Below are 55,120 nucleotides of genomic sequence, written 5' to 3' on the forward strand. Positions count from 1 at the left end.
TGCGTGGCTTTCAACAACAAACAAGTTGCCTTGTTCTGGTGGGCGATACTGGGATCGAACCAGTGACCTCTTCCGTGTCAGGGAAGCGCGCTACCGCTGCGCCAATCGCCCGTTACCGGGTCCTTCATAGAAGGAGAGCGGACGACGAGATTCGAACTCGCGACATCCACCTTGGCAAGGTGGTGCTCTACCAGCTGAGCTACGTCCGCACATGTTGCCTGCCATGCTGATGCGTGGCTTTCAACAACAAACAAGTTGCCTTGTTCTGGTGGGCGATACTGGGATCGAACCAGTGACCTCTTCCGTGTCAGGGAAGCGCGCTACCGCTGCGCCAATCGCCCATGCATCCGACAAAAGCCGGAAGACATGGTTTTCACCGAGGTGGGTACGGGATTCGAACCCGTGTATACGGCTTTGCAGGCCGCTGCCTCGCCTCTCGGCCAACCCACCGTGTAAGCAGGATTCCGGGGAATTCTTGCCTTGACAGTGCCTTGCGAGCGGACGACGAGATTCGAACTCGCGACATCCACCTTGGCAAGGTGGTGCTCTACCAGCTGAGCTACGTCCGCAGTGTCGTTTCGGCGGGCAGCCCTTCAGGCATTCCGTCGCTTTCCGACGAGTAAAAACTCTATAGGAGGTTCCTGCAAACTCCAAATCGGTTGCTCGCTTTCGGGTTCGGAGGTGGCCGGATCCCTGCAACTACGCGGATCCTGGCGAGTTTCACTGCTGTAATTCCACGGCTGTAGTTAGGGTGGGGCGGCGAATGCCGGGCCCGTTTTGCATTCCGGCGCTGGTCCGTTAGTGTTTTCTATGCACCCGGGCGATTGGCGCAGTGGTAGCGCGCTTCGTTCACACCGAAGAGGTCACTGGTTCGAACCCAGTATCGCCCACTAAGAGAAACCCCCTGGACTTTTGTCCGGGGGGTTTCTTTCTGTCTTGGGTTTCTTTCTAGTCCGGCCAGCTGCGTCACGAAATACGCGCCGGAAGCACTTCCCCAACGTGCGCATACAAGAAGTACCCGATGAGTCCCACCCAGATCCAGAGTCTTCCCTATGCCTGGGCGACCTGGCCCTGACTGCCCCGATCCTTGCCGCAAAGCTCCGGCGACTGCCGCCGGAGCAGCTCGCCATTCTCTTCCCCTCGGAGAATGTCGGTCCTTTATGACACAGTCTTTATATGACTGCTCCACTGCTTGCCCACGCTACTGACTATGGCCGGATGTACGCCCGCTCAACCACCGCGCAATTCTCCGTGCCATCCATCACCACAGTGATCGGCCAACAGGCCCACACCTTGGACGGATGGTTCAGTTACATGGGCGCAAGCAGCCTGGCTGCCGACCCTGAGCTTCCCGCCATACTCGGAAGTCCGGCCAAAATCCGGCAAGCGATCAACAAAGCATCGAAGTCTGCAGAGCTTTACCGCGACCAGGCCGCTGCCCGCGGTGACAGGGTGCATACATACTGCGAGCAGGTGGCGTTGAGGGCGATGGGGCGGCCGCATCGCATGGAGGAATGCCGGGAAGACCTGGCAGCACACGGAGAGCAGGCCTTCGCGGCCCGGTTCGACGAGTGGTGGGACCTCTACCAGGTGGAGCCGCTGGCTCCCGAGATTACGGTATGGAACTCGACCGTGGGCTACGCGGGGACTCTGGACCTTGTTGCCCGGATCAATGGGCGCATTTGCCTCATCGACTACAAGACCAAGGGGACAACCCGTGATGGGACTGTCAAAGCCCTTGACGACAAGGTGGTCATGCAGCTCACGGCCGGAATGAAGGCCGAAGAAAGCCTGGTGGACCCCGTGACCGGACAATGGGAGCCCTGGAAGTATGGTGACAATCCCATGTTGCTCGCTGTCGCAGTGGGCGAAACTGAAGTGCGGCCGCAACGGGCCAACCCTGAGATTCTCAAGCACCACTGGTGGAAGTTCTGCGCTTTGCGCCGGGTGTGGGAGATGTCGGCGGAAGTTGCTGCCGCCGGACAGGCATTGCTGCCCGTCGCCCCGCCTGTGTTCGCGACGGCCGGAGCAGGGCAGGAAACAGCAGCGGCACGGTGACCTCAACTAAACTGGCTTAGGCTCCGCATCACCCGGAGCCGGGTTTGACGAACGTGAGGACTGACAGCACATGGCAATTATGAGTATCCGAATCATTGGGGATCCGGTGTTGCGCACCGTAGCTGATCCCGTTACTGAATTCGGTCCGGAGCTCGCCAAGCTGGTAGCAGACATGACCGAAACCATGGAGGATGTTGAGGGCGCAGGCCTGGCCGCACCCCAGGTTGGCGTTAGTCAGCGCGTTTTCACGTACCGCATCGGTGGCGTGGAGGGCCACATCATCAACCCCGTCCTGGAAAACAGCGAGGATTTCCAGCCCGACGAAGTTGAAGGGTGCCTCTCCATCCCCGGTTTGGGCTTCCCGGTGCGTCGGTACCGGACCACCCGGGCAACCGGCGTGGACCTGAATGGCAACCCCGTTTCGGTGGAAGCCGAAGGTATGTTGGCCCGGTGCTTCCAGCATGAAACCGATCACCTGGACGGTATCTTGTACACCGACCGGCTGGAGGGCGAAGACCGGAAAGCGGCCCTCAGGGCCATCCGTAACGCCAACTACCACGCCATCACGGAGCAAACCACGTCCAAGCGTGCCAACTCGGTTGGTTCCAGTTTTGGTGGCGGCAGCTTCGGGGTTTCCGAGTGAGGGTTCTTTTCGCGGGCACGCCCGCTGTAGCCGTCCCGTCATTGGATTCACTTGTCAAAGCCGGGTTCGATGTCGTGGCAGTCCTGACGCGACCCGACGCGCCGGTGGGCCGCAAACGCATCCTGACTCCATCACCGGTGGCGGCCCGTGCCGCGGAACTGGGACTGGACGTCATCAAGGCGGCGAAGGTAGACGCAGATACAACGGCCCGCATCGCGGAATTTTCTCCCGATGTGGCCGCCATTGTGGCCTACGGTGGAATCGTCCCGCGCGCAGCGTTGGGCGTACCCACCCACGGTTGGATAAACCTGCACTTCTCCTTGCTGCCTGCGTGGCGCGGTGCTGCACCTGTACAGCGTTCCATCATTGCCGGCGACGACATCACCGGGGCGGCGACATTCCAACTCGAGGAAGGGCTGGATACCGGCCCCGTCTTCGGGACGCTCACTGAAACCGTCCGCCCGGAAGACACCGCCGGCGACCTTTTGGACCGGCTCTCCGTGAGCGGTGCCGTATTGCTCAGCCAGACGCTTTCCGCGATTGAAGCCGGGCAGGCCGTGGCCCAACCGCAGACCGGTGAAGTGTCGTTGGCTCCCAAACTGACATTGGATGATGGGCGTCTGGACTGGAGCCAGCCCGCCCTTGCCCTCAATCGAAGGGCCAGGGGTGTCACACCGGAACCGGGGGCCTGGACCACCTTGGACGGCCAGCGGGTCAAACTTGAACCGGTGCTGCCAAGGCCCGACGTGAAGGACCTTGCGCCGGGAACCATCCGTGTGGAAGCCCAATCAGTACTGGTGGGAACCGGATCCCACGCCGTCCAGCTTGGCCGCATTCAGCCGGCCGGTAAGAAAATGATGTCGCCGGCCGATTGGGCCCGCGGCTTGGCAGCACCTGAGAGAGTGGTATTCGAATGAGCGAGTCCGGCCGGCGAGGCCCCAACAACAGCGGGAGCCGGGACGGTGGCGGACAAAGCGACCGTGGAGGGCACGGCAACCGGGGTGGGCAGGGGAGTAAGCGCAATGCCCAGGGCAGGGAGCGGAACAGGGGCCCGCAGCGCGGGTTCTCCACCAGTGCTCCTGCGCAGCGCACGCGCCGCGCTGATCCCGCCCGCCTGGTGGCATTCGAAGTCCTTCGAGCTGTTGCTTCCGAGGACGCCTATGCGAATCTTGTCCTCCCTGCCCGTATCCGCGAGCACCGCCTGGATCGGCGTGATGCCGGTTTCGCTACCGAGCTAAGCTACGGGGCGCTACGAGGCCAGGGTACGTATGACGCCATCCTGGCCCGCTGCGTGGACCGGCCATTAGAACAGCTTGATCCGGCCATCCTGGACGCGTTGCGAATTGGCGCGCACCAACTGTTGTCCATGCGGGTGCCTGCCCACGCAGCTCTGGACCAGACAGTTGGTTTGGCCCGTGCGGTCATCGGTGCCGGTCCGTCGGCGCTTATCAATGCCGTGCTCCGCAAGGTCACGGCACACACTTGGGATGAGTGGCTGGATACGCTCCTCGACCAGGAAACGGATGAGACGCGGATCGCCGCCCTGCGCCATGCACACCCGGAGTGGATTGTGCGTGCGCTGCGCCAGTCCTTGGTGAACCATGGACGTCCAAAGTCCGAGATTGACGCACTCCTTGAGGCCGACAATGCGGCGCCCGTGGTCAATTTGGTGGCGCTGCCCGGACTGGGAGACCTGGACGAAGCGTTTGAAAACGGTGCCACTGCAGGCGAGCTGGTGGAAGGTTCTGCCCTCTCGGCCGGTGGCGACCTGGGCCGTTTCGAGTCTGTCCGCCGCGGCACCACCCGGGTCCAGGACGTCGGCTCGCAGTTGGTTGCCCGCGCCTTGGCCGGCGTAGACCTCGACGGTGCTTCGCAGGACGGGGAACGGTGGCTGGACTTGTGTGCCGGACCCGGAGGCAAAGCTGCGCTGCTTGCCGCCTTGGCCCATCGTGACGGGGCCACCCTTCTGGCTAATGAACCCGCACCGCACCGCGCGAAGCTTGTCCAACAAGCGCTATCAGCTGTCCCCGCTGAGAGCTGGACTGTGCGGACCGGCGATGGGCGGGAGGTTGGTACGGAGCAGCCCGAGGCCTTCGACCGTGTACTGGTGGACGTCCCTTGCAGCGGATTGGGAGCTCTGCGACGGCGGCCGGAATCGCGCTGGCGCCGCTCACCGAAGGACATCGGCGACCTCGGCCCACTGCAGCGCGACCTCTTAAAGTCGGCAATTGACGCGGTCAGGCCCGGCGGTGTGGTGGCTTATGTGACATGCTCGCCGCACCCGGCGGAAACAACCGCTGTTGTGGGCGATGTGCTGGGCAAGCGGGAGGATCTTGAACTGCTCGACGCCGGACTGGCACTCGACCATGTCAGCCTCACCGGCAGCCTCGGTGCCGGCCACGAGCAGACGGCCCAACTGTGGCCGCATATCCACCAGACGGACGCGATGTTCATGGCGGTTATCCGCAAGAAAGCCTAGTCACATACCTGCAGCCGCAACGGACGATGTGTCCGTTGCGGCAGCCCGTTCACCATCTACCCGAAGGGCCTGCCTTGTCCCAGTGCTGTATCAACCCGAGCATCCTGTCCGCGGACTTCGTCAACCTTGAGTCGGAGCTGAAGCGCATCAGCAACGCCGACGCCGTTCATGTCGACGTCATGGACAACCATTTCGTGCCCAACCTGACTCTGGGTTTGCCCGTGGTTGAGAGGATCCAGGCAGTCAGCCCGGTTCCGCTGGATGCCCACCTCATGATCTCCGACGCCGACCGCTGGGCCCCTGCCTACGCTGATGCAGGCGTCGCCTCAGTGACTTTCCACGCAGAAGCGGCGATGGCACCGGTCAAGCTGGCGCGCGAGCTGCGCGCCCGCGGGGCGAAGGCGGGGATGGCGTTGCGCCCGGCCACCCCGGTGGAGCCTTATCTGGACATGCTCAGTGAGCTGGACATGCTGTTGATCATGACGGTGGAGCCGGGATTTGGGGGTCAGTCGTTCCTCGACATCACGTTGCCCAAGATCCGGCGCGCCAGGGCGGCGATTGAGGGATCGGGGGTTGGCGTGGCCATCCAGGTGGATGGCGGAATCACCGAAGAGACCATCGTCCGCGCGGCTGAAGCCGGCGCGAACGTCTTCGTAGCGGGATCCGCCGTCTACGGACATCAGGATCCGGCGGAAGCCATTGACCGTCTCCGGGCTGCCGGCCAGGCCGCTGCAGTGAGCATCTGACACCTGTCACGGATGTTACGAAGATGGCTGGGAATAGCCTGGGATTCTTTGTAGTTGTGGCAGAATAACAACACACATACGTGCTCCGGGGTCGGTGTAAGTCCGAACCGGCGGTTATAGTCCGCGACCCGCAAGCCGTCACGGCCCAGATTGTTGGGCCTTGGAGGCGAACGGTTGAATCGGTGAAATTCCGGTACCGACAGTTAAAGTCTGGATGGGAGAAGCACGTACAGTCATGCCTTGGGCGTTCCATCAGTGAACGCCCGGCATTGCGCTGTCGTACACCCCCGGAGTCATCGCGGCTTACTGGGAAGGAACGGCATGGACTTACTGCGATGGCTCTTCGAAGCTCAGATCCCCGTTGGAGGATCTGCTCTTGTCTTACGCGAAGTGCTTGGAAACATCTTTGGGTTGCTCAGCGCCCTCGGCGGAATGCGCCGGAAAGTCTGGGCCTGGCCGATCGGCATTATCGGCAACCTTCTTTTGCTGACGGTCTTCCTGGGCAATGTCTTTGGTGCCGCTGCGCCCGCGACCTTGTGGGGACAGGCGGGGCGTCAAATCATGTTCATTGCCGTGGCCATCTACGGCTGGCAGCGGTGGAGGCAGGGTCGGCAGTCCAGCAGCATGGGGCGTGCCGTAGTTCCCGGGTGGGCCAGCAACAAGGTCCGCCTCTCTCTGGTGGCCGCGATGATCGCCGGAACCGCGGCCCTGACACCGCTGTTCGATTCCCTGGGTTCCTACCCGCCGGTGTGGGCCGACGCGTGGACCTTCATGGGCTCGCTGCTGGCTACCTACGGCATGGCCAAGGGGTGGACCGAATTCTGGCTTATCTGGGTGGCCGTGGACATCGTGGGCGTACCGCTTCTGTTTAGTGCCGGTTACTACGCCAGCGCGGTCATGTACCTCTTTTACGGATTCTTCACCCTTACCGGATTCTTCGTGTGGTGGCGTGCCGAGAAGCGCGAACGGACACTCCTTCAACCCGGGGCTGCCCCGGTGGGAGCGGCCCGATGAACCACATGGACATGCTCGAAAACGCCGCCGGGCAGCAGGCCATGGAGGCCGCACTGGCCGCCGCGCTTCGCGGCCCAAGGGGAGCGAACCCGCTGGTGGGTGCAGTGATCCTCAGCCCGGAAGGTGAGCACCTGGCTACCGGCTACCATCGTGGCGCCGGGACGGCACATGCCGAAGCCGACGCCATCTCCGAAGCCCGCCGGCAGGGCATCGACACGGCCGGAACCACCATGGTGGTGACCCTCGAGCCGTGTAACCACGAAGGCCGCACCGGCCCCTGCGCGCAGGCCATCATCGCCGCCGGAATCGCCAAGGTGATTTACGCCGTCGACGATCCCCACGACCCCGCCGCGGGCGGCGCCCGGACGTTGCGCGCCGCCGGCGTTGAGGTCCACTCAGGTCTGGCGGCCGAGCGGGCGCGGGACCTGAACCGCGAATGGTTCGACGCCGTTGCCGCCAAGCGTCCCTTCGTCACCTTGCATATTGCGCAGACCCTGGACAGCCGGATCGCCGCCGTGGACGGCACCAGCCAATGGATCTCCAGCCCCGAATCACTGGCGGACAACCACGGCCTCCGGGAGTTGATTGACGCGATCCTGGTGGGCACCGGAACGGTGCTGATTGATAACCCGCGGCTCACGGCGCGCACACCGGACGGGGAGTTGTCGCAGCACCAGCCTTTGCGGGCAGTCATGGGACTGAGGGATGTTCCCGAGGACGCCGCAGTACGGGGAAGCGACGGACGATTCGTGCACCTGCCCACCAGGGATCCAGCCGAGGCCCTTGACCGGCTCTTCGCTGACGGCGCCCGGCACGTGATGGTGGAGGGTGGCTCGAGCATCCTCAGCACCTTCCTGGCTGCCGGCCTGGTGGATGAATTGATCATCTACCTTGCGCCGACACTTCTGGGTTCCGGAACGGCCGCGCTGAATGACCTGGGGATCACCACCTTGGCCGACGCCCAGCAGTGGTCGTGGGACGACGCCGGCGGCGGAGCCGTCCGAACCCTGGGCAATGATCTTCGCCTTCACCTGCGGCCCACCCGGGCCGTCAACACCAAGAATTCAGTTCCGCGCAGGGAAGCTGCGGAATATGTCACAGGAGGACACTGATGTTTACCGGAATCGTTGCCGAACAAGGCACTGTGCTGGGCATTGAGCATGAAGGCGATGCCAGCGCGACCCTTCGCTTGAAGGCACCCACCACCACCGACGGCCTCGCCTTGGGCGGTTCCATTGCCGTCAACGGGGTGTGCCTGACCGCCACCCGGATTGACGGCCAGGATTTCAGCGTCGACGTCATGGGCGAGACCCTCGTCCGCACCACCATTGGTGAGCTGGCACCGGGAGACACGGTCAACCTGGAACGCTGCGTTCCCGCCGGCGGCCGCCTCGACGGCCATGTGGTGCAAGGCCATGTGGATGGGGTGGGCGAGCTCGTCGAACGTGAAGCACTGGGCAACTGGGACCGCCTCCGCTTCGGCGTACCTGCCCCGCTGGCACGGTACATTGCGGAGAAGGGGTCGATCGCCGTCGACGGTGTTTCACTGACGGTGACCGCCGTCAGCGCGGCGGCAGAGACCGCGCCATGGTTCGAGGTGGGACTCATCCCCACCACGTTGGAGGAGACCGGACTGGGGGCCAAGCCCGTGGGTGGCCGCGTCAACCTCGAAGTGGACGTGCTCGCCAAGTACACCGAACGCCTGTTGTCTTTCGCGCCCCAGCAGGGGAGTGCGCGATGAGCGTCCCCACGCACTCCGAAACCCCGGCGAACCGTCGTACCGGCCTCGATCCGGTGGAGGCCGCTGTCGCTGCCATGGCCGCAGGCAAGGCGGTCATTGTGGTGGACAACGAAGACCGCGAGAACGAGGGCGACATCATCTTCGCTGCCCAACACGCCACGCCAGCGCTGATGGGCTGGACCATCAGGTATTCGTCGGGCGTCATTTGCGTCCCCTTGGAAGGCGAACGGGCTGATGCCTTGATCCTGCCGCCCATGGTGGAAATCAACGAAGACGCCAAAGGCACCGCCTACACCGTTTCGTGTGACGCCGCCATCGGTGTCAGCACGGGCATTTCGGCGACCGACCGCGCCCTTACCGCCAGGATCCTGGCTGACCCGGGCAGTTCCCCGGCCTCCATCACCCGGCCCGGGCATATTTTCCCGCTGCGGGCCGTTAAGGGAGGAGTGCGTGAACGTCCGGGACATACGGAAGCTGCCGTGGACTTATGTCGTCTCGCCGGGCTTGCCCCGGTGGGTGTGATCGCAGAGTTGGTACATGACGACGGTGAAATGATGCGCTTGGACAGCTTGCGCGACTTCGCCTCCGAACATGGATGCCCCCTCATCTCCATTGAGGACCTGGTGTCATATGTTGGGAAGGCGGAGTCCGGCACGGCACATCATTCACAGGCAGACGAGGAGAAGCGATGACCGCATCGACAACACGCAGCAGCGACCACACGGACCCCGTTCCGCCTTCTGTAAGCGGCGGGCCAATCGTGCAGCTGCCTACGGCTTTCGGCGAGTTCATCGCCCAGGCCTGGACCGATCATGAGACGGGTCATGAACACCTGGCCGTGAGCTCACCGAACCCGCCCAAGGGCGGCAAGGCGCCCCTGGTGCGCCTTCATTCCGAGTGCCTCACCGGAGACGTGTTCGGATCCTACCGTTGCGACTGCGGTGAGCAACTCGCCTTCGCTTTGGAGCTCATCCACGCCGAGGGTGGAACCCTGCTGTACCTGCGCGGGCAGGAAGGCCGCGGGATTGGGCTGGCCAACAAGATCAAGGCCTATGCCCTTCAGGAAGCCGGTTTCGATACCGTCGAGGCCAACGAGCAGCTCGGCCTCCCGGTGGATGCACGCTCCTACAGTGCGGCAGGCCAGATCCTGGCCGAGATGGGCCTGCACGAGGTCCGCTTGCTGAGCAACAACCCCGACAAGCAAAACCGCCTTGCCCAGGCCGGAGTGTCAGTTGTGGAGATGGTTCCCACCGAGGTTCCATCCCGCGAACAGAACCTGCGGTACCTGCAGACCAAGAAAGACCGGATGGACCACATGCTGGCCCTTGATGTAGAGCCCGTCAGCAACGGTAAAACCCCGGCAGCACGCCCCATTGACAAGAACCACGACTGAACGGATCCACGGAACACCATGAGCGGACACGGCGCGCCCACTATCGACCTCACCACCCTCAACCCCGAGGAAACCTCGCAGCTCAGGCTCGCCATTGTCGCGGCCAGCTGGCACACCCAGATCATGGACGGCCTGGTGGACGGTGCCCTCCGCGCCGCCAAGGAAGCCGGCATCGCAGAGCCCACCCTGGTGCGCGTTCCGGGCAGTTTCGAGCTTCCCGTCGCAGCGGCCAGGCTCGCTCCGCACTTTGACGCTGTAGTGGCGCTGGGCGTGGTCATCCGCGGCGGAACCCCGCACTTCGACTACGTCTGCCAGGCAGCGACGTCGGGACTTACCGACGTCAGTGTCCGCACCGGAGTGCCTGTGGGCTTCGGCGTCCTCACCTGTGACACCGAGCAGCAGGGCCTGGACCGGGCCGGCCTCCCGGGTTCGCAGGAGGACAAGGGACACGAAGCAGTAACTGCTGCCCTCGCAACGGCAGTGACGCTGAAGCAGTTCAGCTAGAACCGCCGGCTGAAGGGGATGTGGGTGTGTCTTCACTCACATCCCCTTCGTCATGCAACGCCCCAACAAGCGGCGGCCGCCTCAGAGCAAGTAGTCTGGAGGGCGTGAAGAATTTCGAGACGCTGTTCGCAGAACTGAGTGAGAAAGCAGCGACCCGCCCGGCAGGTTCGCGCACGGTTGCCGAACTGGACTCCGGAATCCACGGAATCGGCAAGAAAGTGGTCGAAGAGGCCGCCGAAGTGTGGATGGCCGCGGAGTACGAATCGGACGAAGCCGCCGCTGAGGAAATCTCCCAGTTGCTGTACCACCTGCAGGTCCTCATGCTCGCCAAGGGCCTCAGCCTGGAAGACGTTTACAAGCATCTCTAGCCACGCCACTCCGCGACCCAGTCGCGGAGTCAGCTGCGTGGCCGATGTGCCTGAACCTCCATTCCAAAAGAAAGTCTCCCCAATGCTCCGTGTAGCAGTCCCCAACAAGGGATCCCTGTCCGAAGCCGCCTCGGCAATGCTGTCCGAGGCCGGTTACCGCCAGCGCCGCGACTCCCGCGAACTGGTCATGGTGGACCCCGACAATGACATCGAGTTCTTCTTCCTCCGTCCCCGCGACATTGCTGTTTACGTCGGCCAGGGAACCTTGGACGTTGGCATCACCGGCAGGGACCTCCTGCTCGACGCCAAGGTCGAAGCCGAAGAATTGCTTCCTTTGGGCTTTGCGCCTTCCACTTTCCGGTTCGCCGGCCCTGTCGGTGACTTCAACGGCGTCGAACAGCTTGAAGGCAAACGCCTGGCCACCAGCTACGACGGCCTCTTGCGCGACTACCTCGCCGAGCGCGGCGTAAACGCCACGGTTGTCCGCCTCGATGGTGCCGTGGAATCGTCGGTGCGCCTCGGCGTCGCCGACGCCATTGCCGACGTCGTTGAAACGGGCAACACCCTCAAAGCTGCCGGCATGGAGATCTTCGGGGACCCTATCCTGAAGTCCGAAGCCGTCCTGATCCGCCGCTCCGGTTCGGGTGGTGCCGCCAACGGGACCGCCAAGGAAATCGACATCCTCATCCGCCGCCTGCAGGGTGTCCTCGTGGCACGCCAGTACGTGCTGATGGACTACGACATCCGCAAGGACCTGGTGGAAGACGCTGCCGCGCTGACCCCGGGGCTTGAATCGCCCACGGTATCGCCGTTGCGTGACTCCGAGTGGGTTGCGGTGCGGTCCATGGTTCCCAAGAAGGAAACCAACCGCATCATGGACGAGCTCTACGACCTCGGGGCCCGCGCCATCCTGGTCAGCAGCATCCACGCCTGCCGGATCTGATCACCGCATTCATCGAGCAGACCCAGCAGAATTGAGGAGCAGCACATGGCTGTAGCCGTACGCGTCATTCCCTGCCTGGACGTCGACGCCGGTCGCGTCGTGAAGGGCGTCAACTTCGAAGGCCTCCGGGATGCCGGTGATCCCGTGGAACTGGCACACCGCTATGACAATGGCGGAGCAGACGAACTCACGTTCCTCGACGTCACGGCCTCATCGGGCAACCGCGAGACCACCTTTGACGTGGTCCGCCGGACCGCCGAGGAAGTCTTCATTCCCCTCACCGTGGGCGGCGGGGTCCGTGGCGTTGCGGAGGTGGACAAGCTCCTGCGCTTTGGTGCGGACAAAGCCTCCATCAACACCGCGGCCGTGGCCAGGCCCGACGTCATCGACGAGATCACCCGGCACTTCGGTTCGCAGGTCCTGGTGCTCTCCGTGGACGCCCGCCGGACCCGGGAAGGCGACGTCCCGACGTCGTCCGGTTTTGAAGTCACCACCCACGGTGGCCGCACGGGTACCGGCATCGACGCGATTGCCTGGGCAAAGGAAGCGGCCGACCGGGGCGTAGGGGAGATCCTGCTCAACTCCATCGACGCTGACGGCACCAAGGACGGATTCGATCTCGAACTGATCCGCTTGGTCCGCTCAGCGGTGAACATTCCGATCATCGCTTCCGGCGGCGCGGGAAAACCCGCACACTTCCCGCCTGCGGTGGAAGCAGGCGCGGACGCTGTCCTGGCGGCTTCGGTCTTCCACTTCGGCCCGGACGACATGATTGCCCAGGTGAAAGCCGCCATCCGCGAGGCCGGTTTCGAGGTCCGCTAGCTTCTCCAGACACGAACGCGGGGTCACTTCCGGCCCATGATCCCCTTGAGGATGGGCCGGAAGTGACCCCGCGTTGTTGCTTAAAGGCCGATGTCCGCTGACTGCAAAAGCGCGACGGCGTCCGGCTGGCCCTCGTAGGTGACCAGGGCCTGGCTGGTGCGTCCGTGGGCGTGCATCAGGAGTTCGCCGGGGTCGCCAACAATGGCGACGGAAACAGGCGCGCGCTTGGCCACGTGTCGGGGTCCGGTGGGCCGGACCAGGACGATTCCAAGGTCCACGCCGCGATAAAGGAAGGCGGCGCGTTTGATCAGCTCGTCCCAAAGTGCGTCAGAGTAGGCTTCGTCGAGTGCGCGGGGAGCCCAGCGGTCACCGGCGCGGCGGATGTCCTCGGTGTGGACGAAGTATTCGATGAGGTTTGACGTCTCATCCAGCGCCTTGATCCTCAAAGGGGAGAGGGCCGGCGGACCCGCCCGAAACGTCTTCACAAGTTCCGCGTACGCGTCAGAGTCCTTCAGCTTGGCGGCCAAAGTGGATGTCGCCTTCTCGGAGGCCTTGCCAAGACTGGGGATCAACAGCCCCAGTCCTACGGCGATCTTCCGCTCGCGCAGATACAAATGCGCAGCAAGATCCCGTGTCTGCCACCCTTCGCAGAGCGTGGGGGAGTCAGGGCCGGCCGCAAGCAGGGTCTCGGCCAGTACTTCTCGGGAAGGATCGACGAAATGCATCACTTGTGAAACTAGCACGATCAGGGCGCTCTTGCGCAGTGGAACCGCCGCAGAATCCGGGTCCCGCCATAGGCACTAGACTTGATCTGATGTCAGAGCAGTCCGCCCCCAGCCCCTCTCCCGCCGCGGAGCTTTCCAGCGACCCCACGGGCCCCTTGCCCCAGGAGATAGCACGCGCCCTCAAGCGCGATCCCGCTGGCCTGGTAGCCGCCATCATCCAGCAGCACGACACCCGCGAGGTCCTCATGCTCGGTTGGATGGATGACGAAGCGCTGCACCGCACCATGACCTCCGGACGCGTCACCTTCTACTCCCGTTCCCGGCAGGAGTACTGGCGCAAGGGCGACACTTCCGGACACGTTCAGTTCGTGAAGTCAGTCGCCCTTGACTGCGACGGCGATGCCCTCCTGATTCGCGTGGACCAGATCGGCGCAGCCTGCCACACCGGTACCCGGACGTGCTTCGACGGCCGCGACCTCAGCGTCGTTACGGGCCACCGCGACTAAGGCACCCACCACTTTCCACTGACGCACCACCTCAGACCAAAAGGCGGAGAAAATAGCCATGCAGGACCTTGGAATCATCAGCCCGGGCCTGGAAGAGTTCCGCGAACTCGCCGTCCACAGCCGTGTCATACCCGTCCGACTCAAAGTCCTGGCCGACGCCGAAACCCCTATTGGTTTGTACCGAAAGCTTGCCAAGGGGCAGCCCGGAACATTCCTTTTGGAATCGGCAGCAGTAGGCGGGGCATGGTCCCGTTACTCCTTTATTGGGTCCAAATCCCGGGCCACGCTGACCACCAAGGATGGCCAGGCCCACTGGATCGGCGAACCACCCGTCGGCGTGCCGGTCACCGGTAACCCGGTTGAAGCCGTCCGGGACACCATCGCTGCGCTCCAGACGGACCGTTTTGACGGCTTGCCTCCGTTCACGTCCGGCCTGGTTGGTTTCCTGGGCTGGGAGGCCGTGCGCCACTGGGAGCGGCTGACCTCCCCGCCGGAGGACGACCTGCAGCTGCCCGAGATGGCCCTGAACCTCGTTACCGACATGGCAGTCCACGACAACGTGGATGGGACAGTCCTCCTGATCGCCAACGCCATCAACTTTGATGACAGCTCCGAGCGCGTGGACGACGCCTGGCACGACGCCGTAGCGCGGGTGAAGGGGCTGCTTGACCAGATCAGCACTCCGGTGGCCCAGCCCGTCTCAGTGCTGGAAAAAGCAGCCTTGGACTTCGGCTCGAGCGTGCAGGAACGGTGGGACGAAGCCCGGTACCTTGAAGCGATTGATCGCGGCAAGGAAGCGATCGTCGACGGTGAAGTTTTCCAGGTGGTGATCTCGCGGCGCTTCGAAATGGACTGCGCGGCCGACCCCCTGGACGTCTACCGGGTCCTGCGCAATACCAACCCCAGCCCGTACATGTACCTCTTCAGCCTTGAGGATGCCGACGGCCGTGAGTACTCGATTGTGGGTTCTTCGCCCGAGGCCCTGGTGACGGTAACCGGTGAGGAAGTCATCACCCACCCGATCGCCGGCTCACGCCCCCGTGGCAAGACAGTTGAGGCCGACAAGGCCCTGGCTGCTGAACTGTTGGCCGACGAGAAGGAACGCTCCGAGCACCTGATGCTGGTCGACCTTTCGCGGAACGACCTCTCGAAGGTGTGCGTCGCAGGCACAGTGGACGTCACGCAGTTCATGGAAGTGGAGCGGTTCAGCCACATCATGCACCTGGTGTCCACGGTGGTGGGTCAGCTTGCTCCGCACGCCAAGGCGTACGACGTCCTCAAGGCCACGTTCCCGGCGGGTACGCTCTCCGGCGCCCCCAAGCCGCGTGCATTGCGCCTCCTGGACGAGCTCGAACCACACCGGCGCGGCATCTACGGTGGCGTCGTAGGCTACCTGGACTTTGCCGGTGACATGGATATGGCCATCGCCATCCGTTCCGCCCTGCTGCGGGAAGGACGCGCCTACGTGCAGGCCGGCGGCGGGATCGTGGCGGATTCGCACAAACCCTCAGAAGCGCTGGAAACAGTGAACAAGGCAGCAGCACCCCTGCGGGCCGTCCACACAGCCGGCTCGCTGCACAATATCTCCGGTGACTCGGTGCTCGACACTGACAAGGTCGACGGCGGGACAACCGCACCATGAGCACGGCGACGACACCCCGTTGGGCGCGAAAGGCAACCTTGGTCCTGGCCATGACGGTGCTCGCACTCCTGGTCTTTGGGGCCACCACCCAGACTTGGGTTGAGGTCCAGCTGGACCCTAACGGAGCATCCAACAGCAACCTCCACGTCCAAGGAAACAAAGCGGCTACTGCCGTGACGGCATTGGCCCTGGTGGCCTTGGCGGGCGGCTTGGCTGCTTCCATCGCCGGGAAGATCGCGCGACTGGTCATTGCCGCAATCATCGGGCTGTCCGCAGTGGGCATCATCCTGGCCGCCATTACGGTGGCGGTGGATCCGCTCGGTGCGGCGCAGGGTTCCATCGCTGCAGCAACAGGCATCTCCGGCGGGCAGGCCAGTGTCACCACCACGGCATTCCCCATCCTGGCTGTCGTGGCGGGCGCGCTCCTGGCGGTCTGCGCTGTAGTGCTGCCCGTTGCCGGGCGCCACTGGAAGTCGCGGACCAAGTACGACACCCGTACCGGCGGTCAGCAAGGCGGTAACGGGCCGGTGGACGAGATCGACAGCTGGGACAGCCTCTCGCGGGGTGAAGATCCCACGTAGCGCGTCATGGCGTCGGACGATGTCCCGGCCGCCGTCAATAAATGGCAGAATGTAAGCAGTATTCATCCTGAGGAGATTTCACATGAGCAAAACCACAGTGTCCGCACACCAAGCTGAATCCAAGATGGCGAGCCACGCTGACGCCATCGGCCACGGTAATAGCCCGGCTGCCTGGACCTGCGTGATTGTGATGCTGGTTGGTGCCCTGGTTTCCTCCATCGCTTTCGTGATTGCCAGCACCCCGATCTTCGTCGGCGGCCTGGTCGTCATGGTCATTGGCCTCATCGTGGGCCTGGTAATGCGCCGCGCGGGCTATGGAGTTGGTGGCAGCAAGCTGCAGAACAACGGCCACTAACCGTGACCGTTCTTGATGACATCATTGTTGGCGTCAAGGAGGACATGGACGGCCGTCGCCGTCACGTATCCCTTGTGGAGCTGAAGGAACGTGCTGCCGACGCAGCTCCGGCACGTGATGCGTGGGCTGCCCTCGGCGGTACCTCATCTGTTCGCAACGACCTCAAAGTCATCGCTGAAATCAAGCGCCGCAGCCCTTCAAAAGGCGATCTTGCGCCCATTGCGGACCCGGCGTCCCTCGCGGTCCAGTATGCCGACGGCGGAGCTTCCGTTATCAGCGTCCTGACCGAACAGCGCCGCTTCGGCGGTTCGCTGGCCGACCTCGATTCCGTGCGTGCCGCCGTCGGGACACCCTTGCTGCGCAAGGACTTTACCGTTGACGAGTACCAGATTTGGGAAGCCCGTGCCCATGGCGCCGACCTCATCCTGCTCATCGTTGCAGCCCTGTCCGACTCCGAACTCGCAGAGTTCAGTGCGTTGAGCCACGAGCTTGGCATGAACGTGCTGGTGGAAACGCACACCGAGGAAGAAATTGAGCGTGCTGTTGCGGCACAGGCCAGGATTATTGGCATCAACGTCCGCAACCTTAAGACGCTCGACGTCGACCGCTCGGTTTTCGGATCGCTGGCCGGTCTGATTCCGGCTGAGTCCGTCATTGTCGCCGAGTCAGGTGTCAGAGGCGCCGATGACGTATCGCACTACGCAGCGGGTGGAGCCAACGCCATCCTGGTGGGGGAGGCGCTGGTCAGCGACTCCACGCCGCGCGAACGCATTACTGAATTCAAGGCAGCGGGAGCTGCCGCCATCGCCGTCAGGAACTGAGGCAGTCACTGAATCACGGCGAACAGTCATAGGGCAGCCCGGGCATGTGCCTGCGGCTGCCTTGTGGCAAGTAGAACTACCCAATGAACTAACTGGAACAGGACGGTGAGACTGATGGTCGACGCGCCAACAGCCGGCTCAGAAGAGAATGTGGCTGACGCATTCCTGCAAGGTGGCCCTTCGCTGCGCAACGCATCGGGGCCCTACTTTGGCAGCTACGGCGGACGCTGGATGCCCGAGTCTCTCATCGCCGCCCTCGATGAAGTCCAGGACACCTTTGAGAAGGCCAAGGCTGATCCCGACTTCATCGCGGAGCTGAAGGACCTCAACAAGAACTACTCCGGCCGCCCGTCGCTGCTGACCGAGGCCAAGCGCTTCTCCGAGCATGCAGGCGGCGCGCGGATCTTCCTGAAGCGCGAGGACCTCAACCACACGGGCTCCCACAAGATCAACAACGTCCTGGGCCAGGCCCTGCTTGCCAAGCGCATGGGCAAGACCCGTGTCATCGCAGAGACGGGTGCCGGACAGCACGGCGTAGCCAGCGCTACAGCCGCGGCCCTGCTGGGACTTGAATGCGTTGTGTACATGGGGGCTGAGGACTGCCGCCGCCAGGCGCTCAATGTGGCCCGCATGCAGTTGCTCGGAGCCACTGTGGTGCCCGTGACCAACGGATCCCAGACGTTGAAGGACGCCATTAACGACGCCCTCCGTGACTGGGTTTCGAACGTGGAACACACCCACTACTTGCTGGGTACCGCTGCCGGTGCGCATCCGTTCCCTGCCATGGTCCGCTACTTCCATGAAGTCATCGGTGAAGAGGCCCGCAGCCAGATCCTTGAGCAGACCGGCAAGCTCCCGGATGCCATTGCTGCCTGTATCGGCGGCGGCTCCAACGCGATCGGCTTGTTCCACGCTTTCCTGGATGACTCATCCGTGAAGATCTATGGCTTTGAAGCAGGCGGAGAAGGCGTCGAAACCGGCCGTCACGCGGCTGCCATCTCCCTGGGACGTCCCGGCGTGCTGCACGGTGCCCGGTCCTACCTCATGCAGGACGAGGACGGCCAGACCATCGAGTCCCACTCCATCTCGGCAGGCCTGGATTACCCCAGCGTGGGTCCGGAGCACTCTTACCTTGCTGACATCGGGCGCGTTACCTACGAAGCCATCACCGACACCGAAGCCATGGACGCGTTCAGCCTTCTATGCCGGACCGAAGGCATCATCCCTGCCATTGAGTCCTCGCATGCCTTGGCTGGCGCCATCAAGATTGGCCACCGGCTCACCGAGGGCAAGGACAACCCGTCCGAGGTGACCGTGATCGTCAACCTTTCCGGCCGTGGTGACAAGGACGTGGAGACCGCCGCTGCCTGGTTCAACATGTTGGACGAGGAAGGGCATGTCAAGGGCACCACCCTGTCCACACGTAAGCCGAAGGGGCCCAGCGAACGGGCCGCCGAAGCTGATGCGGACGGAAACGAGGGCCAGAAGTAATGACTGAACAATTCGCCAGCAAATCGGCTGAAGCCATTGACCGCGCCAAAGCTGAGGGCCGTGCGGCCTTGGTAGGCTACCTTCCGGCGGGCTACCCGACCGTGCAGGAGAGCATTGAGGCCGGCATCGCCCTGGCCCGCAACGGCGCCGACCTGATCGAAATCGGCATCCCTTACTCTGATCCCGTGATGGACGGCCCGGTCATCCAGGCCGCCACCACCGAGGCGATTTCCAACGGATTCCGTGTTGCCAACGTCTTCGACGTCGTGGCCGGCATTACCGCTGCCACCGATGCGGCCGTCCTGGTGATGACGTACTGGAACCCCGTCATGCGCATGGGCGTAGATGAATTCTCGCGTCGCCTGGCGGAAGCCGGGGGAGCGGGGCTTATCACGCCGGACCTCGTCCCGGACGAGGCACATGAGTGGTTCGAAGCCTCCGACAAGTACGGCCTCGACCGGGTGTTCCTTGTGGCACCTTCATCCACGCCGGAACGCCTGGACATGACTGTCAAGGCAAGCCGGGGCTTTGTCTACGCTGTCTCGATCATGGGTGTCACTGGAACGCGCACCTCGGTCAGCAGCAGTGCCGAGGACGTGGTGGCCCGGGCCCACGCCGCCGGAGCCGAGCGGGTATGCGTTGGTCTCGGAGTCTCCAATCCGGATCACGTACGCGAGATCGCCGCCTACGCGGACGGTGTGATCGTCGGTACCGCGTTGGTGGCGGCACTGCGCGACGGCGGAGTTGACGCCGTCGGCCAACTTACCAAGAACCTCAGCGCCGGCCTGGGCCGCGCGGCTGCAGAAGCCTAGGAAAAGGAAACAGCGAACCGAATGCAGACCGTCCTCCACGCAGCGGCAATGGTCCCCCTGAGTATCCCGAGCCCTTCGTGGTCCGGATTCGACATTCCGCTGCCGTGGGGGACGCTGCGTATCCACGCGTACGCCCTGTGCATCCTTGCGGGCATCATCGTTGGCCTCTGGCTGACGTCGGTGCGCTGGAAGCGGCGGGGTGCTCCGGAGGGAAGCCTGTGGGATATTGCCATCTGGGCGATCCCCTTCGGTATCATCGGTGGCCGCCTCTACCATGTGTTCTCGTCGCCGGATGCGTACTTCGGCCCTGGTTTTGACGGCACTGGCGACCTTTCCTTGATTCCGCAGATCCAACGGGGCGGTTTGGGGATCTGGGGTGCCGTGATTCTTGGTGTTGTGGGTGCTTGGATCGGCTGCCGTCGCGCCGGGGTGAAACTCACGGCCTTCCTGGACGCTGCAGCTCCCGGTCTCCTCCTGGCCCAGGCCATCGGCCGCCTGGGCAATTGGTTCAACCAGGAGCTCTTCGGGGCCCCGACCACGCTCCCGTGGGGTCTCCAGATTGATCCCGCAAACGCCAACTTCCCGGCTGGCATGCCTGCGGACACCCTGTTCCACCCAACATTCCTCTACGAACTGCTGTGGAACCTCGCTGGCGTCGGCATCCTGCTGCTCCTCGACAAGAAGTTCCAATTCCGCTGGGGCCGCCTGTTCTGGCTTTACGCCGTCTACTACACCCTCGGCCGGGTGTGGATCGAAGCCCTCCGGATTGACGATGCCGAACAGATCACCCTCTTTGGCATTACCACCAGGCTCAATGTCTGGACCAGTATTTTTGTCTTCATCGCGGCGCTGCTGATCTTCGTCGCCCTCGGACGTCGGGGTCGTCCGGTGCCGGACTCGCCGTATTTGAAGGGCCGGGAGCCGGAAAAAAGCGTCGAAAAGGAACCGGCCGCGGTGACGAGCGTCACCAGTCATGATGTGGACGCATCTGTCTCAGATACTGGTTCGCGTGATAATCTCCGTGATAACCAAAGCGATCCGGGCCACGTTGACGAGCCGCAGGATGCTGCAGGGCGCGCCGCCAAGGACACCACGTCCGCCGCGGATGCGACACCTGCCGCAACTGCCGTAAGGAAGGCCCCCGGATCCTCGCCGAAGGCAGACGACACCAAGTAGTCGCCGTCGGTACAGGGGCAACAGAGTCACCGCTCGTAGGGCCCAGTCCACAGCGTCGTGGCACCCCGGAAACCGGACCGCAGCATACCGATGTTCGCTGGTCAAGCCGGGGCCAGTGGTCTGCGTAACTGTTCGTTGCGCTGGATCGGCTGGCCTACAATTCCAAGTACTAGCGCTTTGTTATGCCCGTCACAGGGTAGGCAAGGTGGGGCCAACGTTGTCCCTTCCATACGCACGATCTCGAGGAAGGACGTCTCCCATGACCCATCTTCATAACCCCGGTTGGTCCGAAAATATCGAACCTCAGGGTGCCATGTCTCCGTTCAAGCGCTTTGCTGCGCTCCCGGAGGCCCAGGGTCTTTACAACCCTGACAAGGAGAAGGATGCCTGCGGTCTGGCAATTATTGCCACGCTCCGCGGGGAACCGGGATACGACATCGTGGAAGCGGCACTGACCGCCCTCCGCAATCTCGAACACCGCGGCGCTGTTGGCGCCGATGAAGGCACCGGAGACGGCGCCGGACTGCTCATGCAGGTCCCGGACGAGTTCTTCCGGGCAGTTGCAGAATTCGAGCTGCCCGCCCCCGGCCAATACGTTGTGGGCACCGCTTTCCTCCCCGCTGAATCACGCGAAGCCGACAACGCGAAGGCCGGAATCGAAGCACTTGCCGCTGACGAGGGCCTTACGGTTCTCGGCTGGCGCGAGGTTCCCGTGGTCGCCGACCTCGTCGGTGCCATGGCTCGTGCGTGCATGCCGTACTTCTCACAACCGTTCTTCGCCTCTGCCAACGGTGAACAGCTCGATCACAATGAGCTGGACTCCCGTGCCTGGCGTATCCGCAAGCGGGCGCAGAACAAGTTCGGCGTCTACTTCCCCTCGCTGTCCTCGCGCACCATCGTTTACAAGGGCATGCTCACCACCGCGCAACTTGAGCCGTTCTACCCGGACCTTTCGGACAAGCGCTTCAAGACCAAGCTTGCGATCGTGCACTCGCGCTTCTCCACCAACACGTTCCCTTCGTGGCCTTTGGCGCAGCCGTTCCGCACCATCGCCCACAATGGCGAAATCAACACGGTCAAGGGCAACCGCAACTGGATGCGTGCCCGCCAGTCACAGCTGGCCAGCCCCCTGTTGGGCTCCGTGCCTGAAGAGCTGTACCCGATCTGTACCCCGGGCGCCTCGGACTCGGCCTCCTTCGACGAGGTGGCTGAGCTCCTTTGGCTTTCCGGCCGCCCCATCACGCACTCGATCATGATGATGATCCCGGAGGCCTGGGAGAACCACGCCACCATGGATCCGGCCCGCCGTGCTTTCTACGAGTACCACTCCCTGCTCATGGAGCCGTGGGACGGTCCGGCAGCCGTGTCGTTCACCGACGGTAGCCTGGTCGGCGCCACCCTTGACCGCAACGGGCTGCGCCCGGGACGTTACTGGATCACCGAAGATGGCTTGGTCATCTTCGCTTCCGAGGTTGGCGTGATCGAGGTTGAGCCTTCCAACGTGGTCAAGAAGGGCCGCGTGGCTCCCGGCAAGATGTTCCTGGTGGACACCGAAGCCGGCCGCATCATCGACGACGCCGAGGTCAAGGCGGAAGTTGCTGCGGCCAATCCGTGGGCCGAGTGGCTCAAGGACAACCTGATCGACATCAACGAGCTCCCCGAGCGCGAGCACGTGCTCCACACCGCGGCGTCGGTGAACATCCGCCAGCGCACGTTCGGCTACACCACCGAAGAGCTCAAGATCCTGCTTGGTCCGATGGCCCGCACTGGTGCCGAGCCGCTTGGTGCCATGGGTTCGGACACGCCCGTCGCCGTGCTCTCCAAGCGACCGCGGCTGTTGTTCGACTACTTTGTGCAGTCGTTCGCCCAGGTCACCAACCCGCCGCTGGACGCCATCCGCGAGGAACTGGTCACCTCACTGAAGTGTGCCATCGGACCGAACGGCAACCTGTTGGATGGCAAGCAGGTCCGCCAGCCGCAGATTTCGCTGCCGTTCCCGGTGATCAATAACGATCAGCTCGCCAAGATCGCCAACATTGAAACGCCCGACGGCGACCGCATCGCCATGAAGGTCCGCGGCCTGTACCGCCCCGAGGGCGGGGAAGCGGCCCTGCGTGCCCGCCTGACCGAAATCTGCGAGCAGGTTTCCGGCGCGATCAACCGCGGCGTGCAGTACGTCGTGCTGTCCGACCGTGACTCGAACGCCCAGTGGGCGCCGATTCCGTCGCTGCTCCTTGTCAGCGCTGTCCACCACCACCTGCTTCGCAGCGCCAACCGCACCAAGACCGCCCTGGTGGTCGAGGCCGGCGACGTCCGCGAGACGCACCACGTGGCTGTGCTGATCGGCTACGGCGCGTCGGCTGTGAACCCGTACCTGGCCATGGAATCGGTGGAACAGCTGATCTCCAACGGCGACGTCGTTGGCGTCACGCCCGAGGATGGTGTCTACAACCTCATCAAGGGCCTCGGCAAGGGCGTCCTGAAGATCATGTCCAAGATGGGCATCTCCACGGTGGCTTCCTACACGGGCGCACAAACCTTTGAGGCCCTGGGCCTGTCCCAGGAACTGGTGGATGAGTTCTTCTCCGGCACCCACTCCCAGCTGGGTGGCGTGGGCCTGGACGTTATCGCCGCAGAGGTTTCGGCACGCCACCAGATGGCGTACCCGGAAGGCGGCATCGAGCACCCGCACCAGCCGCTGCTTGGTGGTGGCGAGTACCAGTGGCGCCGCGACGGCGAACCGCACCTCTTCAACCCGGAGACGGTGTTCCGCCTGCAGCACGCAACCCGCGAACGCCGCTACGACATCTTCAAGTCCTACACCAAGGGCATCGATGACCAGTCCGAAAACCTGATGACCCTTCGCGGGCTCCTCAAGTTCAAGGACGGTGTCCGCCCGGCTGTTCCGCTCGAGGAAGTGGAGCCCGTCTCCAGCATCGTCAAGCGTTTCTCCACCGGGGCCATGAGCTACGGCTCCATCTCCAAGGAAGCGCACGAGACTCTGGCCATCGCCATGAACCGTCTGGGCGGTAAGTCGAACACGGGTGAAGGCGGCGAGGACGTTGACCGCCTGCTCGATCCGGAACGTCGTTCGGCGATCAAGCAGATCGCATCCGGCCGCTTCGGCGTGACCAGCCTCTACCTGACCAACGCCGAGGACATCCAGATCAAGATGGCCCAAGGCGCCAAGCCCGGCGAAGGTGGCCAGCTGATGGCACAGAAGGTCTACCCCTGGGTAGCCCGGACCCGTCACTCCACTCCCGGCGTGGGGCTCATTTCCCCGCCCCCGCACCACGACATCTACTCGATCGAAGACCTCGCGCAGCTCATCTACGATGCCAAGCGCGCGAATCCTTCGGCCCGTGTACACGTGAAGCTTGTCTCGGAAGTCGGGATCGGCACGGTGGCGTCCGGCGTCACCAAGGCGAAGGCCGACGTCGTGCTTGTTTCAGGTCACGACGGCGGTACGGGCGCCTCACCGCTGAACTCGCTCAAGCACGCGGGTGTGCCGTGGGAACTCGGCCTGGCCGAGACCCAGCAGACCCTCATGCTCAACGGTCTCCGTGATCGCGTAGTGGTCCAGGTCGATGGCCAGCTCAAGACCGGGCGCGACGTCGTCATTGCTGCCCTTCTGGGTGGCGAGGAGTACGGCTTCGCAACCGCTCCGCTGGTGGTTTCGGGCTGCATCATGATGCGCGTCTGCCACCTCGATACCTGCCCGGTGGGCGTTGCCACGCAGAACCCCGAGCTTCGCTCCAGGTTCAACGGCAAGCCCGAGTTCGTAGTCAACTTCTTCGAGTTCCTCGCAGAAGAAGTCCGCGAAATCCTCGCCGAGCTCGGTTTCCGCAGCCTTGAAGAGGCAATCGGCCACGCCGAGGTACTGGACACCCGGGAGGCAATCAACCACTGGAAGGCCGAAGGACTGGACCTGGATCCGATCCTGCACGGCCTCGAGTTCGACGACGACGTGCCGCTGCGCAACATGACCGGCCAGAACCATGAGCTGGACAAGCACTTTGACCAGCGCCTGATCACCATGGCCCAGGAAGCGCTCAGCGACCGCATGCCCGTCAAGATCACCTTGGACGTCATCAACACGGACCGTTCCGTGGGTACGATGCTCGGCCACGTAGTGACCAAGACCTTCGGCGTCGATGTGTTGGCAACTGACACGATTGACATCACGCTCAACGGCACCGCGGGCCAGTCCCTCGGCGCGTTCCTACCTGCCGGAATCACACTGCGCATGTTCGGCGATTCCAATGACTACGTTGGCAAGGGCCTTTCGGGTGGACGCATCATCGTCCGTCCGGACCGCACCAACGTGTTCCAGGCTGAGCGCAACGTCATTGCCGGCAACGTCATCGGCTACGGTGCCACCAGCGGCGAAATGTTCCTGCGTGGCCAGGTGGGCGAACGCTTCCTGGTCCGCAACTCCGGCGCGACCGCCGTCGTCGAGGGTATTGGCGACCACGGTTGCGAGTACATGACCGGTGGCCAGACGCTGATCATCGGCCGCACCGGCCGTAACTTCGGTGCCGGCATGTCCGGTGGTACCGCTTATGTCCTGGACCTCCAGCCTGAGCGCGTCAACAAGTTGGCCCTCGACACCGGCGAACTCCAACTCCTGGAGCTCGACGCCGAGGACCGCGACATTGTCCACGGCCTGCTCACCAAGCACGTCGAGGAAACCGAATCCGTCCTGGCCGGCCGTCTGCTCGAGAACTTCGACGACACTGCCGCCCGCATCACCAAAGTACTGCCGCGCGACTACGCCGCAGTCCTGCAGACCCGTCTCGACGCCATTGAAGAGGGCCTTGACCCCGATGGCGAAGAAGTATGGTCCCGAATCCTGGAGGTAACCGGTGGCTGATCCACGCGGATTTCTGAAAGTCCGGCAGCGCGAAACGCAGCCACGCCGTCCCGTTCCCGTCCGCATCATGGACTGGAAAGAAGTGTACGAGGCCCAGGAAAAGGGTGTCCTGAAGAGCCAGGCCGGCCGTTGCATGGATTGCGGCGTTCCGTTCTGCCACCAGGGCTGCCCCTTGGGTAACCTCATTCCCGAGTGGAACGACCTCGTGTGGCGTGACAAGGGTGAAGAAGCGATTGAGCGCCTCCACGCCACGAACAACTTCCCGGAGTTCACTGGCCGCCTGTGTCCGGCGCCCTGCGAGGCCTCGTGCGTGCTGGGGATCAACCAGCCCGCCGTGACCATCAAGCAGGTTGAGGTTTCGATCATCGACCAGGCCTTCGAGAACGACTGGGTCCAGCCCCTTCCGCCGACGCGCCTCACCGGTAAGACGGTGGCCGTGGTTGGCTCGGGTCCTGCCGGCCTGGCAGTTGCACAGCAGCTGACCCGCGTGGGCCACACGGTTGCCGTTTATGAGCGCGATGACAAAATCGGTGGCCTGCTCCGCTACGGCATTCCCGACTTCAAGATGGAGAAGGAACAGGTTGACCGCCGCCTGGAGCAGATGAAGGCTGAGGGGACCCGTTTCCGTACCGGAGTCGCAGTTGGCACCGATGTCACCTGGGAGCAGCTGCGCCGCCGTTACGACGCGGTGGTTGTTGCGACCGGCGCGACCGTTCCTCGGGATCTTCCCATCCCCGGCCGCGACCTTGACGGCGTGCACTTCGCCATGGACTACCTCGTCCCGTCGAACCGTGCGGTTGCGGGGGAGACCCCCGAGAACCACATTGACGCACGCGGCAAGCACGTGGTGATCCTCGGTGGTGGCGACACTGGTGCTGACTGCATCGGTACCGCCCACCGCCACCAGGCGGCATCGGTGACCACGCTCGCGATCGGCAAGCAGCCGCCGTCGGAACGTGCCAGCCACCAGCCTTGGCCAACATTCCCCACCCTTTTCGAGGTCGCCAGCGCCCACGAAGAGGGCGGCGAACGTACTTACCTTGCATCCACCGTTGAATTTGTCGGAGAAAACGGCAAACTCACCGGCGTCAAGGTTGCAGAAACCGAGTTCGTGGACGGCAAACGCCTGCCCAAGGCCGGTACTGAGCGGGTTATTCCTGCTGATCTTGTTTTCTTGAGCCTTGGCTTTACCGGTGCTGAGCCGGCAGGGATCACGGAACAGGTCAGCGCAGAGTTCGACGGTCGGGGCAACGTTGCCCGCGACGGCTACTACATGACGAACACAGAAGGTGTGTTCGTCGCCGGCGATGCCGGACGTGGCCAGTCACTGATTGTGTGGGCCATTGCGGAAGGCCGTGCATGCGCGGCCGCAGTGGACAAGTTCCTGATGGGAAGCACCATTCTCCCGGCACCGGTCGCCCCCACCGACCGGGCGATAGCGGTCTTATAGCGCCGGCAGGAACGTTTCTTTTACTCAATCAGCATGAACTACTTAGGGTAGGTATATGAGACGCGCGAAAATTGTGGCAACTTTCGGCCCGGCTATCTCCAGCTTCGACAACACCCTCGCGGTGCTGGAAGCCGGCGTTGACGTTGCCCGCATGAACATGAGCCACGGCGACTACTCCGTTCACGACAACACCTACGAAAACGTCCGCAAGGCTGCGGCGCAGCTGCACAAGCCCGTGGCCATCATGGCCGACCTCCAGGGACCCAAGATCCGTCTGGGTCGCTTTGTTGATGGCCCCCACGAGCTGGCCGTCGGTGACACCTTCACCATCACCACCGAAGATGTTCCCGGCACCAAGGACATCTGCTCCACCACGCTCAAGAGCCTCACCGAGGACGTCAACGTAGGCGACGCCCTCCTCATCGACGACGGCAAGGTGGCGCTGCGCGCCATCGAGGTTGACGACGTCAAGGTCGTCACCACCGTTACAGTTGGCGGCAAGGTCTCCAACAACAAGGGCATCAACCTTCCCGGTGTTGCGGTCAACGTTCCCGCGCTGAGCGAAAAGGACGAGGATGACCTCCGTTGGGCACTCAAGCGCGGCGCGGACCTGATCGCACTCTCGTTCGTGCGTGATGCTTCGGACATCACCCGCGTCCACGAGATCATGGACGAAGAAGGCCGCCGCGTGCCGGTGATCGCCAAGATCGAAAAGCCGCAGGCCGTGGACCAGCTCCACGAAATCATCGACGCCTTCGATGCCATCATGGTTGCCCGCGGAGACCTCGGCGTCGAGCTGCCGCTCGAAGAGGTGCCGATCGTCCAGAAGCGCGCCATCGAACTGGCACGCCGTTGGGCCAAGCCGGTCATCGTGGCCACCCAGGTCCTCGAATCCATGATCGACAACCCGCGCCCGACGCGCGCCGAGGCTTCCGACTGCGCCAACGCAGTTCTCGACGGCGCCGACGCAGTGATGCTCTCCGGTGAAACGTCCGTGGGCCAGTACCCCATCGAAACCGTCAAGGTCATGGCCCGGATCATCGAGTCCACCGAAGTTCACGGCCTCGAGCGCGTCCCCCCGCTGGGCACCAAGCCCAAGACCCGCGGTGGCGCCATCACCCGTGCCGCCGTCGAAATCGCCGACCAGCTGGACGCAAAGTACATCTGTACGTTCACCCAGTCCGGCGACTCGGCACGCCGCCTCTCGCGCCTGCGGCCCGTCAAGCCGGTCTTCGCGTTCACACCCGTTGAGCACGTCTGGAACCAGCTCGCCCTCACGTGGGGCATCCAGCCGGTGTTGGTCCCGTCCGTGGGGCACACCGACGAGATGACCGCACAGGTGGACAAGAGCCTGCTGGAAATGGAGCTCGTTGACGAAGGCGACCTGGTTGTCATCGCAGCAGGTTCCCCTCCAGGACAGGCCGGTTCCACCAACTCGCTGAAGGTCCACAAGGTAGGCGACCTCGCTGACACGTCCAAGACGGAGGAAGGTTCACGCAAGGAACCCGTTGGCCCGTGGCCCGAAAAGAAGTCCAAAGCCAAGGCATAGTCCTTAGTCGTGAAAGCGGGCCCCACCTCTTGGTGGGGCCCGCTTTTGTTTTGCTTTTAGGCGGGTACGACGGCGGCCGCGCACCTCGCGTGAGGTGAGCGGCCGGCGTCGTTGTTTTGCTGCTGGTGTGGCGCTAGTTGACCTGGTTGATGATGGTTTCGGCAACCTCACGCATGCTGAGGCGACGGTCCATGGAGGTCTTCTGGATCCAACGGAAAGCTTCCGGCTCCGTCAGGCCCATCTTGGTGGTCAAGAGGCTCTTGGCGCGCTCTACAAGCTTGCGCGTGGCGAACTGCTCCTGGAGGTCGGATACCTCGTTCTCTAGCGCCTTGATCTCCTCATGGCGGCTCAAGGCAATCTCGATGGCGGGGATGAGGTCCGCGGGGGAGAACGGCTTCACGACGTACGCCATGGCACCGGCGTCGCGTGCACGCTCCACCAGTTCCTTCTGGCTGAAAGCCGTCAGCAACACCACAGGGGCGATGCGTGCCTTGACGATCTTCTCGGCAGCCGAGATGCCGTCCATCACGGGCATCTTGACGTCCATGAGGACCAAGTCAGGCTTGAGCTCCTCAGCCAACTGCACGGCCTTCTCGCCGTTGTCTGCCTCGCCGACGACGTCGTACCCTTCGCCCTTCAGGATCTCGATAATGTCCAAGCGGATGAGGGTCTCATCCTCGGCTACGACAACGCGGCGGGCCGGCTGGCTTGTGGACGTGGACTCCGTCTGTTCGGTCACGGGATCTCCTTGAAAAGGTTCGGCGGGTTCATGTCCATCTTAGTGTGGACTCTTTGATGGCTGGTTTTTGTTGCATCAGCGCGCCCGGTTCTTTGAATCAGCCTATCTGCATGTATAGTAATTTCGCGTGCTGGGAAAGGATCGCGTTGCTCACAGAAGTGAGCAGTCAGCGAGATTTAACTTCCCGGCAATCCGCGCCCGAGTGGCGGAATTGGCAGACGCGCTGCACTCAAAATGCAGTATCGAAAGGTGTGTGGGTTCGAGTCCCACCTCGGGCACGGCATACCCCCTCGTCAGAGGGGTTTTTGCTCTAGCGTGTGTACATTCTGGTGGTCAGGTCCAGGGCCGTGGCTGGTTGGCCCTCCGCTTGCTCTGAACTGGAGGTAGGGTCCTCTCTTGGTGCGTTCGGTAGGACGTGGTTGGCCTTACACCTCTTCATGGATGTGAGGGCTGAGTGCGACATGACTTCGAGGAACTGCGCAGATGCCGCCTGGATCCGGCTATCTTTTGGCGTGAGCAGACCGGGGCTGCATTGTCAGGGTAAAGCGGGTGGGGACAAGGCCCGATAGAGCCCGGCTATGCAGCAGACCTGAAGGTCCCGTCTCAAACCGAAGACACTCGGCGGAAGCACCACATAGCCGAGTGTCTTCGGGCCCCGGCGTCTTGGCCGGCGGGAAAGGCTGGCCCACTGAGGAGCAGCTATAGCTACTTCCCGCCCGGTTGGTGCGGGAAGACCAGCAGCGTGCTTGTGGCAGTGGCGAGGAGTTTTCCGTCGGCGGTGCTGAGGCGTCCTTCGGTGAAGATTGCCCGCGGGCCTGCTTTGACAACTGACCCCTCCGCGCGCAGCGCGCCTTTTTGAAGCGTGATGGGCCGCAGGTACTTGACCGCCAGATCGATAGAGGTGTACCCGATCCCTGCATCCAAGGTGGTGTGTGCCGCGCAGCCGAGCACCGTGTCCAGGAGCGTGCATGCCAGGCCGCCGTGCACCATGCCGAGCGGGTTGTAATGCGCTTCGCCCGGCCAGCACTGGAACTCGACGTGTCCGAACTTCGCGTCGACGAGATCGAATTTCATGAGCGAAGCGATCGGCGGCGGCGCAATGCTGCCATCGCGGAGACCGGAAAAGTAGTCCATACCCGACAGCCGTGGCAGCTTTTCGAGCGCGATTGCCGGATCAATCCACGTGAATGTTTCAGAGCGTCTTGCGGAGGCGTCGGTTGTCACAGGGTTCTCCTTTGGGCTCTCATGACTTCCCGTTTTGCTGCGGTCATACCGGGGTGCTGGCTGCCAATGCGGGGTACAGATCCGAGATCGGCCCAGATAGGCCGAGCTTCACCCCTGCGCTGATTTCGTCCACGATGACCTCGTAGTCACCCTGTTCAAGCCCATCGAAGGACTTCCGTGCGGCTTCCTCGGCCGAGGTCTTCGGGGCATTGACGCCCTCGGCCATGGCTGTGTCCATGTAGCCGACGTGAACACCCGTGACCTGCGTGCCTTGGGGCGCCAATTCCTGGCGGAAGGAGTTAGTCGCCGACCACAGCCCGGCCTTTGACGCGCTGTAGGCGCCGGTGAGGGCGATCCAGCTGAGCACCGAGTGAATGTTGAGTACCGCTGAAGTCCCGCTGGCAGCGAGGACCGGTGCGAATGCCCTGGTCAAGGCAACCGGCCCGAAGAAGTTTGTCTCCATGATTTCGCGGAACTTCTCGTCGGAGAGAGTCAGGAACGTGTCCGATTCGACGCTGATGCCGGCGTTGTTGATCAGAACGGTGACGTCCTGGGCCTGAGTAACTGCGGTCCGGATCGAGTCAGGGTTGGTGACATCGAGGGCGAGGGGGACGACTCGGGAGTCGCTCCACTCCTGCGGTCGGCGGGCCGTTGCATAAACCTTCGCGGCACCCCGGGCGAGGGCCTGTTCCACGAGCTCGCGGCCCAAACCTCCATTCGCGCCAGTAACGAGGACGACGGCGCCAGCTAGCAATGACATGGATTCTCCTGAACTCAGATTGGAGGCGACGCGGTCGTCGCGACCTCAGAGCATCAGACTAACGGAGTAAGTTGGATTTTCCAACCTACTTGTATACTTGAGGAAATTAAACGAAAGCAGGTGACAGGTGAACCGTTCGATCAACAAGGAACCTGATGGGCCCCGGGCGTGTTTTATCGCGGCGGGGCTCGACGTTCTGGGGGAGCGGTGGGCGCTGCTGGCGCTCCGCGAGATGTCCCTGGGCGTACACCGGTTCGATCAGATCGCGCGGAATACCGGGGCGTCCCGTGACATACTTACGGGCCGGCTGCGCACTCTCGAAAGCCGCGGCGTGATTGAGCGCGTCCAGTACTCCGAACACCCCCCGCGCTACGAATACCACCTCACAACTTCCGGGGCCGAAGTAGCCCCCATCCTCATCGCACTCGCAGCATGGAGCAGTGCGTGGATGCGCGACGAGACTCCCCGTGCTTCCTACCAGCACAGTTGCGGTGCCGACCTGCAACCAGTGGTGTCGTGTGCGGTGTGCGGTGAGGAATTCGCCCAAGGAAGCCTGATGCTCGGGCCGCTTGTGTCAGCGGCTGGTTCGGAGCCGGCGTCCGAGGACTAAAAACAGACAGGCAAGAGGACGACGGCGGTACCTCCCGCCGTCGTCCTCTTGCCCTACTGAGCCTGAACCAACTGTCTAGCCCTGCTGCCTTTGCAGTGCCCGCCCCAGTCGTGCAGCCGCTTCCTCAAGCTTTGCGGCGGAACGTCACCGTACGCCGGGCTCAGATGCCGATCAGCGTCAGTGCACACATGGAATGAGCGCCTATGCAAGGTCAGCAGCTGGCTGCATGGACAGTGAAAAACTGCGAGTGCAGCCCCCTGTGAAGGGCGGACGCGCAGGCGGCAGGGACCGAAGTCCGGGACAACCCGCTTGGCAGCCCCCGAGCTGTTGGCGCCGCCAAACAACGAAGCTGAATTGATCTAACCGAACAGGGTTTGCTCGAGCCCAGGCTCAAACTCGTCTTGGCGTCCGTGACAAGCCGTCAGTGCTCGACACGGACGATGAAGTGTGGTGATCAATCCTCGGAACCATGCGTACGGCACGCTAAGTGCCTCGTCCTGCTTCTGTAAGGAATTTAAAGGCGCTCCACGGCCTCGAAACCAATCGGCAGTCCTGTCGATGCCGGGCTGCGAACGATGGCTGACGCTGCTGTCCCGCACGGAACACAGCCTGTCCGTCACAAGAAAGGCATGCCAATTCCTGACGGGTTGCTCTCTGCTCTTCCGGAAGTAGCCCGGCAAATTCTGTTGCGGTCCATTCCTTGCCATCCAATATGCTTTTTGCCATATACAAGGTGCCTCCTCGTGTATTGCTAACTGAAGTTCGAACGGCCATCAAGAAGCTCCGCCGTCGGCCACCTTGCGACCGCCGGTATGCAGCGAGCCCGTGTCAGTCACCAGCCTGGGCGGGATAAGTTTCGGTACCTCATTGCGTGCAATCTTTGATATGGAGACGATTCGGCCGTCTGAATGTCGGGGCCGCAGGTAGCCCCTGCGGCCCTGACTGGCCTTCAGGTCTGTTATTTCGAGCTGGGTCGTCCGGGGATATGGCTAAGAATGGACTTGGAGAAGCCGCCATCGACGCAGATATCTTGACCGGTGACATAGCCGGATAGTGGGCTTACGAGAAATTCGATCACGTTGGCGATATCCATCGGATCTCCTATTCTTGCGAGCGGGATAATTTCCTCCCGTGCCTTCTTGATTTTGGGATCTTCATACATTTTTTCGGTCATCCGGGTATGGGTCATGCCGGGGGAGACCACGTTGACGCGGATGCCGTCGGGTGCCCATTCCAATGCCAGTGTCTGGGCCAACATTGTCAGCGCGGCCTTGCTTGGGCTGTAAGCGCCGGATCCCGCGTGCGGTTGTTGACCGGACATGGACGAGGTGAAGCAGGCGGCGCCGTGGCTGTCCTTCAGGTGCTGGTAACTTGCTTTGGCTAGAAGCCATGGGCCGCGCAGGTTGACGGAGAACATGGCGTCCCAGTCTTCAAGGGAGACGTCGCATATGGGTCCGGGGTTGGCGATCCCGGCGTTGGCTACCAGCGCGTCCAGGCCACCGAATTCTGCAACTGCAGCTTTGACCAGCTGGCTGGGCACATTGGGGTCGCCGAGATCACCTGCCAGTGCGATGGCAGCGCCTCCCATAGCCTGGATTGAACGAACGACCTGCTCTTGGCTGCTGTTTGGTTCGTGTCCGCAGACAGCAATCATTGGCTGCTCACCGCGCGCAATGGCTGCCTCCGCGAGTCTCATGGATGCTGCTGCGCCGATTCCGCTGCTTCCGCCACTGACCAAAGCCCTCATGACACAAACTCCTCTTTCAAGGTTGTTTCGCATTGAAAATTAGACCTCAACAATGCTGGTTTCTTCCATGCTCAAATAAATTCTTTGTGGGTCCCGGTTGCCGGCGTGAGGGACTAACTCTCCAGTTCCCATCCGTGGTTCTTGAGGTCCTGCATTGCTTTCGCAAATTCGTGGACCGGATTGTCTTCACGGATGATCTCCAGCACGACATTCCCGACGCCGCACGTGTCCTTGACGGCGTCGCCCAGCCCATCCCAGTCGATGACCCCCGTGCCGATGGGGTCGTGACCCCAAGTGTCCACACCGGTGTCGGAAATGTGCACCAGTCCGATGGCCGCCGACGAGGCTTCTCCTTATTTCGCATGTGATAAATCCTGACTAAAGGCGGGTAGCGGTCGGCGCCAAAGCGAATTAGCGGGTGTGATTTGCGACGGGCTACGGCCAATGTTAGCGTGGCATTTCAATCTGGAGTTTTCTCGGTCATCCGATTGCGTAACTGTGAAAGGATCGTTTTGGGGGCGGTTTTCAGCACGACAATGTTCATGATTGCGTTCTTGGTTGTAGCAGGCCTAATTCAAATGCTGGCATCGCAGGTTAAGTCCGGCGATTCGAAGCCAAACTATACGTTTGGCATCCGCTCGAAGGCTACTCTGTCGTCTGAGCGTGCATGGAACGCAGCACGCGCGTCAGCTCTAGGTGCTCTGAAAGCTATTCCGGTGATGCTCATCGGTTTTGTGGCAACATTGTGGGTCATATTTGCAGTACTACCCAAGGATGATTCAAGTGTTCCGTGGATCTTCTTCTCGGGCATGGGGTTCACGGCCATCATGGTGGCCCTGCTCATGCACATGTACTACAAAGCTGGCGATGAATAATTCAAAGCGATGATCAGTCCATAACTAAATTTCTCTTCTTTAATATTGGGGGATATTGTTTTTTATAGTTCTTCAAGTCGAACTTTAAGCAACAGCCTGGCTATGTTGCTATCTCTTCTGCTTGGCCCGGTTGGTATCTCGTCCGCTCAAGCATCTGTAGCTACCACTGTTTCAACGAAGAAGGCAGATTTCCGAGGAAACTACAGTGGCTTCCCTTAAAGCAAGTCGGCACCGGCTGGAACGCCATGAACCTGGTCAGCACCCCCGGGCGACTTCAACGGGGACCGTAAGCCAGATGTCTTGGCCCGCGACAGTGCAGGTGACCTGTGGATTTTGTAGATGATCCGAGGGTCTATCTGCGGGGTAGGCGGCGTGAGTACAGGCCGGGGTAGTCGATGATGAAACCGTCAGGATCGACCGTGATGTTGCAGGTGAAGTCGCTGTCCAGGGATTCATAGAGATACAGATTGACGGCGCTTCTCGTGTACGCCTGCGGGTCTGGCAGCACCCGGAGCGAGGGAGCTTCGATATAGGCCGTGGTGATCTCGGCCCGGGATCCAATGGCGAGGTTGAGACGCCGGATCGGCAGGGTGTTGGTGAAGGGGCTGAATCCCAGGTCGATGTCGATGGCGCCCTCCAGGTCCGGGCGTCGCTCGCCATTGACGCCCCAGGTTCCGTCATTGCCTCGCTGGACCTCCAGCCTCCGACTGTCGTGACCGTGAAGCGTGAGCTTACGAAAGACCCATTGGTCATCAAGGGTGACCTCATACTCGGAGCGCCCCTCACAGGAGGTGATGATGGATCGAGCCCGGAGACTTTTGCCCAACGTAAATGTGAGCCGTTCGACGCTGCGCGTCTGCATGCCATACCAGGTGTAGTCCACCGCCAGTTCCTCCCACCGCATCCGTGATAGCAACAGTTTCTGTGGAAGCTGCCTGATGGGGAAGCTTCTGCCCAGCCACTGTTTGATAGCGCCGGTTAACCTAAATAGGGCCGACATACCCTCCCTCAGTGGAACTTCCCGGGGTTATTGTTGGATACAACAATTGGGGGAGTAAGGATGAGGCCAATAACTGTCGGCAGCGGTAAGGGAACGGTCGCGCTCACCGATGGTGACGTCCTTCATCTGGTGTGGGGGCCACATACGGTCCTCCTGGCCGATGACGTCCACGATGCCATGGCCACGATCAACGAACTCGCGGACGGTGCAGAATTCCCGTTGCTCATCGATATCACGAACACCAAGGAAGTTACCCGCGGGGCCAAGGCGGTGTTCAGCACCAAGTGTGCCGCCTCCCGGATTGCTTTATTGGGCACCAGCCCTGTGAGCCGCGTGATAGCGAATTTCGCCATGTCACGACGGACGCTGCCTTCTCCTACAAGGTTCTTCACGTCCAAAGATGACGCCATGTCTTGGCTCGTCCAAGCGCAATCGCCAGAAGCCCTGGCTTGAGGGCTTGCTAACTCTTGCTTCTCCTCCGATCCTCGGGGAACGAGAATGCTGATGCGATCCGGCGCCGGACCCTCGAATCGGCAACCGCTGACGACCTGCAGGGTCCGCTCGGGGAGATCCTTCGGGTGTTGTTGGACGCGCCAGGAACCCAGCAAGCGGCTTTGTCCCTACGGGTCGGGGCGGGCGCTAGCCGGGTGCGTCCCCTGTGGACCCCCGTACCTGCAGCTGCGAGGGGACTTGGTGAACCCGGCCGGGCAGCTCCGGTGTGGCGAGGCGCTGCAGGATGAACTTGCCGGCCTCTACGCCAACTGCCAGGTTGCCGTTGTCCACGGAGGTCAGGGAGAGGTGTCGGATTTTGGCGAGATAGGTGTTGTCGTAGCCCACCAAGGACAGATCTTCGGGTACAGAGAGGCCAAGGTCGTCGGCGGCGGACAGGGCGCCAATGCAGGCGATGTCGTTGTAGGCAAAGATCGCGGTTGGCCTGTCCTCCGTGGACAATAAGCGGCTGGCCGCGGCATACGCATTTTCCTCACTCAGTCCGCCGGCGAGAACCACCGGCTCGAGCCCGGCGTCGCGCATGGTCCGCTCGAACGATTCCCGCCGGATTCGGCCTACTTCGGCCGGCCCCTGCAGATGTGCGATCCTCCGGTGCCCGAGCGTGAGGAGGTGTTCGGTGGCCTGGCGTGCACCGGCGTCGTCGTCATTGACCACAATATCGACCCCCGGCAACACTGGCTCGCGGGTTCCCGCCAGGACTACGGGGATAGTCTGCGCCGCCTTTTCGATCGCGGTGGATTCCGTCGTAGTGCCGACCACCACCAGGCCGTCAATCCTTTGCTCCAGCAGGGTCTCCACGGAACTGCGGCCAACGCGGGTGTCGGTGTAGGAGTCGGCGAGGACCGGTGAAACCCCCGCTGCGTGCAGCGAGGCCGTAAGCCCTTCCAGCAGTTCCACGAACCACGGGTTGCGGATGTCATTGAGCATCACACCGATGGTTCCGCTTCGAGGGCCGGACAGGCGTTGGGCCAGTCTGTTGGGCCGGTAACCCAGTTGCTCCATGGCTTCCAAGACAGCACGACGGCGGCCCTCACTGACGTTGACCGACCCCTGGAGGACCAGTGAGACCAGGGACTTGGAGACCCCCGCGGCGCTTGCGACGTCGCGGATGGTGGGCTTGGTGGCCGGCATGCAGTATCTCCTCTCGCAGCTTCCATCAAGCTTAGGGGCTTGACTGGGCCTGCTCGTCACCTCCATTATGGACCGGTCCAAGTAATTCCAAAGAGTCAAAGAGGATCTTCAATGAGTGCACCCAATTCGAGGCAGTTGGTCGCCGGAATGGTTGGTGGCGGTCCGGGCGCCGACATCGGCAAGACCCACCGTTACGCCATGCGGCTGGATGGCCACTACGATCTCCGGGCAGGAATTTTCGGGCGCGATGAGAGCAGTTCCCACGCCACCGCCGTCGAACTCGGCGTCGAATCGGGACGCAACTACCGCGACATCCAGGAGATGGCCGAGGCTGAGGCCGCCCGTGAGGACGGTGTGGACGTGGTGGTTGTGGCGACGCCCAACGACAGCCACTTCGAGATCGCACGGACGTTCCTGCAAAGGGGCATCTCCGTGGTGTGCGAGAAGCCCCTGACCCGGGACTCTGCCACTGCGGCCGAGCTGGTCCGGGTCGCGGAGGAGAACGATGCCATCCTTGCTGTCCCCCACTGCTATTCGGCCTACGCCATGGTGCGGCAAGCCGCGCGGATGGTCCGCAACGGCGAGCTGGGCGCCATTCGTTTTGTCGACGTCGAGCATGCATCGGGCTGGGCAGCAACACCCCTCGAGAACGAAGGCCACAAACAAGCCAAATGGCGCACCAACCCTGACATTGCTGGGTTCCCGAGTGTCGTGGGAGACCTCGGCACCCACGCCCTCCATCTGCTCCGCTACATCACCGGGCTCGAAGCGAAACGCTTGTCCGGCCGCTTGCAGACGTTCGTGCCTGGGCGGCGCGTTTTCGACAACGCCACCGTGGAACTTGAACTGACCGGCTCAGTTCCCGCGCGGCTGTGGGCCAGCATGGCGGCTACTGGCCATAACCACGGGCTCCGCATCCGGGTCTACGGCGAAAAGGGCAGCCTGGAATGGCAGCACGAGGACCCGCACCACCTCAAGGTCCAGGACCTCGCAGGGGCCACCACCATCCTCACGCACGGGCTCAGCACCTTGCACGACGACGCGTCCCGGCTCACGCGCGTGGGCCTCGGCCACCCGGAGGGCTTCCTTGAGGCCTTCGCCAATTTCTACTCGGACCTGGCTCAGGTGCTGCGCGCCCGCCGCAATGGAACGCCGATCCCCCGGCGTGAACTGTCCTTCCCGACGGGCGTTGACGGCTTGATCGGCGTTCAGTTCGTCGAAGCCGTCGCGGCATCGCATCACGATGACTCCGCCTGGAAAATCCTCGCCTCTGCCCTGAAGAATTTTGACCTGGAGAAAGCAGCACTCTGACATGCCCCGTTTCGCCCTCCTCGGAGCCGGTTTCATCGGCTCCGTCCACGCAGCCAACCTCGCAGCCCACCCCGGGATCGACTTCCGACTGGTGTACGACGTCGACCAACAACGGGCACAGACCCTCGCCGCCGCGCATGGCGCTTCGGCTGCCACCACCCTTGAGGAGGTCTTCGACCCTCAGGCGATCGACGCCGTCTTCATCGCGTCCTCCACCGATACGCACGCCGGGCACCTCCGCCGGGCCGCCGCCGTCGGAATCGCCGCGCTCTGCGAGAAGCCCATTGACCTGGACCTGGACCGGGCACGCGAGACCGCCACCTTCGCACAGGAGAGCGGCGTGCCCGTCATGGTGGACTTCAACCGCCGCTTCGACCGCGACTATGCCGAGCTCAAACGCGTAGTGGACTCGGGGGAGATCGGCGCAGTGGAGCTCATCCAGCTCACCTCCCGAGGCCCGTCCATGCCGCCGTTGTCCTACATCGCCGTATCCGGCGGCCAGATGCGCGACCAGACCGTCCACTTCTTCGACCTCGCTCGCTGGCTTTCCGGCCTGGACCCGGTGGAGGTTTTCGCCATGGGTTCGGCCCTGGCGGAGCCCGGCATCGCGGAGTACGACGACGTCGACACCTCCGCGGTCACGTTGCGGCTCCCCGGCGGGGCATTGGTCCAGATCGATTCCGCGCGTCGCACTGGCTACGGCTATGACGAACGGATCGAGATCATGGGCTCCAAAGGGATGGTGGAAGCCCGCCGGCACCGAAACGGCGCAGTGTCCAGATACTCTGGCAGCACTGTGGTGGACGACGGGCTTCACCCCGGTTGGTTTGAGCGCGTGCAACCGACGTATGCGGCGGCCCTCGCCGCTTTCGTGTCCTCGCTGGATGGCAGCACGGCGTCCATTCCTTCGCTGCAGGACGGACTGAAAGCCCAAGCTATCGCCGAAGCAGCCGTGCATTCCCTGCGCTCGGGCCGCATGGAACCCATTAAGTACTGAAGCAAAGGGACACACACGGTAGGAGCTGGACGTTCCATCTATCCGCAGTTCGACCGGAGCGCCGACAGGCGCAATTCCGTCGGCTGATACTGCTGTTCGTTTGAGTCGAACGTCCAGGCATCCAAGATCGGAGACGCAAGCCACGTGCGTCAGGGCATGTCGAGATTGCTGCGTATTCTCGGCGGTTTGGGTCTGGGCGTAACGGATGTCCTGGGGTGAACTACCAGCCGGAAGCGAGCCAGAAGGACTGGTGAATCGAATCGTGGCCCTACTGGTCCACGTTTCGGGCAAGGTTGTTAGTACATCCCTGAACGCTGTTAAGTTCGTAGCACTGAGCCCCGGCTTTGACCTAAGCGATGTCTCTTGAGCGTCTGCAAAACGAAGTGCACGGCGGCTGGCCTGCTGCGACGTGGATCGTTCCTCTGTCAACGGACCTGCTGCTGTGGTCTCCCGGTAGATCTGGAATGGTGTGGCTGGGAAAGTACCGCTTTTAGGCCATCAGGTTGAGCCCTGATTCTTATGGCATGTCCAAGTCGTTCCGGTAGGCGGTGTTTTTGTTGGTGTTCCAGCTTGCGATGATGCCGGCGCCGAGCATGTGGTCGGTGAGGCGCGAAGCGGTAGCCGGGGTCGGTGTCGAGGGCTAGCTGGAGGTATGGGTGGGCTTTGGATCCTCTGCCTTCCCACCAGTTGATGTAGCCGATGGTGGGGATGGGCGCGGCGTGCTCGGGGCTGGTGAGTGTGCAGTTAGCAGCCGCCGGCGGACGGAACTGGATGGTTTCCATGTGGTGTTCGACGGCGGCCGCGTCCTCTGGCTTGTGGGTCGCCGCCGGCAGGGTGACGCGGGTGGTGGGTGCGATTGTGCTGCTGCGGTCTATGAACTCAGCGTTGACCTGTGCGTATTCGGTGGAGCTGATCGGGATGGCGATGTTATCCCCGGGGGTGTCGTAGGGGGAAGTAGGTGGTGTTGGTGACCCCTGGCCGGCAAACGACAACACCGCCCCTTCTTTCGAGAAGAGGCGGTGTTGTCAGGAAGTGTTCAGGAGGCGGCTTCGGGTTCTCCGAGCGAGAGCATCAGCCGGTTGGCCCAGTTGAAGAATGCCGCGCCGTGGACGACGTCTGAAATCTCCAGGGCATCCAATCCTGCATCCTTAAGGGCCTGGATGTGGCCAGTGTTCAGGCTGGAAGGCGTGTGGGCAAGGGCTGCGGCGGCAGCGGTAATGGCGTTCCATCGCGGGCCGAGGTCCGCGGTTGGGCCATCGTCGAGAAGGCGCTGGACGTCGTCGTGCCTTTCTGAATAGTGGGTTGCGAACCGCGAGTGGACGGAGGCGCAAAAAACGCAGCCGTTCTCCCGTGAAGTGGCCGTCGCTGCGAGCTCGCGCTCGGCTCGGGGGAGACCTTCCTTGGTGTTGTAGAAAATGTCCTTGTCTGTCCTGGTCCTCGCGCCGAGGATGTCAGGGTCACGGGCCAGCAGTCGAAAATAATCGCTCGTCGCGCGCGACCGGTCAACCAAGCCGTCGTACTGCCGTTCGGTCAGTTCCTCTACAGCCGGGGCCTCCAGCCAGGGCACCCAGCCCAGCTGGTCCTGGGTGAAGGCATCGGGGCGGCTCAGCCCAGGGTGGGTAATGACCTGATCGCTCACGAGTAGATCCTTTCGTTCTGTACTTCGACACGCTCGGCTTCTTCAGCCGAAGATGGGACATTGAGCAGCTCCAGCCCTGTGATGATCCGGAGCTGGTAGGAAAGGAATGCGACAAGTTGGGACAGGGTCACGATTCCCGTAGTTGTCCAGCCTGCGGAGAGCAGGGCCTGAAGCGCTGCTGGAGAGGCCTCCCGGGGCCGGAAGACCAGCAGGTGGGCGTGCTCCAATGCTGCAGCGAGTCGGGGACTCAGGGTATCCCGCAGTTCCTGCCCGGCAATCCATTGGAGGCCGGCCGTGTTCTCGCCCTGCAGACCCGGTTCGCGGTACTTCCCGTAGGGACCTTCCGTGGCAGCGGAATGCGCCGCCTCTCGAACAGCTGCCGTCAGGGCGGCGTCGGCACCTGCCTGCACGAGTCCTGAGGCGTAGAAGGCAGCGGCGGCGTGGTTTTCGTGAACAAGCGCAACAAACAGGGCGACGGCGTAACGCTCGGTCGCCCCGGCGTCGTCCAGTTGCCCGCTGTGGAACAGCGCGAGGTAGCTCGCTTGCGTGTTGTCACGGGTGATTGGGCGGCGGCGCCGCAGCTCGTCCAACGGCGAGCCCGGGATGACTCCCAGTATGTCGTCGACGGCGTCAGTGAAGGTGTTGCTCATTTCTCTCCTTGTAGGGCGGGTACGGGTGTTGGAACAGGCTTCCAGCCGAGTCGCGGAACGACCTGTGTCGCCGCGAGCTTGATGGAACGCAGGATGTGCTCGTGCGGTGGGTCGATGGAGTGCACCTGGAAAGTCACATCGGTGGCCCGCTCCAGGACGCTGTCGCGGCTTAGCGATTCGACGACGTCCTCAACCGAACCCACGTGTGAGTCCGTGGCCGGGATGAGGTCCTCCACCTTGTGGCTGGCGAACACATGACCCTGGCGCTCGAAGTGCGGGACGATCCTTCTCAGACCCGTTTCGGCGAAGCGGAGGGCAGTTGCCCGGTCATCTTCCAGTGGCAGGGTGATGATTCCGGTACCGAGGCGGATCCGGGAGGTGCGGGCAGCGGCATAGGCGAGGAAGATCAACGGTGCAGGCAGTCCGCCCTCGGCTTCGTTGAAGTGGTGTTGCGCCACCCAAGCGGCATCGAACCCTTCGGATTCGGCAGCCTGTATCTGCTCCAAGGCGAGCCTGTAACGTTCGGCCGGTCCGGCGTCGTCGAGCAATCGCGTAAAGAAGCCGATCCGCTTGGATCCTTGCGTGTGCTGGGTCATGGCCGTGCCTTTCGGTTGCCTGGGATCGCTTCGATCAATTCGCGGGTGTATGCATGCTGGGGATGGTCGAACACTTCGGTGACGGGTCCGGCCTCTACCTGCCGTCCGGCGCTCATCACTGACACGGTGTCGGCAATCTGCCGGACTACTGCCAGGTCATGGGTGATGAAGATGTACGTCAGATCCAGTTGCGTCTGGAGTTCTTCCAGGAGGGTGAGGATTTGGGACTGGACGGTGACATCCAGCGCCGAGACGGCCTCGTCCAGGATCAGGACCTCCGGGTTGAGCACCAGCGCCCTGGCAATCGCGACGCGCTGGCGCTGGCCTCCCGAGAGTTCACGCGGGTGCTTGGGCAACAGAGTGGCAGGCAAGTGCACGCGGTCAAGCAATTCGCGGACGATCCTCTCCCGCTCCGAACGCGGAACGGGATCAAAGTTCAGGAGGGGCTCCTCGATGATCCGTTCGATGCTCTGGCGCGGATCCAAAGAAGTGAAGGGGTTCTGGTAGACCAACTGGACGTGTTTGCGGAACTGCCGCAGGCCCTTGGCATCCAGGCCTGACAACTCGAGCCCGCTGATGGTGATGCTGCCTGAAGTGGGGCGCTGGAATCCTGCGAGGGCACGGGCAGTGGTGGTCTTGCCTGATCCGGACTCACCCACAATGGCGTGGGTGCGTCCGCGGGGCACCTGGAAACCCACGTCATCCACGGCACGAAAGGGCGTCTGGCTGCGCCCGGTTTCGAACTCTTGGATGAGACTGGACACGGCTACTGCGATGTCGCGGCCAGGGGTCGGAGCAGGGCGCGCCGTGACAGGCGAAAGAGACGGAGCATCAGCCAGCAATTGCCTCGTGTAGCTGCTGGTGGGATTGGCCAAAACCCGTGCGGTCGGGCCTTGTTCCTGGACCCTGCCGTCCTTGAGTACCACCAGTTGGTCTGCGCGGTCAGCGGCAACTCCGAGGTCGTGGGTGACGAAAAGGACCGCCGTCCCTGTCTCGGCACGGAGTTCGTCGATCAGGTCCAGGATGCGGCGCTGCACGGTGACATCGAGTGCACTGGTGGCCTCATCGGCGATAATCAGTTGCGGTTCCAGGGCAATGGCGGCGGCAATGAGCACTCGCTGTTTCATGCCACCCGAGAGTTCGTGGGCGTACTGGCCGGCACGGCGTTCCGGCTCCGGTATGCCTACCCGCTCCAGGAGTTCCAGGACGCGCCGCCTTCGTTCGGTCTTGGGCAGCTTGGTATGTAGCCGGAGCACCTCCTCGACCTGGGCTCCCACAGTGAGCACGGGGTTCAGCGAACTCGTGGGATCCTGTGGAATCAAGGCGATCTTGGCGCCGCGGATGGATTCGAGGCGCTTTTGCGACCAGCCGGCGATGTCCGTGCCGTTGAGCAGGATGCTGCCGCCGTCCACGCGTCCGTTGCCGGCGAGGAGGCCGATGACTGCCTGTGCTGTGGTGGATTTTCCGGAGCCTGATTCACCCACGAGCGCCAGGACCTCGCCGGGGGAGATCTGCAGGGAGACGTCGTGGACCACCCTGCGGTGTGTTCGGTGCTTGTCGGCGTAGGACACCGACAGGTTCCGCAGTTCCAGGACAGGCAACGGTGTGTTCTGTCCCGTTGCCGCTGCAGCCGGCTCTGTAAGGACGTTGCTCACGGTTGTACCTTTCGGATCGAGTGGCTGATGCGGTTGGCTGACAGGACCACGGCCACCACAACCAGGCCCGGGTAGGTGGTCAGCCACCAGGATGTGGCCACGTAGTTGCGGCCCTCGGCGATCAAGAGTCCCCATTCAGGAGTGGGGGGCGGAGCGCCGTAGCCAAGGAACCCGAGCGTGGAGATCGCCAGGATCGCACTGCCGAATTGCAGGGCGATGAGCGCAAGCACCGGTCCGGCCGAATTCGGCAGGATGTGGCGCCGCAATACTGAAGCGAACGTGCCGCCACTTCCGAAGGCAGCTTCAACGAAGTCGCTCCGGCGGACCCTCAGGACTTCGGACCGTGACAGCCGGGCAAAGCTGGCGATGGAACCCACGCCCACGGCAATTGCGGCATTCACCGTGCCGAACCCAAGAATGATGATGATGCTCAGTGAGAGCAGGAGGCTTGGGATAGACAACAGCACATCCACTACCCGCATCACCACGTTGTCGGTTGCTCCACCCAGGGAACCTGCGAGCAGTCCCAGGAGGGTTCCCACCACGAGCCCCACCCCGACGGCCACGAGGGCACCTGTTACTGAGTTGATGGAACCGTGGATCATCCTCGACAGGAGGTCGCGGCCCAGTTCATCCGTGCCGAGCAGGTACTCGCTGCTTGGTGGCAGGAGTTTGTCTCGTGCCTTGCCCGACGTGGGGTTGTGGCCGGTGAAGAGTCCCGGTGCGATGGTCCATAGGGCAACGATTCCCAGGACCAGCCAAGCCAGCACCAGTCCTGGCTGGACCCGGGGAAATGCGCGGCGTTCCCGGCCCTTGGGCTGGATGTCCCGTTGCGGGGCGGGGACCACAGTTGCCTGGCTCACGTGAGTGCTCCTGTCTTTTGCTTGAGCCGGGGATCCAGGACGGGGTAGAGCAGATCCACGGCGAGGTTCACCAGCACGAAGGCCGCTGCGGCAAGGACCACCACGGCCTGCAATACTGCGGCGTCCTGGTTGTTGACGGCCTGCTGCGTCAACTGTCCGACGCCGTTGCGCCCGAATACGGTCTCCGTCACCACGGCGCCGCCAATGAGTTCGCCCAACAGAACACCCGCGATGGTCAAGGCCGGCAATACCGCGTTTCGGGCCACGTGATGAGCCAGGACCCAGGCGTTGCTGCCGCCGCGTGAACGGGCGACGGCGACAAACGGTTGGGTGCGCACGTCATCGATGCTGCGGATCAGCACTTGGGCCAGGGGAGCGGAGATCGGGACGGCGAGCGTCGCCACCGGAAGGATCAGCCCCAGGGCCTCGGGCGGGTTGATCACGGGAATGAGCTTGAGCCGGAAGGAGAAGATCTGGATCAGTACGATGCCAAGCCAAAACACGGGAACGGAGACCAGCAATGACGGCAGGGACTCGATGGCGTTGCGCAGCCATGCGAAGGGAGCGAGGCTGGCGAGGAACGCGATGGCTGTCGCCAGGATGACAGCGGCCAGGAATCCCAGCCCGGCAAGCGCCAGGGTCGACGGTACATTGGCTGCGAGTTGATCAACAACGGGCACCCCGGCCTGCACTGAATAGCCGAGGTTCCCCGTGAGGAAGCCGGCGAGGGAGTTCAGGTATTGCAGGAACAATGGAGTGTCTGCCCCGTACGAGTTACGGATGTCGGCGATCTCTGCAGGGCTCAGGCCCATGTCTGGATTCTGGTACTTGATCAGGAGGGCGTCCCCGGGCAGCGCCTGCAACAGCACGAAGGCGATCGTAAACGCTGCCCAGAGGACCAGTACCGCCTGGCCGATACAGTTCAGGAGATAACGCTGCATGTCAGCCCTTGTTGAGCCAGACGCCGTACAGGCTCGGCCGGCCTACAGCTTCGAAGGACAGGCCGTGCAGGTAAGGAGCCGAAGCGAAGACCTGCGGTTCTTCGAAGATCGGGATCACCAAGGCCTGGTCGATGAGGTGGTTCTGGATGTCGGCCACGTCCTTGAGGCGCTGCTGCGGGTCAGTGCGGGCCGTTTCTGCTTCCAGGAGGGCATTGAGCTTTTCATCGACAAAGCTCTTTACCTTCTGGCTGCTGCCACCCAACTGGAGCAGGGCATCGCGGTTCTTCGGGTAGAACTGGCTCTTGATCACGTCCGGATCAGCGCGACCCACCATGGCAACGGAAACAGGGGTCTTCTCAGGATCCAGGCTGTCAACGGTCTTGCTTCCGGAGTCACCGGCGAGGACGTTGAGCTTGACGCCCACTTTCTGCCACTGCTGGGCCACGAGCTGCAGCACTGCCTTGTTCTGCGGCTGCGGCAGGGACTCATAGATGGTCAAAGACAGTTGCGCCCCGTCCTTGGTCCGGATGCCATCGGCTCCAACCTTCCATCCGGCCTCGTCCAGGAGTTGCTTGGCTTTGTCCTGGTCGTGGCGGAGCTTGTCCGAAAGGTCAACGTAGCCTTGGGCGTCCTTGGCCAGGACGGAGGTGGCCACGGGGTAGTTCTCCGAGAAGATCGTGTCCACCACTTCATTGGCGTCTGTAGCTTTCAGGAGTGCCTGCCGGACCCGCACATCGGAGACGAGCGCATTGTCCGGACGGAAAACGATGCTGTCATTGACTCCGCGGGTGCCTGGAGCGTGGATCGTGAAGTTCTGCCCTGCTACCTGCTTCTCGTCGTAGGCCTGGACCTGGCGGATCAAGTCGCCCTGCCCGGCAAGAAGAGAGCCTGTGCGCACGCTATCCTCAGGGGTCACCACGATCTTTACGGTGTCCAGGTAGGCCCGACCCTGGTGCTTTGCAGTGGCTGGTCCCCAGTTGTAGTCCTTGCGGGCCTCCAGGACGAGCTCCTTGCCGAGCACTTCGCTGGCGACAGTGAACGGACCGCTGCCGATGATGTTGCGGGCATCGCCAAGTTCGTCGAACTTCCGGTCCAGTGTGCTGATGGAGACGATGCCGGAACCGATGGTGGCCGTGCCCTGCAGGAAGCCTGGCGAGGACTTCTTGAAGTGGAATCTGACGGTGAGCGGATCAACAACCTCACTGTAGTCATAGTTGTTGATGACTTCGGAGACGGGCTGGTTCAGGGCTTTGTTTCCCAGGCCGTACGTGTCGAAGTTGCGTGCTACTGCTGCAGCGTCCACGGGCGTGCCGTCGGAGAATGTGACGCCGCTGCGCAGCTTGAACGTGTACTGGGTCAACTCGGGGTTGCTGGTCCAGGACTCGGCGAGCCACGGCTCAATCTTGAGCGTCTCGGGGTCTTGGAATGTCAGCTTGTCCGTGATCTGGTTCAGGATGCCGCCGTTGGGGTAGAAACCGCCCGATGGTGGATACAGGTTCGTGTGAGCCTGTTGCTCCAGGAAAACCAGCGTGCCCCCGGTAACCGGCGCGCCGCCGTCGTCGGCTTGCTTCGCCGTTTCTGCGCCGCCGCACGCGGCCAGGACCGTGGCGAGCGCAAGCGCAGCCACGCCTGCATAGATGGCGCGGACGGGTCTGGGGAAGATCATGGGGATGCCTCTTTCGGATGGAGTGTGGAGCCCGCGGCGCTGCGCGGAAAATGCTGATGGAAGGACGTCTGGACATCACTGTAGGAGGGTGCGGAAGCCTGTCCGAACCCGGCCGACATCAACAGTCACCCCAGTTCGCATGGCGAAAAAGCGCTTCACGCGCCGCAACAATCCGGCAGCTTTTGCCCTCAACTACTGCCCTTCCGGTTCCCTTCCTGCCGCGGAAGCTGACCATGCCGACCAGGACCCGACGTACAGTGCCGCTTCAATGCCCAGGGTGGCGAGGGTGAGGACTTTGTGGGCAGCCAGGACGCCGGCGCCGCAATAGGTTCCGACGGCGGCTCCCGGAGTCAGTCCGATTGCCTCGGCCTGCGCACGCAGCACCTCGGAGGGAAGCAGCAGCCCGTTCTCGTCCAAGTTGCTGCTGCTGGGAAAAGTGATCGCCCCGGGAATGTGGGCTGGCGGATCCCCGGGAGTCCCGACGAAATGTTCTCTTTCCCGGGCGTCAAGCAAGATGCCGCTGTGTGGAAAGGCCGCCGCTTCGTCCGTCGCGATGGTCGCAAGGTTGCCACTCACCGGGGACAGTCCGGCATTCAGCGCTATTGATCCGGCCCCGGTGTCCGGTCGTTGTGTCGTGGTCGGCAAGCCCAGGCTCTGCCAATAACCGTAGCCACCGTCGAGGACCCTTACATTGACCAGTCCGGCCCACTTCAGGACCCACCAGGCCCTGGCCGCTGACAGTCCGTGCCGGTTGTCATAGACCACCACGGCCGAGTCATTGTTGATCCCGTAGCTGCGCAGGGCGTGCTGCAGAGTATCCACTTCCGGGAGCGGGAGTGCTCCGTCCACGGCGGGCCTGTGCGGTCCAGCGTCCGCGAGGACCGCGGGCAGGTGGACGTAATGAGCCCCCGGCAAGTGGCCGGCGTCGTATTCTGCTTCCGGTTGGGCGAGGCCGGGTCTGAACCGGATGTCCAGCAGGACCGGTGCTGCTCCTTCGGCGAGCTGACGGGCCAGTTCTTGTGCGCCGATGAAGTGGCCCTCGCGAAGGTCGTCAGGCGCAGCGGTCTTCCCGGGAGGGGTGGGTGCGCTCATGCCCGGGCTCCGGCTCCGACCGGACCTGCCGCCGTCGTGCTTTCATCCGGCGTGGCTTCGTGGAGGTTCCCAGGAACGGTGAGTCCCAGATGTTCACGCAGCGTGCTTCCCTGGTATGCCTGCCGGAACAAACCACGCGAGCGCAATTCAGGGATCACGCCGCGGGTGAAGCGTTCAAATTGCTCGCCGAGGAAAGGGGTGAGGATGTTGAAGCCGTCCACACCGCCTTCCTCATGCCAGGCCTGGAGGTAATCGGCTATATGTGCGGCAGTGCCGACCACCACGCTGTAAGGCACCAAGTGGTTGACAAGAATGTCCCGCCAACGCACCGGACGCGCTGTACCAGGGATCCTGCCCGAACGCTGCCGCGTCAGGTCAAGCAGGTGCTGGCCGTGTTGGTTGAAGCGGGCAGCATCGTCAATGGTGACTTCCGTCTCGAGCTCGGTCTGGGTCAGCTCGAGCCCAATCGCTGCGCCCAGAACAGCCAAGCTTCGGGTGGCAGGGAATCCTTCCCTGCCGTCGTGTGGTCCCGGTGATACAGGCACCCGGGAGGCCAGGAAATCGTGAATCTCCCAGGCCTGTTCGAAGGTTGACCCGATGATGGGCAGCACGGGAGTGAGGCTCTTGACGTGGTCTGGATTCCTGCCGTTTGCCGCGGCCTCCGTGCGGAGGGTCTTCGTCTCAGCGGCTGCCTCTGCGAGGTCCGGCAATGCCAGCAAGGCCAGGTCAGCGCGTGTGTGAACAAGGTGCCGGGAGCGCTGGGACGTGCCGGCATGGACCAGCGGAACATGCCCTTGGATGGGTCGGAGCACGTTCAAGGGACCGGCCACGGGATGGTGCGCGCCCCTGAAGTCAGCCTGGTGCAGCTTGGAGGGGTCCAGATAGTGCCCCGATTCCTGATTGGCGACCAAGGCGCCGTCGCCCCAGCTGTCCCACAGCAGCCTCAAGGCATCGATGAGTTCTTCGGCGGAGTCGTAGCGCTGTTCGTTGCCCCAATGCGCATCCCGGCCGTGATTGGCAGCTGCGCGTGGTTCGGCTCCCGTCACAATGTTCAGGCCGAGGCGTCCACCGCTGAGTCTGTCTAGTGAGGCGCTGATGCGGGCCAGGGTGTAGGCATCGGAGTAGGTGGCGTTAACCGTCGCAATGAGGCCGATCCTGGAGGTGATCCCGGCCAGGAAACCGACCGCGGTGAGTGGTTCGATGCGGGCGGCCAGATAGGGATCCCTGAACTCCAGATCGGGTCCTGTTGCCAGCCAGTCGCCGAAGAAGATGTAGTCCAGGCCGGCTGCCTCGGCTTCCAATGCAGTGGCGCGGATTACCTCGGGATCGTCATGGGGATCGTGGTGGGCTCCCGGGTAGCGCCAGCCGCTGGGGTAGGCGCCGACGGCCCGGAACATGGCCCCTATGATGATGTGCTTTCGCTTGGTGCCGCTGTCTTTAGCTTCCTGTGACGGCGTGGAGATAGTTGTCATGAGCCGAACCTAAGAGCATGCTCACTCGCCGTGCCAATGAGACTTAATAGCTCTTAGCTAAGGGTCACCCTACGTCATCGCACTTCATGAGAAGGCAGGCCGACTGTGCGGTGGCTCGTCCCGTCGATTGGGTGCAACAGTTTGACGCGGTTACGGCATGTCGAAGTTCCGGTAGGCGGTGTTTTTGTTGGTGTTCCAGCCTGCGATGATGCCGGCGCCGAGCATGTGGTCGGTGAGTCGTGCGAAGCGGTAGCCGGGGTCGGTGTCTAGGGAGAGTTGGAGGTATTGGTGGGCTTTGGATCCTGTGCCTTCCCACCAGTTGATGTAGCCGATGGTGGTGAGGATGGGTGCTGCGTGTTCGGGGCTGGTAGGCCGTGGGTCCGTAACGGAGTTGATCAGTCCTCGGCCTGCTGGGGGGCCTTGCGCCGGGGAAGATGGATGCTCAGCCATTTTCCGTCAATCGCCTCGTCGAGGGAATCGGCGTAGACAAGCAGCTTTTGGCAGTCTTCATCCAGCTGCTCAGGCGTTACCTGGATGATCTCACTGGTACCGTCCAAGTGAACCCGGCCTCTGGTTATCCCCACACCGGAGTAATCCCACCAGTAGGCGTGGATGATGTCGTTCCGTATTTCCCGGATTTTGTTGGCGCGTCCCCAGTCCAGAAGACGGACGACGTCCGCGCCGCGCGCACTCAGTGTCAAAGCTGCCTTGCGCAGTTTCGTCTCAATGTTCTTCCAAGGATCCTCGGCATCCGCAAAGGATGGTTTGGGGCTGCCGGACATGTGGAGGATCAGCCGCTTCATGGCTGCCTCGATGCGACCGCCCGCAACAGCAGCCATACCGATGCGAAGATAGAGTTGGTTGCGGAAGTGCAAATCCTCAGGTGAACGACCGCCGATGCGCGAGAGTCGTGCTTCGCCTAGTTGCCAGGCGTTGGCTCGCGGGACCACAAGCGAGGCTTCGATGCTTTGTCGGCCGTTATCCGACGTCTGCTCTATGGTGATTGCGTACCAAGTGTCAGTGCCCGGAGGTCCCCACACTTTCGCGTATTCGTCAGCCATCTCAGCTGGCGCTAGGGACCGCGCTGCCGCGGTTGACCGGGCGAAAGCAAGAGTCGGCAGCGACGTTCCGTCTCTACCTGGCCTACCGCAGGACGATAACCGACCCTCAGGATGCGCAGCAAGTTACGCCCTATGGGTGCGGCCTGACATGGACTTGTGCAGCGGTGGCTGCCTTCGTAGTGGCAAACGGCGCCTTGTATGCCAACGTAGCGGTTGCGACCTTCGTGGTCGTCGCCGGTGGCGCCGTTTTGGTTTTGCTAATAGTTCCCGGCTAGTTGGCAAACAAGGACTACATGACAACGGCAGGTGTAGAAGAAATCGGGCGGGACAGCGCGATTTCAGAGCTCACACGTGCGCTGCGATGAACTCGTCACTCCTATCCCTGTACTGGCTATCTGCCGCGACTTGCCATGACCCTGCATGACCCGTCACAGAGGTCAAGGACGTCGGTTGTTGTGGGAGTAATTTCTCTAGCACTGTTTGGCGCCTTCTTCGCCCTTACGATCTTCTACGCCATGCCCAGCAATGTGTTGGCCGTGAAGGAGGGGGAGCCCCTTCGCCGCACATTGGTGTCAGTTGCACCCCAAGCGCGGGCATTCTTCACCAAGCCGCCCAACGATCCGGAGTTCGCCGTCTATCAGCTCCGAGATGATGGATCCCTGGAGTCGTTGATGCAGACTCCACAAACGCGGCCCGAAAACTACTTCGGACTAAGTCGTAAACCGCGCGGGTGTCGTTCAGTTGCAACACGAAGTTGCCACCAGGCCGCGCCGCCGCACTGTAACAGTGATTCACTGGCGTCGACATAGGCATTCTCTCTTGTGGTGACCACCGATCACTGCCAGACTGGGCAGTGAGTCGCGCCGCTCCCTCGATAGGTTGAGGTGGTTCCACGAGGCCCGTTCGGTCCGCATCATCCCAACGCAGTACCGTTCCAAGGAGACTCGCCATGAAAACTGTCGGGCAGTATGGAATCAACGGGATCCGGCTGGGTGAGCAGCATGATTGAGGTTGCGTTGTCGGTGACCTTAAAGGCCAAGCCCGGCAAGGAGAAGGACGTCGCGGATTTCCTCCGCAGCGCACGCTCCGTCGTAGAACAGGAGCTTGGTACGCGCGCTTGGTTCGCCCTCCAGTTTGACGAATCGACCTTCGGCGTCTTCGATGTATTTCCCGATGACGAGGCCCGGCAGGCCCACCTGGCCGGGGGTGTCGGGCAAGCTCTTGCCGCTCGCGGAGCAGAGCTGTTCAGCGCGGAACCGAACATACAGAGCGTCGACGTGCTCGCTTACAAGCTGCCCGGCGACGACGCCTAGAGGCTTTCCGGCGTCACAGCACCAGCGAAAAGCACCCAGGGCCAGCTGATCCTCAGGCATAGGAGCAGAAGGTGACTCGTTCAGACACCGGCCGTGCCGAGGCGTTCAGTGACGCTGTTATCGCGATCGTCATAACGCTCCTGGTACTTGAACTGCAGCCGCCAGAGACCGAGCCCGGGGGGTTGCTGGCGGGATTGCTGGGTCAATGGCCGACATACCTGGCGTACGCGGCCTCCTACCTGTACTTGGCCGTAATCTGGCTCAACCATAAATCCGCCTTCACCCGAATCCGGGAGATGGACATCGGCCTGCACTGGTCCAACCTGGGAATCCTCGCGACGCTGGCGCTTTTGCCTTGGCCCACCGCGGTTATCATCGATACCGGCAAGACGGGCAACCTGACCGACGAAAGGGTCGGCGTCGCGCTGTACGCGATCATCGGGGCCCTGCTGTGCCTGTCATGGCTGGTGTTCTTCTCACACCTTGCCCGGCATCCCGAACTCACCGAAGAGGAGGTGGAGGATTCCTACTTCGCACGTGAGCGGCCCCGTGCTGCGGCCGGCGTCGTGCTTTACCTTGCGGCGGGGGCGGTGGGTGTCCTCGTCCATCCACTGATCGCGTCGGTGATTTTCGTGATCCTGCCCGTCTTTTACGGCCTCACCAGCCACGGGATCGAGCACCGGCCAACCTTCCTCCGAGGTATTTAGGCCCTGTGGCAGGAAAGCGGTCAGGGCGGCGCCCGCATGACGGCCGGCCGTGCTTCACGCGCGACGGATTATTCGCTTTGGTCGGCCGACTGGCGACGATGACGTTCCCGTTGGCCATACGCCGCCCGAAGAATGTCATCCTTTGACTCGAATCCCGAGCCCAACGCCCCACCGATGAGCACCGCCGACGTCGTCATCCACGCGACTTCCGCAAAGTCCCAAACGGTCACCGGATGTTGCAGGGTCTGTGCCAATAGATCTGCGTCGATGGTGAACGCCGCCGCCAGCAGCACGGCGATGAACAACAGGACGTAACTGATCACGACGCCGATCACCAGTGACCACACCGTAGAGGTGTTGTACAAGGAAGCCTTGTAGCGTTCGAGGGCATTGTCTCGCCGGGGGCTTTCCCATAGGTCGTGTTGGGTGATGATCCAGAACACCATCGAACAGATCGAAAGGATCATCAGCAAAATCAACCTCGTCGCACCCAGCAAGTCTGCGAGTTGCCAGATTGTGTTCGTGACAAGCGCGAAAGCACCCGTGGCAATGGCGGCAGCCATTGCGCTTCTCAATCCGAAGACCAGACGCCAAGGACGGTTCGCCCGCAGCATGCCCGCCAGCAACCGCCCCCGCCCGAGACGGGTTGCTGAAAGGTAGCGAAACCCGATCGGCCCCTCGTCAAGGACCGCACTCTCAATACGCCGCGATTGGTGCAGCGATGGTGGACCGAAATCCCCGTAGTCATCCTCGGGATCGAAATGGCGATGCATCGCCCACCCGAGGTCGGTGACGGCGGAGCGGACTCGGCGATCAATGTTGACGGCGCCGAGCGCGGGCAAAGAAACCAGGGAGATGGGCTCCCCGAGCGCGACTTCCGCGACCACAGTCCGGCCCTCAAGACGAATCGGAAGATCGGTCAGGCAAACCATGACATCCCATGCACGGTGGGTCCGGTGTTTCGCCAAGGAATCCAACATTGGGGTCAACCCGTTGCCCGCCGTAAAGTCCTGGTACTCGACTACCACGGACCAGTTGTGGCGTTCATCGGCAAGGTTCAGAAGATGGCCCACTTCTCTGCCGTTACGCTCGGCAAACTCGGCGGTGACCTCCGGTTCTGCGAGCACGCCCAGCGTACGGGCCGTTGTTGGGTCTGCGTCGCCTGAACTTTCCGGCACGCCTTGCCTCCTAAGGTTCAGTGTTTGGTAGCGGGTCCATTCCGAAGGAGGCGCAGGTGTTCGTGGATCATTGCCACTGCTGTTGAGCCTTCGCCGGCGGCGGCCGTTACGCGTTTCACCGAGCCATGCCGAACGTCTCCGGCCGCGAATATGCCGGGCACGCTGGTTTCCAAGGGCAATCGTCTTCGCCCCAAGTGGCTGAACTCGGGAGGAAGGTCTTCGAGCTCAGCCCCGGTGAGAACAAAGCCGTGGTCATCCAGGGCCAAGGTATCCTGCAGCCATTCTGTGTGTGGCTTGGCTCCGATGAAGATGAAGAGGTATCGCGAAGGGAAAATGCGTTGTTCGCCCGTGGTCTTCAGTTCTACGACGATACGTTCAAGGGCGCTTGGACCAACCAGGCCCACGATGTTCGCCCCCAGCAGTACCTCTATGCCGTGATGCTCTTCGATTCGATCCGCGAGGTAGCCGGACATGTCCGTCCGGAGGTCTTCCCCGCGCACCACCAGCCGTACGGGCGTTCCCGTGCCAGCCAGGAAAAGAGCTGCCTGGCCCGCGGAGTTTCCGCCACCGACGACGGCCACGGGCTGGGTTCCACAAAGCCTGGCCTCATGGACAGTGGCGGCGTAGAAGACGCTCATTCCCTCGTATTCCTCCAGCCGGGGGACTGGCAGACGGCGGTAGTGGACCCCCG

The 55,120-nt window shown here is 62.6% G+C and carries 56 protein-coding genes, 7 tRNA genes, 1 pseudogene and 1 riboswitch (1 of these 65 cut by a window edge); of the genes and pseudogenes, 36 read left to right on the forward strand and 28 right to left on the reverse strand.

The annotated features are described in order from the left end of the window. Positions 1–36: 36 nt before the first annotated feature. From ACNQOP_RS00005 to ACNQOP_RS00025, 5 genes are all read right to left on the reverse strand, one after another. Positions 37–111, reverse strand: a tRNA-Val gene (locus ACNQOP_RS00005). A 25-nt stretch (positions 112–136) separates the two neighbouring features. Beyond that, a tRNA-Gly gene (locus tag ACNQOP_RS00010) sits at positions 137–209 on the reverse strand. Between the two features lie 57 nt (positions 210–266). Further along, positions 267–341, reverse strand: a tRNA-Val gene (locus tag ACNQOP_RS00015). A 38-nt stretch (positions 342–379) separates the two neighbouring features. Beyond that, positions 380–450: transfer RNA gene (locus ACNQOP_RS00020), tRNA-Cys, on the reverse strand. Positions 451–496: 46 nt separating this feature from the next. Beyond that, positions 497–569: transfer RNA gene (locus tag ACNQOP_RS00025), tRNA-Gly, on the reverse strand. A 249-nt stretch (positions 570–818) separates the two neighbouring features. On the opposite strand from ACNQOP_RS00025, the gene ACNQOP_RS00030 reads away from it, so the two are divergent. The 15 genes from ACNQOP_RS00030 to hisF all read left to right on the forward strand — a co-directional run bounded on the left by ACNQOP_RS00030 (position 819) and on the right by hisF (position 12,711). After that, a tRNA-Val gene (locus tag ACNQOP_RS00030) sits at positions 819–890 on the forward strand. A 286-nt stretch (positions 891–1,176) separates the two neighbouring features. Then, positions 1,177–2,058, forward strand: coding sequence for a cytochrome (locus ACNQOP_RS00035; protein ID WP_416402857.1), 882 nt, complete (start codon positions 1,177–1,179; stop codon positions 2,056–2,058). A 70-nt stretch (positions 2,059–2,128) separates the two neighbouring features. Beyond that, positions 2,129–2,701 carry a peptide deformylase gene (gene def / locus ACNQOP_RS00040; RefSeq protein ID WP_257368343.1) on the forward strand — a complete coding sequence of 191 codons (573 nt, stop codon included), beginning with the start codon at positions 2,129–2,131 and terminating at the stop codon, positions 2,699–2,701. After that, complete coding sequence (gene fmt, locus ACNQOP_RS00045) at positions 2,698–3,618, forward strand: methionyl-tRNA formyltransferase (RefSeq protein ID WP_416402860.1); 921 nt, start codon at positions 2,698–2,700, stop codon at positions 3,616–3,618. The genes def and fmt overlap by 4 nt, the downstream gene beginning before the upstream one ends. Next, the gene (locus ACNQOP_RS00050) at positions 3,615–5,180 is read left to right on the forward strand and encodes an RsmB/NOP family class I SAM-dependent RNA methyltransferase (protein ID WP_416402861.1); all 1,566 of its coding nucleotides are present in this window, start codon (positions 3,615–3,617) and stop codon (positions 5,178–5,180) included. Before fmt ends, ACNQOP_RS00050 begins: the two co-directional genes overlap by 4 nt. Positions 5,181–5,254: 74 nt before the next feature. Beyond that, positions 5,255–5,926 (forward strand): ribulose-phosphate 3-epimerase, encoded by a 672-nt coding sequence (gene rpe / locus ACNQOP_RS00055; protein WP_416402862.1) that lies wholly within the window; start codon positions 5,255–5,257, stop codon positions 5,924–5,926. A 76-nt stretch (positions 5,927–6,002) separates the two neighbouring features. Then, positions 6,003–6,157: riboswitch (FMN riboswitch) on the forward strand. Positions 6,158–6,247: 90 nt separating this feature from the next. Further along, positions 6,248–6,940, forward strand: a complete 693-nt coding sequence (pnuC, locus tag ACNQOP_RS00060) for a nicotinamide riboside transporter PnuC (RefSeq protein ID WP_257368338.1) — start codon at positions 6,248–6,250, stop codon at positions 6,938–6,940. Beyond that, entirely contained in the window at positions 6,937–8,052 is a 1,116-nt protein-coding gene (gene ribD / locus ACNQOP_RS00065) for a bifunctional diaminohydroxyphosphoribosylaminopyrimidine deaminase/5-amino-6-(5-phosphoribosylamino)uracil reductase RibD (RefSeq protein WP_416402864.1), read from the forward strand. Before pnuC ends, ribD begins: the two co-directional genes overlap by 4 nt. Beyond that, complete coding sequence (locus tag ACNQOP_RS00070) at positions 8,052–8,681, forward strand: riboflavin synthase (protein ID WP_235520529.1); 630 nt, start codon at positions 8,052–8,054, stop codon at positions 8,679–8,681. The genes ribD and ACNQOP_RS00070 overlap by 1 nt, the downstream gene beginning before the upstream one ends. Beyond that, positions 8,678–9,373 carry a 3,4-dihydroxy-2-butanone-4-phosphate synthase gene (gene ribB, locus ACNQOP_RS00075; RefSeq protein WP_235520530.1) on the forward strand — a complete coding sequence of 232 codons (696 nt, stop codon included), beginning with the start codon at positions 8,678–8,680 and terminating at the stop codon, positions 9,371–9,373. The genes ACNQOP_RS00070 and ribB overlap by 4 nt, the downstream gene beginning before the upstream one ends. Beyond that, the gene (gene ribA, locus ACNQOP_RS00080) at positions 9,370–10,074 is read left to right on the forward strand and encodes a GTP cyclohydrolase II (RefSeq protein ID WP_416402865.1); all 705 of its coding nucleotides are present in this window, start codon (positions 9,370–9,372) and stop codon (positions 10,072–10,074) included. The genes ribB and ribA overlap by 4 nt, the downstream gene beginning before the upstream one ends. 18 nt (positions 10,075–10,092) lie before the next feature. Beyond that, on the forward strand, positions 10,093–10,578 hold the full coding sequence (ribH, locus tag ACNQOP_RS00085) for a 6,7-dimethyl-8-ribityllumazine synthase (RefSeq protein WP_257368336.1): 486 nt from the start codon (positions 10,093–10,095) through the stop codon (positions 10,576–10,578). 104 nt (positions 10,579–10,682) lie between these two features. Beyond that, positions 10,683–10,946 (forward strand): phosphoribosyl-ATP diphosphatase, encoded by a 264-nt coding sequence (locus ACNQOP_RS00090; protein ID WP_018778638.1) that lies wholly within the window; start codon positions 10,683–10,685, stop codon positions 10,944–10,946. Positions 10,947–11,028: 82 nt separating this feature from the next. Further along, positions 11,029–11,889, forward strand: coding sequence for an ATP phosphoribosyltransferase (gene hisG, locus ACNQOP_RS00095; protein WP_416402866.1), 861 nt, complete (start codon positions 11,029–11,031; stop codon positions 11,887–11,889). A 45-nt stretch (positions 11,890–11,934) separates the two neighbouring features. After that, positions 11,935–12,711, forward strand: a complete 777-nt coding sequence (hisF, locus tag ACNQOP_RS00100; protein WP_235520532.1) for an imidazole glycerol phosphate synthase subunit HisF — start codon at positions 11,935–11,937, stop codon at positions 12,709–12,711. A gap of 80 nt (positions 12,712–12,791) precedes the next feature. Here hisF and ACNQOP_RS00105 read toward each other — a convergent pair whose 3' ends face one another. Further along, a complete protein-coding gene (locus ACNQOP_RS00105; RefSeq protein ID WP_235520533.1) occupies positions 12,792–13,436 on the reverse strand; it encodes a TIGR03085 family metal-binding protein in 645 nt (214 codons plus the stop codon). Between the two features lie 89 nt (positions 13,437–13,525). Here ACNQOP_RS00105 and hisI point away from each other — a divergent pair, with 89 nt between their 5' ends. From hisI to pyk, 11 genes are all read left to right on the forward strand, one after another. After that, entirely contained in the window at positions 13,526–13,942 is a 417-nt protein-coding gene (hisI, locus tag ACNQOP_RS00110; protein WP_416402869.1) for a phosphoribosyl-AMP cyclohydrolase, read from the forward strand. A gap of 58 nt (positions 13,943–14,000) precedes the next feature. After that, positions 14,001–15,584, forward strand: coding sequence for an anthranilate synthase component I (locus ACNQOP_RS00115; RefSeq protein WP_416402871.1), 1,584 nt, complete (start codon positions 14,001–14,003; stop codon positions 15,582–15,584). Beyond that, entirely contained in the window at positions 15,581–16,165 is a 585-nt protein-coding gene (locus ACNQOP_RS00120) for a Trp biosynthesis-associated membrane protein (protein WP_416402873.1), read from the forward strand. The genes ACNQOP_RS00115 and ACNQOP_RS00120 overlap by 4 nt, the downstream gene beginning before the upstream one ends. 82 nt (positions 16,166–16,247) lie before the next feature. Beyond that, the gene (locus tag ACNQOP_RS00125; protein ID WP_257368331.1) at positions 16,248–16,520 is read left to right on the forward strand and encodes an HGxxPAAW family protein; all 273 of its coding nucleotides are present in this window, start codon (positions 16,248–16,250) and stop codon (positions 16,518–16,520) included. Between the two features lie 2 nt (positions 16,521–16,522). After that, positions 16,523–17,341, forward strand: a complete 819-nt coding sequence (gene trpC / locus ACNQOP_RS00130; protein WP_257368330.1) for an indole-3-glycerol phosphate synthase TrpC — start codon at positions 16,523–16,525, stop codon at positions 17,339–17,341. A gap of 114 nt (positions 17,342–17,455) precedes the next feature. Beyond that, positions 17,456–18,832, forward strand: a complete 1,377-nt coding sequence (trpB, locus tag ACNQOP_RS00135) for a tryptophan synthase subunit beta (RefSeq protein WP_416402876.1) — start codon at positions 17,456–17,458, stop codon at positions 18,830–18,832. Further along, positions 18,832–19,644: a tryptophan synthase subunit alpha gene (gene trpA / locus ACNQOP_RS00140; protein ID WP_235520539.1), complete on the forward strand. Its 813-nt coding sequence runs from the start codon at positions 18,832–18,834 to the stop codon at positions 19,642–19,644. The genes trpB and trpA overlap by 1 nt, the downstream gene beginning before the upstream one ends. 21 nt (positions 19,645–19,665) lie before the next feature. Beyond that, on the forward strand, positions 19,666–20,820 hold the full coding sequence (lgt, locus tag ACNQOP_RS00145; RefSeq protein WP_416402877.1) for a prolipoprotein diacylglyceryl transferase: 1,155 nt from the start codon (positions 19,666–19,668) through the stop codon (positions 20,818–20,820). Positions 20,821–21,079: 259 nt separating this feature from the next. Next, entirely contained in the window at positions 21,080–25,693 is a 4,614-nt protein-coding gene (gene gltB, locus ACNQOP_RS00150) for a glutamate synthase large subunit (RefSeq protein WP_235520541.1), read from the forward strand. Then, positions 25,686–27,143, forward strand: a complete 1,458-nt coding sequence (locus tag ACNQOP_RS00155; RefSeq protein WP_257368327.1) for a glutamate synthase subunit beta — start codon at positions 25,686–25,688, stop codon at positions 27,141–27,143. Before gltB ends, ACNQOP_RS00155 begins: the two co-directional genes overlap by 8 nt. Positions 27,144–27,198: 55 nt before the next feature. Beyond that, positions 27,199–28,692: a pyruvate kinase gene (gene pyk, locus ACNQOP_RS00160; RefSeq protein WP_416402878.1), complete on the forward strand. Its 1,494-nt coding sequence runs from the start codon at positions 27,199–27,201 to the stop codon at positions 28,690–28,692. 133 nt (positions 28,693–28,825) lie between these two features. Here the strand turns inward: pyk and ACNQOP_RS00165 are convergent, their stop codons facing one another. Continuing rightward, complete coding sequence (locus ACNQOP_RS00165; protein WP_141282080.1) at positions 28,826–29,431, reverse strand: ANTAR domain-containing response regulator; 606 nt, start codon at positions 29,429–29,431, stop codon at positions 28,826–28,828. Between the two features lie 196 nt (positions 29,432–29,627). Between ACNQOP_RS00165 and ACNQOP_RS00170 the strand changes: the two genes are divergently transcribed. Continuing rightward, a tRNA-Leu gene (locus tag ACNQOP_RS00170) sits at positions 29,628–29,709 on the forward strand. 427 nt (positions 29,710–30,136) lie between these two features. Here ACNQOP_RS00170 and ACNQOP_RS00175 read toward each other — a convergent pair. Both ACNQOP_RS00175 and ACNQOP_RS00180 read right to left on the reverse strand, forming a co-directional pair. Continuing rightward, on the reverse strand, positions 30,137–30,655 hold the full coding sequence (locus tag ACNQOP_RS00175; RefSeq protein ID WP_416402879.1) for a PaaI family thioesterase: 519 nt from the start codon (positions 30,653–30,655) through the stop codon (positions 30,137–30,139). Positions 30,656–30,698: 43 nt separating this feature from the next. Then, complete coding sequence (locus ACNQOP_RS00180; RefSeq protein WP_257368274.1) at positions 30,699–31,415, reverse strand: SDR family oxidoreductase; 717 nt, start codon at positions 31,413–31,415, stop codon at positions 30,699–30,701. 127 nt (positions 31,416–31,542) lie between these two features. Between ACNQOP_RS00180 and ACNQOP_RS00185 the strand changes: the two genes are divergently transcribed. Next, positions 31,543–32,025: a winged helix-turn-helix transcriptional regulator gene (locus ACNQOP_RS00185; protein ID WP_416402880.1), complete on the forward strand. Its 483-nt coding sequence runs from the start codon at positions 31,543–31,545 to the stop codon at positions 32,023–32,025. A 483-nt stretch (positions 32,026–32,508) separates the two neighbouring features. Here the strand turns inward: ACNQOP_RS00185 and ACNQOP_RS00190 are convergent, their stop codons facing one another. The 3 genes from ACNQOP_RS00190 to ACNQOP_RS00200 all read right to left on the reverse strand — a co-directional run bounded on the left by ACNQOP_RS00190 (position 32,509) and on the right by ACNQOP_RS00200 (position 34,095). Then, a complete protein-coding gene (locus tag ACNQOP_RS00190) occupies positions 32,509–32,799 on the reverse strand; it encodes a competence protein CoiA family protein (RefSeq protein ID WP_350309821.1) in 291 nt (96 codons plus the stop codon). Between the two features lie 184 nt (positions 32,800–32,983). Beyond that, positions 32,984–33,772 (reverse strand): SDR family NAD(P)-dependent oxidoreductase, encoded by a 789-nt coding sequence (locus tag ACNQOP_RS00195; RefSeq protein WP_416402881.1) that lies wholly within the window; start codon positions 33,770–33,772, stop codon positions 32,984–32,986. 113 nt (positions 33,773–33,885) lie between these two features. Further along, positions 33,886–34,095 (reverse strand): sugar phosphate isomerase/epimerase, encoded by a 210-nt coding sequence (locus ACNQOP_RS00200; RefSeq protein WP_257368271.1) that lies wholly within the window; start codon positions 34,093–34,095, stop codon positions 33,886–33,888. Positions 34,096–34,224: 129 nt separating this feature from the next. Here ACNQOP_RS00200 and ACNQOP_RS00205 point away from each other — a divergent pair, with 129 nt between their 5' ends. After that, on the forward strand, positions 34,225–34,647 hold the full coding sequence (locus tag ACNQOP_RS00205; protein WP_257368270.1) for an SdpI family protein: 423 nt from the start codon (positions 34,225–34,227) through the stop codon (positions 34,645–34,647). Between the two features lie 291 nt (positions 34,648–34,938). Further along, a pseudogene (locus ACNQOP_RS00210) lies at positions 34,939–34,986 on the forward strand (hypothetical protein); the annotation flags it as partial. Between the two features lie 13 nt (positions 34,987–34,999). Here the strand turns inward: ACNQOP_RS00210 and ACNQOP_RS00215 are convergent. After that, the gene (locus tag ACNQOP_RS00215; protein ID WP_257368269.1) at positions 35,000–35,530 is read right to left on the reverse strand and encodes a putative glycolipid-binding domain-containing protein; all 531 of its coding nucleotides are present in this window, start codon (positions 35,528–35,530) and stop codon (positions 35,000–35,002) included. A gap of 177 nt (positions 35,531–35,707) precedes the next feature. On the opposite strand from ACNQOP_RS00215, the gene ACNQOP_RS00220 reads away from it, so the two are divergent. Next, entirely contained in the window at positions 35,708–36,100 is a 393-nt protein-coding gene (locus tag ACNQOP_RS00220; RefSeq protein WP_257368268.1) for an STAS/SEC14 domain-containing protein, read from the forward strand. 186 nt (positions 36,101–36,286) lie between these two features. Here ACNQOP_RS00220 and ACNQOP_RS00225 read toward each other — a convergent pair whose 3' ends face one another. Then, positions 36,287–37,288, reverse strand: coding sequence for a LacI family DNA-binding transcriptional regulator (locus tag ACNQOP_RS00225; protein WP_257368267.1), 1,002 nt, complete (start codon positions 37,286–37,288; stop codon positions 36,287–36,289). 111 nt (positions 37,289–37,399) lie between these two features. Between ACNQOP_RS00225 and ACNQOP_RS00230 the strand changes: the two genes are divergently transcribed. After that, positions 37,400–38,599 (forward strand): Gfo/Idh/MocA family protein, encoded by a 1,200-nt coding sequence (locus tag ACNQOP_RS00230; protein ID WP_257368266.1) that lies wholly within the window; start codon positions 37,400–37,402, stop codon positions 38,597–38,599. A gap of 1 nt (position 38,600) precedes the next feature. Further along, positions 38,601–39,596 (forward strand): Gfo/Idh/MocA family oxidoreductase, encoded by a 996-nt coding sequence (locus tag ACNQOP_RS00235; protein WP_416402883.1) that lies wholly within the window; start codon positions 38,601–38,603, stop codon positions 39,594–39,596. 425 nt (positions 39,597–40,021) lie between these two features. On the opposite strand, the gene ACNQOP_RS00240 is transcribed toward ACNQOP_RS00235, so the two are convergent. The 12 genes from ACNQOP_RS00240 to ACNQOP_RS00295 all read right to left on the reverse strand — a co-directional run bounded on the left by ACNQOP_RS00240 (position 40,022) and on the right by ACNQOP_RS00295 (position 51,231). Continuing rightward, entirely contained in the window at positions 40,022–40,591 is a 570-nt protein-coding gene (locus ACNQOP_RS00240; RefSeq protein ID WP_416402884.1) for a hypothetical protein, read from the reverse strand. A gap of 41 nt (positions 40,592–40,632) precedes the next feature. Next, the gene (locus ACNQOP_RS00245) at positions 40,633–41,235 is read right to left on the reverse strand and encodes an alkylhydroperoxidase domain protein (protein WP_416402886.1); all 603 of its coding nucleotides are present in this window, start codon (positions 41,233–41,235) and stop codon (positions 40,633–40,635) included. After that, a complete protein-coding gene (locus ACNQOP_RS00250) occupies positions 41,232–41,885 on the reverse strand; it encodes a CMD domain protein (protein WP_416402887.1) in 654 nt (217 codons plus the stop codon). Before ACNQOP_RS00250 ends, ACNQOP_RS00245 begins: the two co-directional genes overlap by 4 nt. Then, positions 41,882–42,481: an LLM class flavin-dependent oxidoreductase gene (locus tag ACNQOP_RS00255; RefSeq protein ID WP_416402888.1), complete on the reverse strand. Its 600-nt coding sequence runs from the start codon at positions 42,479–42,481 to the stop codon at positions 41,882–41,884. The genes ACNQOP_RS00250 and ACNQOP_RS00255 overlap by 4 nt, the downstream gene beginning before the upstream one ends. Next, positions 42,478–44,136 (reverse strand): dipeptide ABC transporter ATP-binding protein, encoded by a 1,659-nt coding sequence (locus ACNQOP_RS00260; protein WP_416402890.1) that lies wholly within the window; start codon positions 44,134–44,136, stop codon positions 42,478–42,480. The genes ACNQOP_RS00255 and ACNQOP_RS00260 overlap by 4 nt, the downstream gene beginning before the upstream one ends. Then, on the reverse strand, positions 44,133–44,999 hold the full coding sequence (locus tag ACNQOP_RS00265) for an ABC transporter permease (RefSeq protein ID WP_416402891.1): 867 nt from the start codon (positions 44,997–44,999) through the stop codon (positions 44,133–44,135). The genes ACNQOP_RS00260 and ACNQOP_RS00265 overlap by 4 nt, the downstream gene beginning before the upstream one ends. Then, positions 44,996–45,940, reverse strand: a complete 945-nt coding sequence (locus tag ACNQOP_RS00270; protein WP_416402892.1) for an ABC transporter permease — start codon at positions 45,938–45,940, stop codon at positions 44,996–44,998. The genes ACNQOP_RS00265 and ACNQOP_RS00270 overlap by 4 nt, the downstream gene beginning before the upstream one ends. 1 nt (position 45,941) lies before the next feature. After that, complete coding sequence (locus ACNQOP_RS00275) at positions 45,942–47,606, reverse strand: TIGR04028 family ABC transporter substrate-binding protein (protein WP_416402893.1); 1,665 nt, start codon at positions 47,604–47,606, stop codon at positions 45,942–45,944. Between the two features lie 192 nt (positions 47,607–47,798). Beyond that, a complete protein-coding gene (locus ACNQOP_RS00280) occupies positions 47,799–48,698 on the reverse strand; it encodes a sulfurtransferase (RefSeq protein WP_416402894.1) in 900 nt (299 codons plus the stop codon). After that, positions 48,695–50,170 (reverse strand): NtaA/DmoA family FMN-dependent monooxygenase, encoded by a 1,476-nt coding sequence (locus ACNQOP_RS00285; RefSeq protein ID WP_416402895.1) that lies wholly within the window; start codon positions 50,168–50,170, stop codon positions 48,695–48,697. Before ACNQOP_RS00285 ends, ACNQOP_RS00280 begins: the two co-directional genes overlap by 4 nt. Positions 50,171–50,320: 150 nt before the next feature. Beyond that, on the reverse strand, positions 50,321–50,620 hold the full coding sequence (locus ACNQOP_RS00290; protein WP_416402896.1) for a DUF4192 family protein: 300 nt from the start codon (positions 50,618–50,620) through the stop codon (positions 50,321–50,323). After that, positions 50,566–51,231, reverse strand: a complete 666-nt coding sequence (locus ACNQOP_RS00295; RefSeq protein ID WP_416402897.1) for a hypothetical protein — start codon at positions 51,229–51,231, stop codon at positions 50,566–50,568. Before ACNQOP_RS00295 ends, ACNQOP_RS00290 begins: the two co-directional genes overlap by 55 nt. A gap of 515 nt (positions 51,232–51,746) precedes the next feature. Here ACNQOP_RS00295 and ACNQOP_RS00300 point away from each other — a divergent pair. The 3 genes from ACNQOP_RS00300 to ACNQOP_RS00310 all read left to right on the forward strand — a co-directional run bounded on the left by ACNQOP_RS00300 (position 51,747) and on the right by ACNQOP_RS00310 (position 53,251). Further along, the gene (locus ACNQOP_RS00300) at positions 51,747–52,040 is read left to right on the forward strand and encodes a hypothetical protein (RefSeq protein WP_416403246.1); all 294 of its coding nucleotides are present in this window, start codon (positions 51,747–51,749) and stop codon (positions 52,038–52,040) included. 192 nt (positions 52,041–52,232) lie between these two features. Then, the gene (locus ACNQOP_RS00305; protein ID WP_416403247.1) at positions 52,233–52,544 is read left to right on the forward strand and encodes a putative quinol monooxygenase; all 312 of its coding nucleotides are present in this window, start codon (positions 52,233–52,235) and stop codon (positions 52,542–52,544) included. A gap of 71 nt (positions 52,545–52,615) precedes the next feature. Beyond that, the gene (locus ACNQOP_RS00310; RefSeq protein WP_416402898.1) at positions 52,616–53,251 is read left to right on the forward strand and encodes a TMEM175 family protein; all 636 of its coding nucleotides are present in this window, start codon (positions 52,616–52,618) and stop codon (positions 53,249–53,251) included. A gap of 68 nt (positions 53,252–53,319) precedes the next feature. Here the strand turns inward: ACNQOP_RS00310 and ACNQOP_RS00315 are convergent, their stop codons facing one another. Together ACNQOP_RS00315 and ACNQOP_RS00320 are read right to left on the reverse strand one after the other, a co-directional pair. After that, positions 53,320–54,429: a hypothetical protein gene (locus ACNQOP_RS00315; protein WP_416402899.1), complete on the reverse strand. Its 1,110-nt coding sequence runs from the start codon at positions 54,427–54,429 to the stop codon at positions 53,320–53,322. Positions 54,430–54,446: 17 nt separating this feature from the next. Further along, on the reverse strand, positions 54,447–55,120 hold the 3' portion of the coding sequence (locus tag ACNQOP_RS00320; protein ID WP_416402900.1) for an FAD-dependent oxidoreductase. 1,051 nt of this gene lie beyond the right edge of the window; the window shows 674 of its 1,725 coding nt (coding positions 1,052–1,725); its start codon lies beyond the right edge, outside the window; the stop codon is at positions 54,447–54,449.

It is taken from the genome of Arthrobacter sp. LFS091, from assembly GCF_047977885.1.
Lineage (GTDB): Bacteria > Actinomycetota > Actinomycetes > Actinomycetales > Micrococcaceae > Arthrobacter.

What these genes read in the sequence shown, in the direction of transcription:
- ACNQOP_RS00285 (WP_416402895.1), bottom strand. Translation starts at nt 50,170, where the DNA reads ATGACAACTATCTCCACGCCGTCACAGGAAGCTAAAGACAGCGGCACC.
- ACNQOP_RS00295 (WP_416402897.1), bottom strand. Translation starts at nt 51,231, where the DNA reads ATGGCTGACGAATACGCGAAAGTGTGGGGACCTCCGGGCACTGACACT.
- ACNQOP_RS00050 (WP_416402861.1), top strand. Translation starts at nt 3,615, where the DNA reads ATGAGCGAGTCCGGCCGGCGAGGCCCCAACAACAGCGGGAGCCGGGAC.
- ribH (WP_257368336.1), top strand. Translation starts at nt 10,093, where the DNA reads ATGAGCGGACACGGCGCGCCCACTATCGACCTCACCACCCTCAACCCC.
- ACNQOP_RS00115 (WP_416402871.1), top strand. Translation starts at nt 14,001, where the DNA reads ATGCAGGACCTTGGAATCATCAGCCCGGGCCTGGAAGAGTTCCGCGAA.
- ACNQOP_RS00125 (WP_257368331.1), top strand. Translation starts at nt 16,248, where the DNA reads ATGAGCAAAACCACAGTGTCCGCACACCAAGCTGAATCCAAGATGGCG.
- gltB (WP_235520541.1), top strand. Translation starts at nt 21,080, where the DNA reads ATGACCCATCTTCATAACCCCGGTTGGTCCGAAAATATCGAACCTCAG.
- hisF (WP_235520532.1), top strand. Translation starts at nt 11,935, where the DNA reads ATGGCTGTAGCCGTACGCGTCATTCCCTGCCTGGACGTCGACGCCGGT.
- ribD (WP_416402864.1), top strand. Translation starts at nt 6,937, where the DNA reads ATGAACCACATGGACATGCTCGAAAACGCCGCCGGGCAGCAGGCCATG.
- ribB (WP_235520530.1), top strand. Translation starts at nt 8,678, where the DNA reads ATGAGCGTCCCCACGCACTCCGAAACCCCGGCGAACCGTCGTACCGGC.
- ACNQOP_RS00275 (WP_416402893.1), bottom strand. Translation starts at nt 47,606, where the DNA reads ATGATCTTCCCCAGACCCGTCCGCGCCATCTATGCAGGCGTGGCTGCG.
- trpA (WP_235520539.1), top strand. Translation starts at nt 18,832, where the DNA reads ATGACTGAACAATTCGCCAGCAAATCGGCTGAAGCCATTGACCGCGCC.
- hisG (WP_416402866.1), top strand. Translation starts at nt 11,029, where the DNA reads ATGCTCCGTGTAGCAGTCCCCAACAAGGGATCCCTGTCCGAAGCCGCC.
- pnuC (WP_257368338.1), top strand. Translation starts at nt 6,248, where the DNA reads ATGGACTTACTGCGATGGCTCTTCGAAGCTCAGATCCCCGTTGGAGGA.
- ribA (WP_416402865.1), top strand. Translation starts at nt 9,370, where the DNA reads ATGACCGCATCGACAACACGCAGCAGCGACCACACGGACCCCGTTCCG.
- ACNQOP_RS00225 (WP_257368267.1), bottom strand. Translation starts at nt 37,288, where the DNA reads ATGCCGGCCACCAAGCCCACCATCCGCGACGTCGCAAGCGCCGCGGGG.
- ACNQOP_RS00255 (WP_416402888.1), bottom strand. Translation starts at nt 42,481, where the DNA reads ATGACCCAGCACACGCAAGGATCCAAGCGGATCGGCTTCTTTACGCGA.
- ACNQOP_RS00220 (WP_257368268.1), top strand. Translation starts at nt 35,708, where the DNA reads ATGAGGCCAATAACTGTCGGCAGCGGTAAGGGAACGGTCGCGCTCACC.
- ACNQOP_RS00190 (WP_350309821.1), bottom strand. Translation starts at nt 32,799, where the DNA reads ATGGCCGTTCGAACTTCAGTTAGCAATACACGAGGAGGCACCTTGTAT.
- lgt (WP_416402877.1), top strand. Translation starts at nt 19,666, where the DNA reads ATGCAGACCGTCCTCCACGCAGCGGCAATGGTCCCCCTGAGTATCCCG.
- hisI (WP_416402869.1), top strand. Translation starts at nt 13,526, where the DNA reads ATGTCAGAGCAGTCCGCCCCCAGCCCCTCTCCCGCCGCGGAGCTTTCC.
- ACNQOP_RS00235 (WP_416402883.1), top strand. Translation starts at nt 38,601, where the DNA reads ATGCCCCGTTTCGCCCTCCTCGGAGCCGGTTTCATCGGCTCCGTCCAC.
- ACNQOP_RS00270 (WP_416402892.1), bottom strand. Translation starts at nt 45,940, where the DNA reads ATGCAGCGTTATCTCCTGAACTGTATCGGCCAGGCGGTACTGGTCCTC.
- ACNQOP_RS00070 (WP_235520529.1), top strand. Translation starts at nt 8,052, where the DNA reads ATGTTTACCGGAATCGTTGCCGAACAAGGCACTGTGCTGGGCATTGAG.
- ACNQOP_RS00105 (WP_235520533.1), bottom strand. Translation starts at nt 13,436, where the DNA reads ATGCATTTCGTCGATCCTTCCCGAGAAGTACTGGCCGAGACCCTGCTT.
- ACNQOP_RS00180 (WP_257368274.1), bottom strand. Translation starts at nt 31,415, where the DNA reads ATGTCATTGCTAGCTGGCGCCGTCGTCCTCGTTACTGGCGCGAATGGA.
- ACNQOP_RS00300 (WP_416403246.1), top strand. Translation starts at nt 51,747, where the DNA reads ATGCCCAGCAATGTGTTGGCCGTGAAGGAGGGGGAGCCCCTTCGCCGC.
- ACNQOP_RS00290 (WP_416402896.1), bottom strand. Translation starts at nt 50,620, where the DNA reads ATGGCTGAGCATCCATCTTCCCCGGCGCAAGGCCCCCCAGCAGGCCGA.
- ACNQOP_RS00250 (WP_416402887.1), bottom strand. Translation starts at nt 41,885, where the DNA reads ATGAGCAACACCTTCACTGACGCCGTCGACGACATACTGGGAGTCATC.
- ACNQOP_RS00120 (WP_416402873.1), top strand. Translation starts at nt 15,581, where the DNA reads ATGAGCACGGCGACGACACCCCGTTGGGCGCGAAAGGCAACCTTGGTC.
- ACNQOP_RS00280 (WP_416402894.1), bottom strand. Translation starts at nt 48,698, where the DNA reads ATGAGCGCACCCACCCCTCCCGGGAAGACCGCTGCGCCTGACGACCTT.
- def (WP_257368343.1), top strand. Translation starts at nt 2,129, where the DNA reads ATGGCAATTATGAGTATCCGAATCATTGGGGATCCGGTGTTGCGCACC.
- ACNQOP_RS00035 (WP_416402857.1), top strand. Translation starts at nt 1,177, where the DNA reads ATGACTGCTCCACTGCTTGCCCACGCTACTGACTATGGCCGGATGTAC.
- ACNQOP_RS00195 (WP_416402881.1), bottom strand. Translation starts at nt 33,772, where the DNA reads ATGAGGGCTTTGGTCAGTGGCGGAAGCAGCGGAATCGGCGCAGCAGCA.
- trpB (WP_416402876.1), top strand. Translation starts at nt 17,456, where the DNA reads ATGGTCGACGCGCCAACAGCCGGCTCAGAAGAGAATGTGGCTGACGCA.
- ACNQOP_RS00305 (WP_416403247.1), top strand. Translation starts at nt 52,233, where the DNA reads ATGATTGAGGTTGCGTTGTCGGTGACCTTAAAGGCCAAGCCCGGCAAG.
- pyk (WP_416402878.1), top strand. Translation starts at nt 27,199, where the DNA reads ATGAGACGCGCGAAAATTGTGGCAACTTTCGGCCCGGCTATCTCCAGC.
- ACNQOP_RS00230 (WP_257368266.1), top strand. Translation starts at nt 37,400, where the DNA reads ATGAGTGCACCCAATTCGAGGCAGTTGGTCGCCGGAATGGTTGGTGGC.